The organism is Pseudomonas sp. P4_C1, assembly GCF_056402155.1.
The window spans coordinates 57,672-115,342 of sequence record NZ_JBFUHY010000007.1 but is presented as its reverse complement, the minus strand read 5'-3'; the positions used below and the strand labels follow the sequence as shown (position 1 = coordinate 115,342).

52 protein-coding genes, 2 tRNA genes, 1 other RNA gene and 2 pseudogenes (1 of these 57 only partly in view) are annotated in these 57,671 nt (G+C 57.6%); 22 read left to right on the top strand and 35 right to left on the bottom strand.

What is annotated here, in order from left to right; translation table 11 throughout:
• From infB to rlmE, 11 genes are all read right to left on the bottom strand, one after another.
• Positions 1 to 551: the beginning of a translation initiation factor IF-2 gene (gene infB, locus AC1DU9_RS07525; protein WP_223458598.1), read on the bottom strand. It extends 1,975 nt beyond the left edge of the window; only the first 551 of its 2,526 coding nucleotides appear in the window; its start codon is at positions 549 to 551; its stop codon lies off the left edge, out of view.
• 27 nt (positions 552 to 578) lie between these two features.
• Complete coding sequence (gene nusA, locus AC1DU9_RS07520; protein ID WP_008057419.1) at positions 579 to 2,060, bottom strand: transcription termination factor NusA; 1,482 nt, start codon at positions 2,058 to 2,060, stop codon at positions 579 to 581.
• A gap of 59 nt (positions 2,061 to 2,119) precedes the next feature.
• Entirely contained in the window at positions 2,120 to 2,578 is a 459-nt protein-coding gene (gene rimP / locus AC1DU9_RS07515) for a ribosome maturation factor RimP (protein ID WP_007973115.1), read from the bottom strand.
• A 138-nt stretch (positions 2,579 to 2,716) separates the two neighbouring features.
• A tRNA-Met gene (locus AC1DU9_RS07510) sits at positions 2,717 to 2,793 on the bottom strand.
• Between the two features lie 97 nt (positions 2,794 to 2,890).
• Positions 2,891 to 2,976: transfer RNA gene (locus tag AC1DU9_RS07505), tRNA-Leu, on the bottom strand.
• Between the two features lie 22 nt (positions 2,977 to 2,998).
• Positions 2,999 to 3,382 (bottom strand): preprotein translocase subunit SecG, encoded by a 384-nt coding sequence (secG, locus tag AC1DU9_RS07500; protein ID WP_017336473.1) that lies wholly within the window; start codon positions 3,380 to 3,382, stop codon positions 2,999 to 3,001.
• 4 nt (positions 3,383 to 3,386) lie between these two features.
• Positions 3,387 to 4,142 (bottom strand): triose-phosphate isomerase, encoded by a 756-nt coding sequence (gene tpiA / locus AC1DU9_RS07495; protein WP_223458595.1) that lies wholly within the window; start codon positions 4,140 to 4,142, stop codon positions 3,387 to 3,389.
• 66 nt (positions 4,143 to 4,208) lie between these two features.
• A complete protein-coding gene (glmM, locus tag AC1DU9_RS07490) occupies positions 4,209 to 5,546 on the bottom strand; it encodes a phosphoglucosamine mutase (RefSeq protein ID WP_223458593.1) in 1,338 nt (445 codons plus the stop codon).
• Between the two features lie 16 nt (positions 5,547 to 5,562).
• Entirely contained in the window at positions 5,563 to 6,414 is an 852-nt protein-coding gene (gene folP, locus AC1DU9_RS07485) for a dihydropteroate synthase (protein WP_223458590.1), read from the bottom strand.
• 8 nt (positions 6,415 to 6,422) lie between these two features.
• On the bottom strand, positions 6,423 to 8,333 hold the full coding sequence (gene ftsH, locus AC1DU9_RS07480) for an ATP-dependent zinc metalloprotease FtsH (protein ID WP_108218138.1): 1,911 nt from the start codon (positions 8,331 to 8,333) through the stop codon (positions 6,423 to 6,425).
• A 199-nt stretch (positions 8,334 to 8,532) separates the two neighbouring features.
• The gene (rlmE, locus tag AC1DU9_RS07475; protein ID WP_223458588.1) at positions 8,533 to 9,165 is read right to left on the bottom strand and encodes a 23S rRNA (uridine(2552)-2'-O)-methyltransferase RlmE; all 633 of its coding nucleotides are present in this window, start codon (positions 9,163 to 9,165) and stop codon (positions 8,533 to 8,535) included.
• A 105-nt stretch (positions 9,166 to 9,270) separates the two neighbouring features.
• Between rlmE and AC1DU9_RS07470 the strand changes: the two genes are divergently transcribed.
• On the top strand, positions 9,271 to 9,579 hold the full coding sequence (locus tag AC1DU9_RS07470; protein ID WP_007942889.1) for a YhbY family RNA-binding protein: 309 nt from the start codon (positions 9,271 to 9,273) through the stop codon (positions 9,577 to 9,579).
• Positions 9,580 to 9,621: 42 nt separating this feature from the next.
• On the opposite strand, the pseudogene AC1DU9_RS07465 reads toward AC1DU9_RS07470, so the two are convergent.
• The 8 genes and pseudogenes from AC1DU9_RS07465 to grpE form a co-directional block, all read right to left on the bottom strand.
• Positions 9,622 to 9,849: pseudogene (locus tag AC1DU9_RS07465) on the bottom strand (MFS transporter); the annotation flags it as partial.
• 28 nt (positions 9,850 to 9,877) lie between these two features.
• A complete protein-coding gene (gene greA / locus AC1DU9_RS07460) occupies positions 9,878 to 10,354 on the bottom strand; it encodes a transcription elongation factor GreA (protein ID WP_034148383.1) in 477 nt (158 codons plus the stop codon).
• Positions 10,355 to 10,356: 2 nt separating this feature from the next.
• A complete protein-coding gene (carB, locus tag AC1DU9_RS07455) occupies positions 10,357 to 13,578 on the bottom strand; it encodes a carbamoyl-phosphate synthase large subunit (RefSeq protein WP_223458586.1) in 3,222 nt (1,073 codons plus the stop codon).
• 117 nt (positions 13,579 to 13,695) lie between these two features.
• Positions 13,696 to 14,832 carry a glutamine-hydrolyzing carbamoyl-phosphate synthase small subunit gene (gene carA, locus AC1DU9_RS07450; protein WP_223458584.1) on the bottom strand — a complete coding sequence of 379 codons (1,137 nt, stop codon included), beginning with the start codon at positions 14,830 to 14,832 and terminating at the stop codon, positions 13,696 to 13,698.
• A gap of 259 nt (positions 14,833 to 15,091) precedes the next feature.
• Positions 15,092 to 15,898, bottom strand: coding sequence for a 4-hydroxy-tetrahydrodipicolinate reductase (gene dapB / locus AC1DU9_RS07445; RefSeq protein WP_223458582.1), 807 nt, complete (start codon positions 15,896 to 15,898; stop codon positions 15,092 to 15,094).
• A 10-nt stretch (positions 15,899 to 15,908) separates the two neighbouring features.
• Positions 15,909 to 17,033, bottom strand: a complete 1,125-nt coding sequence (dnaJ, locus tag AC1DU9_RS07440; RefSeq protein ID WP_057716482.1) for a molecular chaperone DnaJ — start codon at positions 17,031 to 17,033, stop codon at positions 15,909 to 15,911.
• Positions 17,034 to 17,328: 295 nt separating this feature from the next.
• Positions 17,329 to 19,245, bottom strand: a complete 1,917-nt coding sequence (gene dnaK / locus AC1DU9_RS07435; protein ID WP_223458581.1) for a molecular chaperone DnaK — start codon at positions 19,243 to 19,245, stop codon at positions 17,329 to 17,331.
• A gap of 102 nt (positions 19,246 to 19,347) precedes the next feature.
• Positions 19,348 to 19,914 (bottom strand): nucleotide exchange factor GrpE, encoded by a 567-nt coding sequence (gene grpE / locus AC1DU9_RS07430; RefSeq protein ID WP_223458579.1) that lies wholly within the window; start codon positions 19,912 to 19,914, stop codon positions 19,348 to 19,350.
• 240 nt (positions 19,915 to 20,154) lie between these two features.
• Between grpE and recN the strand changes: the two genes are divergently transcribed.
• Positions 20,155 to 21,828 (top strand): DNA repair protein RecN, encoded by a 1,674-nt coding sequence (gene recN / locus AC1DU9_RS07425; RefSeq protein WP_223458577.1) that lies wholly within the window; start codon positions 20,155 to 20,157, stop codon positions 21,826 to 21,828.
• Between the two features lie 80 nt (positions 21,829 to 21,908).
• On the opposite strand, the gene fur is transcribed toward recN, so the two are convergent.
• Positions 21,909 to 22,313, bottom strand: a complete 405-nt coding sequence (fur, locus tag AC1DU9_RS07420; protein WP_003197684.1) for a ferric iron uptake transcriptional regulator — start codon at positions 22,311 to 22,313, stop codon at positions 21,909 to 21,911.
• Positions 22,314 to 22,410: 97 nt separating this feature from the next.
• Between fur and AC1DU9_RS07415 the strand changes: the two genes are divergently transcribed.
• Positions 22,411 to 22,938 carry an outer membrane protein assembly factor BamE gene (locus tag AC1DU9_RS07415; protein WP_223458575.1) on the top strand — a complete coding sequence of 176 codons (528 nt, stop codon included), beginning with the start codon at positions 22,411 to 22,413 and terminating at the stop codon, positions 22,936 to 22,938.
• Between the two features lie 150 nt (positions 22,939 to 23,088).
• On the opposite strand, the gene AC1DU9_RS07410 is transcribed toward AC1DU9_RS07415, so the two are convergent.
• From AC1DU9_RS07410 to AC1DU9_RS07395, 4 genes are all read right to left on the bottom strand, one after another.
• Positions 23,089 to 23,499: a hypothetical protein gene (locus tag AC1DU9_RS07410; protein ID WP_223458573.1), complete on the bottom strand. Its 411-nt coding sequence runs from the start codon at positions 23,497 to 23,499 to the stop codon at positions 23,089 to 23,091.
• 227 nt (positions 23,500 to 23,726) lie between these two features.
• Positions 23,727 to 24,041, bottom strand: coding sequence for an RnfH family protein (locus AC1DU9_RS07405; RefSeq protein WP_108218129.1), 315 nt, complete (start codon positions 24,039 to 24,041; stop codon positions 23,727 to 23,729).
• Positions 24,034 to 24,468 (bottom strand): type II toxin-antitoxin system RatA family toxin, encoded by a 435-nt coding sequence (locus AC1DU9_RS07400; protein WP_108218128.1) that lies wholly within the window; start codon positions 24,466 to 24,468, stop codon positions 24,034 to 24,036. Before AC1DU9_RS07400 ends, AC1DU9_RS07405 begins: the two co-directional genes overlap by 8 nt.
• A 7-nt stretch (positions 24,469 to 24,475) precedes the next feature.
• Complete coding sequence (locus AC1DU9_RS07395) at positions 24,476 to 25,879, bottom strand: sodium-dependent transporter (protein WP_223458571.1); 1,404 nt, start codon at positions 25,877 to 25,879, stop codon at positions 24,476 to 24,478.
• Between the two features lie 118 nt (positions 25,880 to 25,997).
• Between AC1DU9_RS07395 and smpB the strand changes: the two genes are divergently transcribed.
• Complete coding sequence (gene smpB / locus AC1DU9_RS07390) at positions 25,998 to 26,480, top strand: SsrA-binding protein SmpB (RefSeq protein WP_007993569.1); 483 nt, start codon at positions 25,998 to 26,000, stop codon at positions 26,478 to 26,480.
• A 129-nt stretch (positions 26,481 to 26,609) separates the two neighbouring features.
• On the opposite strand, the gene AC1DU9_RS07385 is transcribed toward smpB, so the two are convergent.
• Positions 26,610 to 27,377: an FCD domain-containing protein gene (locus AC1DU9_RS07385; protein ID WP_218429207.1), complete on the bottom strand. Its 768-nt coding sequence runs from the start codon at positions 27,375 to 27,377 to the stop codon at positions 26,610 to 26,612.
• A 261-nt stretch (positions 27,378 to 27,638) separates the two neighbouring features.
• Between AC1DU9_RS07385 and AC1DU9_RS07380 the strand changes: the two genes are divergently transcribed.
• The 10 genes from AC1DU9_RS07380 to AC1DU9_RS07335 all read left to right on the top strand — a co-directional run bounded on the left by AC1DU9_RS07380 (position 27,639) and on the right by AC1DU9_RS07335 (position 39,752).
• The gene (locus AC1DU9_RS07380; protein ID WP_223458569.1) at positions 27,639 to 29,333 is read left to right on the top strand and encodes a lactate permease LctP family transporter; all 1,695 of its coding nucleotides are present in this window, start codon (positions 27,639 to 27,641) and stop codon (positions 29,331 to 29,333) included.
• A 151-nt stretch (positions 29,334 to 29,484) separates the two neighbouring features.
• The gene (locus AC1DU9_RS07375) at positions 29,485 to 30,309 is read left to right on the top strand and encodes a (Fe-S)-binding protein (protein WP_223458566.1); all 825 of its coding nucleotides are present in this window, start codon (positions 29,485 to 29,487) and stop codon (positions 30,307 to 30,309) included.
• Complete coding sequence (locus AC1DU9_RS07370) at positions 30,306 to 31,760, top strand: LutB/LldF family L-lactate oxidation iron-sulfur protein (protein ID WP_223458564.1); 1,455 nt, start codon at positions 30,306 to 30,308, stop codon at positions 31,758 to 31,760. The genes AC1DU9_RS07375 and AC1DU9_RS07370 overlap by 4 nt, the downstream gene beginning before the upstream one ends.
• Entirely contained in the window at positions 31,760 to 32,431 is a 672-nt protein-coding gene (locus AC1DU9_RS07365) for a LutC/YkgG family protein (RefSeq protein WP_457265825.1), read from the top strand. The genes AC1DU9_RS07370 and AC1DU9_RS07365 overlap by 1 nt, the downstream gene beginning before the upstream one ends.
• Positions 32,428 to 35,238: an FAD-binding and (Fe-S)-binding domain-containing protein gene (locus AC1DU9_RS07360; protein ID WP_223458560.1), complete on the top strand. Its 2,811-nt coding sequence runs from the start codon at positions 32,428 to 32,430 to the stop codon at positions 35,236 to 35,238. Before AC1DU9_RS07365 ends, AC1DU9_RS07360 begins: the two co-directional genes overlap by 4 nt.
• Before the next feature lie 202 nt (positions 35,239 to 35,440).
• Positions 35,441 to 35,716 carry a hypothetical protein gene (locus AC1DU9_RS07355; RefSeq protein ID WP_223458557.1) on the top strand — a complete coding sequence of 92 codons (276 nt, stop codon included), beginning with the start codon at positions 35,441 to 35,443 and terminating at the stop codon, positions 35,714 to 35,716.
• A gap of 326 nt (positions 35,717 to 36,042) precedes the next feature.
• A complete protein-coding gene (locus tag AC1DU9_RS07350; protein ID WP_223458555.1) occupies positions 36,043 to 36,321 on the top strand; it encodes a hypothetical protein in 279 nt (92 codons plus the stop codon).
• 94 nt (positions 36,322 to 36,415) lie between these two features.
• Positions 36,416 to 36,812: a transfer-messenger RNA gene (ssrA, locus tag AC1DU9_RS07345) on the top strand.
• A 187-nt stretch (positions 36,813 to 36,999) separates the two neighbouring features.
• Positions 37,000 to 38,256, top strand: coding sequence for an integrase domain-containing protein (locus AC1DU9_RS07340; RefSeq protein ID WP_223458553.1), 1,257 nt, complete (start codon positions 37,000 to 37,002; stop codon positions 38,254 to 38,256).
• Between the two features lie 1,304 nt (positions 38,257 to 39,560).
• Positions 39,561 to 39,752 (top strand): hypothetical protein, encoded by a 192-nt coding sequence (locus tag AC1DU9_RS07335; protein ID WP_317851112.1) that lies wholly within the window; start codon positions 39,561 to 39,563, stop codon positions 39,750 to 39,752.
• Positions 39,753 to 39,853: 101 nt separating this feature from the next.
• Here the strand turns inward: AC1DU9_RS07335 and AC1DU9_RS07330 are convergent, their stop codons facing one another.
• From AC1DU9_RS07330 to AC1DU9_RS07285, 10 genes are all read right to left on the bottom strand, one after another.
• The gene (locus tag AC1DU9_RS07330) at positions 39,854 to 40,138 is read right to left on the bottom strand and encodes a helix-turn-helix domain-containing protein (protein WP_411740698.1); all 285 of its coding nucleotides are present in this window, start codon (positions 40,136 to 40,138) and stop codon (positions 39,854 to 39,856) included.
• 32 nt (positions 40,139 to 40,170) lie between these two features.
• On the bottom strand, positions 40,171 to 40,779 hold the full coding sequence (locus AC1DU9_RS07325) for a LysE family translocator (protein ID WP_108219795.1): 609 nt from the start codon (positions 40,777 to 40,779) through the stop codon (positions 40,171 to 40,173).
• Positions 40,772 to 41,413: a site-2 protease family protein gene (locus AC1DU9_RS07320; protein ID WP_223458550.1), complete on the bottom strand. Its 642-nt coding sequence runs from the start codon at positions 41,411 to 41,413 to the stop codon at positions 40,772 to 40,774. Before AC1DU9_RS07320 ends, AC1DU9_RS07325 begins: the two co-directional genes overlap by 8 nt.
• 12 nt (positions 41,414 to 41,425) lie before the next feature.
• Complete coding sequence (locus AC1DU9_RS07315; protein ID WP_477809972.1) at positions 41,426 to 42,733, bottom strand: CDP-glycerol glycerophosphotransferase family protein; 1,308 nt, start codon at positions 42,731 to 42,733, stop codon at positions 41,426 to 41,428.
• Positions 42,730 to 44,574 carry a sulfatase-like hydrolase/transferase gene (locus tag AC1DU9_RS07310; RefSeq protein WP_223458546.1) on the bottom strand — a complete coding sequence of 615 codons (1,845 nt, stop codon included), beginning with the start codon at positions 44,572 to 44,574 and terminating at the stop codon, positions 42,730 to 42,732. The genes AC1DU9_RS07315 and AC1DU9_RS07310 overlap by 4 nt, the downstream gene beginning before the upstream one ends.
• Positions 44,567 to 45,259 (bottom strand): YidC/Oxa1 family membrane protein insertase, encoded by a 693-nt coding sequence (locus tag AC1DU9_RS07305; RefSeq protein WP_223458544.1) that lies wholly within the window; start codon positions 45,257 to 45,259, stop codon positions 44,567 to 44,569. The genes AC1DU9_RS07310 and AC1DU9_RS07305 overlap by 8 nt, the downstream gene beginning before the upstream one ends.
• Before the next feature lie 8 nt (positions 45,260 to 45,267).
• Positions 45,268 to 46,053, bottom strand: coding sequence for a phosphocholine cytidylyltransferase family protein (locus AC1DU9_RS07300; protein ID WP_223458542.1), 786 nt, complete (start codon positions 46,051 to 46,053; stop codon positions 45,268 to 45,270).
• 13 nt (positions 46,054 to 46,066) lie between these two features.
• Complete coding sequence (locus AC1DU9_RS07295) at positions 46,067 to 47,266, bottom strand: pyridoxal phosphate-dependent aminotransferase (protein WP_223458540.1); 1,200 nt, start codon at positions 47,264 to 47,266, stop codon at positions 46,067 to 46,069.
• Positions 47,266 to 48,177 carry a phosphoenolpyruvate mutase gene (gene aepX, locus AC1DU9_RS07290; RefSeq protein WP_477809971.1) on the bottom strand — a complete coding sequence of 304 codons (912 nt, stop codon included), beginning with the start codon at positions 48,175 to 48,177 and terminating at the stop codon, positions 47,266 to 47,268. Before aepX ends, AC1DU9_RS07295 begins: the two co-directional genes overlap by 1 nt.
• A 417-nt stretch (positions 48,178 to 48,594) precedes the next feature.
• Positions 48,595 to 49,737: an MFS transporter gene (locus AC1DU9_RS07285; protein WP_477809970.1), complete on the bottom strand. Its 1,143-nt coding sequence runs from the start codon at positions 49,735 to 49,737 to the stop codon at positions 48,595 to 48,597.
• 103 nt (positions 49,738 to 49,840) lie between these two features.
• On the opposite strand from AC1DU9_RS07285, the gene gcvA reads away from it, so the two are divergent.
• From gcvA to AC1DU9_RS07245, 8 genes and pseudogenes are all read left to right on the top strand, one after another.
• Entirely contained in the window at positions 49,841 to 50,743 is a 903-nt protein-coding gene (gene gcvA, locus AC1DU9_RS07280) for a transcriptional regulator GcvA (protein ID WP_477809969.1), read from the top strand.
• 23 nt (positions 50,744 to 50,766) lie between these two features.
• Positions 50,767 to 51,024 (top strand): annotated as a pseudogene (locus tag AC1DU9_RS07275) (tyrosine-type recombinase/integrase); the annotation flags it as partial.
• Between the two features lie 924 nt (positions 51,025 to 51,948).
• Positions 51,949 to 53,349, top strand: a complete 1,401-nt coding sequence (locus AC1DU9_RS07270) for a YfjI family protein (RefSeq protein WP_477809968.1) — start codon at positions 51,949 to 51,951, stop codon at positions 53,347 to 53,349.
• The gene (locus AC1DU9_RS07265) at positions 53,333 to 53,692 is read left to right on the top strand and encodes a hypothetical protein (RefSeq protein ID WP_477809967.1); all 360 of its coding nucleotides are present in this window, start codon (positions 53,333 to 53,335) and stop codon (positions 53,690 to 53,692) included. Before AC1DU9_RS07270 ends, AC1DU9_RS07265 begins: the two co-directional genes overlap by 17 nt.
• Complete coding sequence (locus tag AC1DU9_RS07260) at positions 53,670 to 54,650, top strand: integrase domain-containing protein (RefSeq protein ID WP_477809966.1); 981 nt, start codon at positions 53,670 to 53,672, stop codon at positions 54,648 to 54,650. The genes AC1DU9_RS07265 and AC1DU9_RS07260 overlap by 23 nt, the downstream gene beginning before the upstream one ends.
• Positions 54,647 to 54,967: a hypothetical protein gene (locus AC1DU9_RS07255; protein ID WP_477809965.1), complete on the top strand. Its 321-nt coding sequence runs from the start codon at positions 54,647 to 54,649 to the stop codon at positions 54,965 to 54,967. Before AC1DU9_RS07260 ends, AC1DU9_RS07255 begins: the two co-directional genes overlap by 4 nt.
• A gap of 364 nt (positions 54,968 to 55,331) precedes the next feature.
• A complete protein-coding gene (locus AC1DU9_RS07250) occupies positions 55,332 to 56,234 on the top strand; it encodes a hypothetical protein (RefSeq protein WP_477809964.1) in 903 nt (300 codons plus the stop codon).
• A 10-nt stretch (positions 56,235 to 56,244) separates the two neighbouring features.
• Positions 56,245 to 57,570, top strand: a complete 1,326-nt coding sequence (locus AC1DU9_RS07245; protein ID WP_477744059.1) for a phosphoribosyltransferase-like protein — start codon at positions 56,245 to 56,247, stop codon at positions 57,568 to 57,570.
• The last annotated feature ends 101 nt before the right edge of the window (positions 57,571 to 57,671 follow it).

Below are 57,671 nucleotides of genomic sequence, written 5' to 3'. Positions count from 1 at the left end.
CGACGCTGTTCGTCACGCTTGCGGGCATCGACCGCAGGAGCTGGAGCGGCTGCCACAACCGGTGCGCTTTCGCGAACTGGCTCGGCCACCACAGCAGGCGCTGCAACAGGTACGGCTTGAGCGGTCGGCGCAGCAGCAGGCTGGCGACGCGCTTCTTCTTCGGCGCGGCGCTTGGCTTCTTCTTCAGCCTTCTGACGAGCAGCATTTTCTACTGCGCGACGTTCATCCAGTTCACGCTTGCGCTCGGCTTCGATTTCTTCCGGGCTGCGCTGTACGAAGACTTTCTTCTTGCGTACTTCAACGCTGATGCTTTTGCTGCCAGCAACCCGCAGGGTGCTGGTGGTTTTACGCTGCAGCGTAATTTTGCGTGGTTCTTCCACTTTCGCCTTGTGGCTGCTTTTCAAGTGAGTCAGCAACGATTGCTTCTCACTGTCAGTCACACTTTCTTCGGCGGCGGTGTGCGGCAGACCTGCCTCACGCATCTGCTGCAACAGGCGCTCTACCGGTGTTTTGACCTCATCGGCCAGTTGTTTCACCGTGACTTGCGTCATGCACTTCTCTCCTCAGGCCGCGCCTAATTACTCGAACCAGTGGGCTCGGGCGGCCATGATCAACTTGCCGGCACGATCATCGTCAATGCCGTCGATGTCGAGCAGGTCGTCAATAGACTGCTCGGCCAGGTCTTCGCGGGTAATTACGCCGCGCACCGCCAGTTCCATCGCCAAATCCTTGTCCATACCCTCAAGCGAGAGCAGGTCTTCGGCCGGATGGGCGTCTGCCAGCTTTTCCTCAGTAGCGATGGCTTTAGTCAACAAGCGATCCTTGGCCCGAGCGCGAAGCTCGTTGACGGTGTCTTCGTCAAAGCCGTCGATGTTGAGCATTTCTTCCAACGGTACGTAGGCAATCTCTTCCAGGCTGGTAAAGCCTTCGTCCACCAGCACCTGCGCCAGATCTTCGTCGACTTCCAGCTCGTCGATGAAGTTGCGCAGGATATCGCCGGTTTCCGCTTGCTGTTTAGCCTGGATGTCCGATTCGGTCATCACGTTCAGGGTCCAGCCAGTCAACTGGCTAGCCAGACGCACGTTCTGACCACCGCGACCGATGGCCTGAGCCAGATTGTCTGCGCCAACGGCGATGTCCATTGCATGGGCATCTTCGTCAACGATAATTGCCGCAACCTCGGCCGGGGACATGGCGTTGATCACGAACTGAGCCGGGTTGTCGTCCCACAGAACGATGTCAACACGCTCACCGCCCAACTCACCCGACACTGCCTGGACGCGCGAACCGCGCATACCGATGCAAGCGCCCTGCGGGTCGATGCGTTTGTCCTTGGAGCGAACGGCGATCTTGGCACGCGAACCCGGATCACGGGACGCAGCCATCACTTCGATCAGGCCTTCGGCAATTTCCGGCACTTCGATGCGGAACAACTCGATCAGCATTTCCGGCGCGGTGCGCGACAGGATCAACTGCGGGCCGCGGTTCTCGGTGCGGATTTCCTTGAGCAGCGCACGCAGACGCACGCCAACCCGGAAAGTTTCGCGAGAAATGATGTCTTCACGAGCCAGCAACGCTTCAGCGTTGTTGCCCAGATCAACGATCACGTTGTCGCGGGTGACTTTTTTCACGGTGCCGGAGATGATTTCACCCAGGCGCTCGCGATAAGCGTCAACCACCTGAGCGCGCTCGGCTTCGCGAACTTTCTGCACAATGACTTGCTTGGCAGTCTGTGCAGCGATGCGGCCGAACTCGATGGACTCGATTTTCTCTTCTACGACATCACCGACCTTGGCGCCAGGATGCGTTTCGGCAACCTTGCTCGGCCAGGTTTCGATGGCCGGATCGTCCAGGTCTGCTTCTTCGACGACCGTCCAGCGACGGAATGTCTCGTATGCACCCGTGTGGCGATTGATTTCCACACGCAGATCAACTTCGTCTTCGAAACGCTTTTTGGTAGCAGTGGCCAGAGCCAGCTCCAGCGCTTCAAAAATAACGTTTGCCGGTACGCCCTTTTCATTGGATACCGACTCAACAACCAGCAGTACTTCTTTGCTCATCGTACGCCTCGCCTTTCGCAAGCCATTGGATCCGCGGGATCCGCAGTATCTGGCACGCCTCAGTCAAAACTGGGAATAATGTTGGCCTTGTCGATCATATCGATCGGCAACAGGAACTCGTGGTCTTCTACCTGCACCACGACATCCTGCTCTTCTACGCCGCGCAGAAGGCCCTGAAAGTTGCGTCGTCCTTCAAAAGGCGAGCGCAGCTTGATCTTCACTTGTTCACCGGCAAATTTTGCAAACTGCTCAAGAGTGAACAGCGGGCGTTCCATGCCAGGCGAGGAAACTTCAAGGGTGTATTCAACGGAAATTGGATCTTCAACATCCAGCACACCGCTGATCTGACGGCTGACGATGGCGCAATCGTCCACCAGCACGCCGCCTTCTTTATCGATATAAACGCGCAACATCGAGTGACGACCCTGAGCCGAAAACTCGATACCCCAGCATTCATAGCCTAGGGCCACGACCACCGGGGCCAGCAAGGCCTGCAACTCTTCTAGCTTGCTCGACACCTGAACCCCCTAGTGCATGTATGTGCATGCTATGCAAAATAAAAAAATGGGCGAAACGCCCATCCTTGAAACGCCGTCGAACAGCGGCGTTGAAAGTGTCCAGCTAACAAAAAGCCCCTTAAAAGGGGCTCCTTAAACTGGTTGCGGGGGCCGGATTTGAACCGACGACCTTCGGGTTATGAGCCCGACGAGCTACCAGACTGCTCCACCCCGCGACAAAGCTGGGGCGGAAGTATACGACCGATCCCCTACAGGGTCAATGTAACCTTCCACCTGCAAGAAAGCCCGCAACAGCGGGCTCTCCTGACTAATTGGTACCGAGAAGGGGACTCGAACCCCTACACCCTATGGGCACAACCACCTCAAGGTTGCGTGTCTACCAATTCCACCACCTCGGCAATACTACGTTTGAAACCCTTCTTACTTCTGCTCTTGAGCTGGAGGCACGTCAGTCGCTGGAGTAGCCGACTTTTGCTCTTGAAGCACCGGGACATCATCAGAAGCCGGTTGTTGCTTTGGAACTTCCAGTACCGCTGGATTTGGGAGACCTACTTGAGTCAGCTGGTGAGCCTTCTCTTTAGCAAAGTAACCTAACCCCAAGCTGGTTATGAAAAAACCTGCGGCAAGTATAGCAGTAAACTTACTAAGAAAGGTAGAGGAACCTTGGCTTCCGAACACAGTATTTGAAGCACCTGCTCCGAAAGACGCGCCAGCATCCGCACCTTTACCCTGCTGCAGCAAAACCAGAGCTACTACGCCCAATGCACCCAGCAGATGAAAAACGACTACGACTGTTTCCAGCATTTTTTCAGTTTCCCGCGGCGCGACAAATCGCACCGAACTCATCTGCATTCAGGGAAGCCCCACCAATGAGACCCCCATCGATATCCGGCATGCCGAACAGTTCGACCGCATTGGCCGCCTTCACGCTGCCGCCGTATAGAAGCCGCACACCTTGTGCGACCTCAGAATTCTCTGCCGCCAACTGGGCGCGAATGGCTGCGTGCACATCCTGCGCCTGTTGTGGCGTTGCAGTCAGCCCGGTGCCAATGGCCCAGACCGGCTCGTAAGCGATCACTGCCTTGGCAAAGGCACCGACACCCAGCTCCTCAATGATACTGCCCAGCTGATGCGAGACAACCTCAAGAGTCTTTCCGGCTTCACGCTGCTCAAGGGTTTCCCCTATGCACAACACCGGAATCAAGCCACATGCCTGTGCCGCTGCGAACTTGCGGATCAGCATTGCGTCCTGCTCGCCCATAATCTGGCGGCGCTCGGAGTGCCCGACAAGCACCAGGGAACAACCTGCATCCACCAACTGACTCGGTGCAACTTCACCGGTCAACGCACCTTGCCCGGATTCCACCGCAGAATTCTGCGCGCCGACCGAAATCGACTTTCCTTCCAGGCCATCAATCACTTGATTGATATGCAGGCAAGGCGGGAATACCGCGACATCAACATCGCTCGGCAAGGCCAAGTCACGAAGGCCGTTGATCAGCTCAGCGACGCTGGCGCGGGTACCGTGCATCTTCCAGTTACCAGCTACCATAGGGCGACGCATGCTGTACCTCGTCGGTCAAAGTGGGCGCAGATGTTACCCAACACAATCATGGCTGGCAAGCCGAATTCAGGCAGAAACTTCAGTAACCAGTTTTGCCAGCTCTTCGGCATAGCTACGAACCTGCGTTTCGTCCTCGCCTTCGACCATCACACGCACCAGTGGTTCGGTTCCGGACTTGCGCAACAGCACACGCCCCCGACCCGCCATCGCCTTGGTCACACGCTCGCTGGCCTCCTTGACCGACGGATGGTCGAGAGGGTTTGCGCCGCCGCCGAAGCGAACGTTGATCAGCACCTGAGGGCATTTGCGCAGCGCCTGACGCGCTTCAGCCAAACCTTGCGCACGGGCTTTCAACGCCTTCAGCACCTGCAACGCGGCGATAATCGCATCACCAGTGGTGGTGTAATTGAAGCAAACGATATGACCCGAATTTTCGCCACCGACCAGCCAGTTGCGCTCCAGCAGATCAGCAATCACATAACGATCACCAACATTGGCGCGAACAAATGGAATCGCCAGGTCGGCCAAGGCCAACTCCAATCCCAGGTTGCTCATCAGCGTACCGACTACACCACCTTGCAGCTTGTCTCGCTCATGCAGGTCGCGAGCAATGATGAACAGCAACTCATCACCATCGACGATGGCCCCCGTGTGATCCACCATCAACACCCGGTCACCATCACCATCGAAGGCGATACCCAGATCGGCGTGCTCAGCCAGCACAGCGGCCTGCAGTTGCCCCATATGGGTCGAGCCGCAGTTGTCATTGATATTCAAACCATTGGGCTGCGCGGACAAGACCACGACTTCGGCACCCAACTCACGAAACACACTCGGCGCCACTTTATAGGTCGCACCATGGGCGCAGTCGATCACAATCTTGAGGCCGGTAAAGCTGGTACCGGTCGGCACACTGCTCTTGCAGAATTCGATATACCGACCCGACGCGTCATTGATTCGCGACACTTTGCCGATCTTGCTCGACTCCACCACAGTCATTGGAGTGTCGAGCAACTCTTCGATCATATGCTCGACTTCATCCGGCAGCTTGGTGCCTTTGCCGGAGAAGAACTTGATGCCATTGTCATCATGCGGATTGTGCGACGCACTGATCACGATGCCAGCTTCGGCATGAAAGGTGCGCGTCAGATAGGCAATGGCCGGGGTCGGCATAGGCCCCAGAAGCATCACATCAGCACCTGCCGACGTCAGCCCGGCTTCAAGTGCCGATTCAAACATGTAGCCGGAGATCCGGGTGTCCTTGCCTACCAATACCTTGCAGGTGCCCATCTTGCGGAACGCCATACCTGCAGCCCAGCCGAGCTTGAGCATGAAATCAGGAGTGATCGGGTATTCACCGACACGCCCACGAATACCATCGGTGCCAAAATATTTTTTGCTCATAAGTGCTCCATCATTCTTATTCGGCTGATTCCACTGCGGCAATCATCCGCACCACATCCATTGTTTCGGCTACATCATGGACGCGCAATATACGCGCACCTTTCGTCGATGCCAGCGCCGCAAGCGCCAAACCACCATACAATCGGTCCCCCACCGGACGATTCAACGCCTGGCCAATCATGCTCTTTCGCGAAACCCCGACCAACAGGGGCCGCCCCAAGGCATGCAGGGCTTGCATATGTTTGAACAAGCTCAGGTTGTGCTGCAAGGTTTTGGCGAAGCCAAAGCCCGGATCAAGAATGATCCGTTCGGCTGGAATACCCGCCAATGAACACTGATGCATGCGCTCGGCGAGAAACCCACCCACTTCTTTCGTAATGTCCTGGTACTGCGGATTGTCCTGCATATCGCCCGGTTCTCCCAGCATATGCATCAGGCAAACCGGTAGCCCGGTGGCCGCCGCTGCATCCAGGGCGCCATCGCGACGCAACGAACGCACATCATTGATCAACCCGGCACCCAGGCGCGCGGTTTCACGCATGACCGCTGGCGTGGAGGTGTCGACCGAGATGATGACGTCCAGCTCGCGGCTGATGCGCTCGACAATGGGCGCTACGCGCTCCAGCTCCTCCAGTGGCGACACCGCCCTGGCACCAGGACGGGTGGACTCGCCGCCGACATCGATCAACGTCGCGCCGGCCGCCACCATGGCTTCGGCGTGACGCATTGCCGCGTCGAGCTGGCTGTATTGGCCACCATCGGAGAAAGAATCAGGAGTGACATTGAGAATACCCATGACATGTGTCTGGGCCAAATCAAGAACCCGGTTGCCGCAAGGCAACCGGGTCGAGGACTGAACAGAAGTCATTTCAAACCTTATACGTCAGCAGCAGGACCGCCGATCGGTGTTTCCGGACGCTCATCCTGCACCACCGGAGGGGTGCCGGAAGTACCCGTGCCACCCGACCAGTCGCGTGGCTCGCGAGGTGTACGCCCCGCCATGATGTCGTCGATCTGCTCGGCATCGATCGTTTCGTACTTCATCAAGGCATCGGCCATCGCATCGAGCTTGTCACGGTTGTCCGTGAGGATCTGCTTCGCCGTGCCGTAGCACTGATCGATGATGCTGCGTACTTCAGAGTCGATCAGCTTGGCTGTATCACCAGAGAAGCTTGCATTCTGACCGCCACCGCCGCGCCCAAGGAACACTTCACCCTCTTCTTCGGCATACATCAACGGCCCGAGTTTCTCCGAAAGTCCCCACTTGGTCACCATGTTCCGCGCAATCTGGCTGGCGCGCATGATGTCGTTGGAAGCACCGGTGGTCACGCCATCGAAGCCCAGAGTCATTTCTTCAGCGATACGACCGCCGTACAGCGAGCAGATCTGGCTGATCAACGCACGCTTGGACAGGCTGTAACGATCTTCTTCCGGCAGGAACATGGTCACACCCAGCGCACGACCGCGCGGAATGATCGACACCTTGTACACCGGATCATGCTCAGGCACGACACGACCCACGATGGCGTGGCCCGCTTCGTGATAAGCCGTGTTCTGTTTTTCCTTCTCGGACATGACCATGGATTTGCGCTCGGCGCCCATCATGATCTTGTCTTTCGCCAGTTCGAATTCTTTCATCTCGACGATGCGCTTGCCGGCCCGGGCAGCGAACAACGATGCCTCGTTCACCAGGTTGGCCAAGTCAGCACCAGAGAACCCTGGAGTACCACGAGCGATCACGGCCGGGGCAACGTCGTCGCCCATCGGCACTTTGCGCATGTGAACCTTGAGAATCTGTTCGCGACCACGGATGTCCGGCAGACCGACCACAACCTGACGGTCGAAACGGCCTGGACGCAGCAACGCAGGATCCAGTACATCAGGACGGTTGGTTGCGGCGATCACGATGATGCCGTCATTCATTTCAAAGCCATCCATCTCCACCAGCAATTGGTTGAGAGTCTGCTCGCGCTCGTCGTGACCACCACCCATGCCAGCACCACGATGGCGACCGACCGCATCGATTTCGTCGATGAAGATGATGCATGGAGCGTGTTTCTTGGCCTGTTCGAACATATCGCGAACACGGCTGGCACCAACACCGACGAACATTTCGACGAAGTCGGAACCGGAAATGGTGAAGAACGGTACTTTGGCTTCGCCGGCGATGGCCTTGGCCAGCAAGGTTTTACCGGTACCCGGAGGACCGACCATCAGCACGCCGCGAGGAATGCGGCCACCCAGGCGCTGGAACTTGCCCGGATCGCGCAGGAACTCGACCAGCTCACCGACTTCTTCCTTGGCTTCGTCGCAACCGGCAACGTCAGCCAGGGTTGTTTTCACCTGATCCTCGGAGAGCAGACGCGCCTTGCTTTTACCGAAGCTCATCGGCCCGCCCTTGCCACCGGCACCGCCCTGCATCTGCCGCATGAAGAACATGAACACGGCGATAATCACGAGGATCGGGAAGCTGGCAACCAGAAGCTGAGTCCAGATGCTTTGCTGTTCAGGCTGCTTGCCTTCGACCACGACGTGGTTATCCACCAGGTCGCCGATCAGGCCGTTGTCCTGGATCGCCGGGCGAATGGTCTTGAAGCTGTCGCCATCGTTGCGCTTGCCGGTAATCACGTAGCCATCAACCGCCACGCGTTCGACCTTGCCATCCTTGACCTGCTGGATGAAGTCGGAATAGTTGAGGGTCTGTGGCTCGTTAGGGCTGGAGAAGTTGTTCATCACCGTCACCAGGACAGCCGCGATGATCAACCACAGGATCAGATTCTTTGCCATATCGTTCAATTAACTACCCTCTGAAGCAAGCTCCGCTACTGACGCGCGCTTCGCATGATATTCACCGGCCTAACTTACTACATTACCTACGACTTGGCAGGCGTCGTCTGTAACCCTTTGTGAAACACTTCCTACACAATATTCGCTAATTCTGACAAGGCGTAATACAAAAATCCTATCGCCCCGATCAAAAATTCACTCAACCCTCACTGCGTCCGCGGAAACCGCGGCCCAGCAGGTACTGCTCGCGAGAACGGTCGCGCGACGAGGTCGGCTTGCGCATCTGCACCTTCTCGAACTGCTGGCGAACGCTCTTGTGGAACTCGTCGAAGCCTTCGCCCTGGAAGATTTTGATCAAAAAATCACCACCGGGCTTGAGCACCCGCGTCGAAAGATCCAGTGCCAACTCGCACAGGAACATCGCTCGCGGCATGTCCACGGCCGGTAATCCACTCATATTGGGGGCCATGTCGGAAATCACAAGGTCTACGTCTTTATTTCCGACGGCCTCGAGGATCTGAGCCAGCACGGCATCCTCGGTAAAGTCGCCCTGAATGAAGGTCACGTCCGGAATGCTGTCCATTTCCAGAATGTCAGAAGCGATCAGTGTCCCCTGCCCACCAATCAGACGACTGGTCACCTGGGACCACCCACCGGGGGCCGCACCAAGGTCGATTACGCTCATGCCCGGACGGATCAGACGATCCTTTTCCTGGATCTCCAGCAGTTTGTAGCTGGCGCGGGAGCGGTACCCGTCTTTTTGTGCCATTTTGACGAATGGGTCGTTGAAATGTTCTTTCAGCCAGTTAAGGCTTGTCTTGGAACGGGCCACGGGATACCTCGGAAATAAAACGGGTCGTGATTAACTGGGCGGTCCCGGACTCGCTCGGGTAAACTGGCCGCCGCTTTTTACAAGATCAGACGCAGGGGTCAGATTATGCCGCTCACTCAAGAGCAGAAGAAACAGTACAAATCCATTGGCCATCATCTGAAACCAGTATTGATTGTGGCAGACAATGGTTTGACTGAAGGTGTGTTAGCCGAACTCGAACGCGCTTTGGCGGATCACGAGCTGATCAAGATCAAGCTCAACATCCTCGATCGCGAATCGCGCCTGGCGTCCATTGCAGAGCTCTGCAAGGTCGGCAAAGCGGATCTGGTTCAGGTCATCGGCAAGATGGCACTGATCTACCGCAAGAACTTCAGCGTCAACAAGCAACTGTCGAACGTCCATCGCTTCAAGTGATGGCAAGGGTCAAGGGTGTGCTTCGCGCACCCTGCCGCTCCACCCGCGAAAATCCCGCCATAGACTGACAGGGCCCTCGGCCTTAATCAGCACCAAAGCCTGAAAAATCACGCACGCTGCGGCAAGTCCCGCCATCGGCGCCTTCAGCATGACTGCAATTTCGTCGATCAGCAGCGGTGCCAGGCCCATTCGACCCAGCACCGGCAACAGACCAGTTTGCAACAGCCACAAGCCGCCGACCTACAACATCCGGGTCAGCTGCCAAAGCATGGCGCCCGTACGAAACGGGCGCCGGCCTTCAGATGTGGCGAACTTCGACGATCTCGTACTCGATAACGCCGCCAGGCGTTTTCACGGCGACCACATCACCCTCTTCCTTGGCAATCAAGGCGCGGGCCAGTGGCGAACCAACAGAGATTTTGCCCAATTTGAAGTCAGCCTCATCCTCACCAACGATGTGATAGGTGACGCGCTCGTCAGTTTCGACGTTGGCGATTTCAACAGTGGTGCCGAAAATCACTTTGCCAGTATGAGGAATGGTCGTGACATCAATGATGACCTGATTCTGAATCCGGCCCTCGATGTCACGGATCCGCGCCTCGACCATACCCTGCTGCTCGCGGGCAGCGTGGTATTCGGCGTTTTCCTTCAAGTCACCCAACTCGCGGGCCGTACCGATGTCCTGGCTGAGCTTCGGACGAACGACCTTGGTCAGGTGAGTGTGCTCTTCTTCCAGGGCGCGAGCGCCCTGAACGGTCATTGGGTACTTCGTTATGCTCATGCCTTCAATCCTGCGTGTAGATCCTGCAAGCGGCGCACGGTCTTCTCGGGACCGAACTTCAGCGCTTCACAGATGGCTTCGCCAGCAGCAATGGTGGTGGTGCAGTAAATCTTGTGCTGCAGGGCATTACGACGAATGGAGTACGAATCAGCGATCGACTGACGACCTTCGGTGGTGTTGATGATCAGGGTGACTTCGTCATTCTTGATCATGTCGACCACGTGTGGACGACCCTCGGTCACCTTGTTCACACGGCGCACTTTCAGGCCTGCAGCCTCGATCAGCTTGGCAGTACCGGCAGTGGCAACCACTTCGAAGCCCAAGTTGATCAGATCACGGGCCACGCCCGCAACCAGTGGCTTGTCGTCGTCACGTACGCTGATGAACGCAGTACCGCCAGTCGGCAACACTTCGCTGGCACCCATCTGGGCCTTGGCGAACGCTTCACCGAAGGTGTCGCCCACGCCCATCACTTCACCGGTGGACTTCATCTCTGGGCCGAGGATCGGGTCAACGCCAGGGAATTTGGCGAACGGGAACACCGCCTCTTTCACGCTGTAGAAGTTCGGGATGATTTCCTTGGTGAAGCCGATTTCCTTCAAGGTCTTACCCGCCATGACGCGAGCCGCGATCATTGCCAGGGAAACACCGATGCACTTGGACACGAACGGTACGGTACGGGAAGCGCGCGGGTTGACTTCGATGACGTAGATGTCGTCGCCTTGCAGCGCCAACTGAACGTTCATCAGGCCGACCACGCCCAGCTCCAGGGCCATTTTCTTGACCTGTTCGCGCATCTCGTCCTGGATGTGCGCAGGCAGCGAGTACGGCGGCAGCGAGCACGCGGAGTCACCGGAGTGAACACCAGCCTGCTCGATGTGCTGCATGATCGCGCCGATTACCACGTCCTTGCCGTCGCAGACCGCATCCACGTCCATTTCGATGGCGCAGTTGAGGAAGTGGTCCAGCAGCACCGGGCTGTCGTTGGACACTTGAACCGCTTCGCGCAGGTAGCGCTTGAGTTCTTCTTCTTCGTAGACGATTTCCATCGCACGGCCGCCCAGTACATAGGACGGACGCACCACCAGCGGGTAACCGATCTTGCTGGCGGCACGAATCGCTTCGTCTTCGCTGCGCACGGTGGCGTTTGGCGGCTGACGCAGGTTCAGGCGCTGGACCATCTGCTGGAAACGCTCACGGTCTTCGGCACGGTCGATGGCGTCAGGGCTGGTGCCGATGATCGGCACGCCGGCGGCTTCCAGGGCACGCGCCAGTTTCAGCGGGGTCTGGCCACCGTACTGGACGATCACGCCTTTTGGCTTCTCGACGCGGACGATTTCCAGCACGTCTTCCAGGGTCACTGGTTCGAAGTACAGGCGATCGGAAGTGTCGTAGTCGGTGGAAACGGTTTCCGGGTTGCAGTTGACCATGATGGTTTCGTAACCGTCATCGCGCAGTGCCAGAGCCGCATGTACACAGCAGTAGTCGAACTCGATACCCTGGCCGATGCGGTTAGGACCACCACCCAGGATCATGATCTTGTCGCGACCCGATGGCGCGGCTTCGCATTCTTCTTCGTACGTCGAGTAGAGGTACGCGGTGTCGGTGGCGAACTCGGCAGCGCAGGTGTCGACGCGCTTGTAGACCGGGAAGATCTCCAGCTTGTGACGGTGAGCGCGCAGGCTCTTCTCGGTCACACCCAGCAACTTGGCCAGGCGCATATCGGAGAAGCCTTTGCGCTTGAGGCGGAACATCAGATCGCGGTCGATGCTGGTCAGACCCAGGGTCTTGACCTTCTCTTCTTCCTTGATCAGGTCTTCCATCTGCACCAGGAACCAAGGATCGATCATGGTCATGCCGAAGATGTCTTCAACGCTCATGCCGGCGCGCATCGCGTCCGCCACGTACCAGATACGCTCGGCACCCGGTACGGTCAGCTCGCGCTTGAGTACGCTCATGCTTTCCGGGTTGGCCAGATCAACCTTCTCGTCCAGACCGCAAACACCGACTTCCAGGCCGCGCAGGGCTTTCTGCAGGGATTCCTGGAAGGTACGGCCGATGGCCATGACTTCACCGACCGACTTCATTTGAGTGGTCAGGCGGGCGTCGGCTTTCGGGAATTTCTCGAAGGCAAAACGCGGCAATTTGGTGACGACGTAGTCGATGGACGGCTCGAAGGACGCCGGGGTCTTGCCACCGGTGATGTCGTTCGACAGTTCGTCGAGGGTGTAACCCACTGCCAGCTTGGCCGCGACCTTGGCGATCGGGAAACCGGTGGCTTTCGAGGCCAGTGCCGACGAACGGGATACCCGTGGGTTCATCTCGATCACGACCATGCGGCCGGTGTTCGGGCAGATACCAAACTGAACGTTGGAACCGCCGGTTTCCACGCCGATCTCGCGCAGTACCGCCAGGGAGGCGTTACGCAGGATCTGGTATTCCTTGTCGGTCAGGGTCTGTGCCGGAGCCACGGTGATCGAGTCACCGGTGTGCACGCCCATCGGGTCGAAGTTTTCGATGGAGCAGACGATGATGCAGTTGTCCTTCTTATCGCGGACAACCTCCATTTCGTATTCTTTCCAGCCGATCAGCGATTCATCGATCAGCAGCTCTTTGGTCGGCGACAGGTCCAGACCACGGGCGCAGATTTCTTCGAACTCTTCACGGTTGTAAGCGATACCGCCACCGGTGCCGCCCATGGTGAAGGACGGACGGATGATGCACGGGAAGCCGAGCTTCTCGAGGACCGCATTGGCCTCTTCCATGCTGTGGGCGATACCGGAACGCGGGCACGCCAGGCCGATGGACTTCATCGCCTTGTCGAAACGCGAACGGTCTTCAGCCTTGTCGATGGTGTCGGCGTTGGCACCGATCATTTCTACGCCGAACTTCTCCAGAACGCCTTCGCGCTCCAGGTCCAGGGCGCAGTTCAGAGCGGTCTGGCCACCCATGGTTGGCAGCAGCGCGTCCGGACGCTCTTTCTCGATGATCTTGGCAACGGTCTGCCACTTGATCGGCTCGATGTAGGTGGCGTCGGCCATGGCCGGGTCGGTCATGATAGTGGCCGGGTTGGAGTTCACCAGGATGACGCGGTAACCCTCTTCGCGCAGGGCTTTGCAGGCCTGGGCGCCGGAGTAGTCGAATTCGCAGGCCTGGCCGATCACGATCGGGCCAGCGCCAAGAATCAGGATGCTTTTAATGTCTGTACGTTTTGGCATGGGTTTGTCACTCAAATCCGCAGGTCAGTCGGCAAGCCGTCTTGTTCAATCTCTGAAGAGTTGAGGGGGCCGCCGGTGCGGGGCCACCCTCAAGCTTTGCTACATCAGGGCGAGCGATCAGCGTCGCTTGGCCATCTCGGTGATGAAGCGATCGAACAATGGCGCTACGTCGTTCGGGCCAGGGCTGGCTTCCGGGTGACCCTGGAAGCTGAAGGCGCTCTTGTCGGTACGCTCGATACCTTGCAGGGTGCCGTCGAACAGCGATTTGTGGATCGCGCGAACGTTGGCTGGCAGGGTCTCTTCGTCTACGGCAAAACCGTGGTTCTGGCTGGTGATCATCACCACGCCGCTGTCCAGGTCCTGGACGGGGTGGTTGGCACCGTGGTGGCCGTGACCCATTTTCAGGGTCTTGGCGCCGGAGGCCAGGGCCAGCAGCTGGTGACCGAGGCAGATACCGAAGACCGGAATCTCGGTTTCCAGCACGTCCTTGATCGCCTGGATCGCGTAGTCGCAAGGCTCCGGATCACCAGGGCCGTTGGACAAGAACACGCCGTCCGGCTTCAGCGCCAGCACATCGGCGGCAGGGGTTTGCGCAGGCACGACAGTCACGCGGCAACCGCGCTCGACCAGCATGCGCAGGATGTTCACCTTGACGCCGTAGTCGTAGGCAACCACGTGGTACGGCAGCTCGGAGGCTTCGATGGTCGCGTGGCTGTCGGTTTTCAGATCCCAGACAGTCGAGCGCCACTCGTAGCTTTCCTTGGTGCTGACGACTTTCGCCAGGTCCATGCCCTTGAGACCAGGGAAACCCTGGGCGGCGGCGATGGCGGCGGCTTCGGAAATGTTGTCGCCGGCCATGATGCAGCCGTTCTGCGCGCCTTTTTCACGCAGGATGCGCGTCAGGCGGCGGGTGTCGATACCGGCGATGGCCACAACATTGTTGGCCTTCAGGTAGTCGGACAGGGACATCGTGTTACGCCAGTTGCTTGCCACCAGTGGCAGGTCACGGATGACCAGGCCGGCAGACCAGACGCGGTTGGACTCGGCGTCTTCCGGCGTGGTGCCGGTGTTGCCGATGTGCGGGTAAGTCAGGGTAACGATCTGTTGGGCGTAGGAAGGATCGGTAAGGATTTCCTGATAGCCGGTCATTGCGGTGTTGAACACCACCTCACCAACGGTTTGACCGTCGGCTCCAATGGCTTCGCCGCGAAAAATGCTGCCATCAGCAAGGGCGAGTATGGCTGGCTTAGTCAAGAAGACCTCCCGTAAATAAAGCCTGAAAGGGCGATCGCAGGTTGTAAAAAAGCGGAGTGACGTATGGACACGTCACCCCGCTTCTTCACCGAATTATTCTGCGCGCTTTTAGTGGACACACTAAAGCTGTAGCTTACAGAAAAAGGCTTTTTTGGTCTACCGCCAATGAGCCTTAAAGGCTGGAGAATGCGACAGGACGTCGCTTGACGGAACAAAACCGGGCTCAAACGCTGTGCGCGAGCCCGATTTCGGGTGCATCTTAACGCAGATCGAGCACGTCTTGCATGTCGTAAAGGCCAGGTTCGCGCCCGTCCAGCCACAATGCAGCACGTACCGCGCCCTTGGCGAACGTCATGCGACTGGACGCTTTATGCGTGATTTCCAGACGCTCCCCCTCACAGGCGAACAGCACAGTGTGATCGCCGACCACATCGCCACCACGAACGGTGGCAAAACCGATCGTTTCACGCTCACGCGCGCCGGTATGACCTTCACGACCATAGACCGCGACCTTTTGCAGATCACGATCCAGGGCGCTGGCGATCACCTCGCCCATACGCAGCGCGGTGCCTGAAGGCGCGTCGATCTTGTGCCGGTGATGCGCTTCGATGATTTCGATATCCGCCTCATCACCCAGCACGCGCGCCGCCATGTCGAGCAACTTCAGCGACAGGTTCACACCTACGCTGAAATTGGCCGCGAACACGATCGGAATATCCTTGCCCGCCTCGGCCAGCAACTGCTTTTGTGCAGCATCCAGCCCGGTGGTGCCGATGACCATGGCTTTACCTGCCTTGCGGCAGAACGCCAGGTTTTTCAGCATGACTTCCGGCAGCGTGAAGTCGATCAACACATCGAACTCCTCCGCCACTGAATCCAGGTTGCCGGACAACGGCACACCGATACGCCCCAAGGACGCCAACTCACCCGCATCCACACCAATCAGCGTGCTGCCCGGTCGGATGATGGCGGCCGTCAGACCGGTCAGCGGTGCACGCTGCTGCACCGCCTCGACCAGGATTTTACCCATGCGCCCGGCGGCACCCATCACAGCAATACGTCGCATGCCTGTCTCCTTACAAATCACCGAAGAAGCGCTTCACGCCTTCGAACCAACCGGTGGTTTTCGGCGAATGGCTGTTGTCGTCCGCCAGGGAGCTACGGAACTCCTCAAGCATTTCACGCTGGCGACGGCTCAGGTTGACCGGAGTCTCGACCGCCACACGACACATCAAATCACCGGCACCACCGCCGCGCACAGGCGCAACGCCCTTGCCGCGAACGCGGAACTGCTTGCCGGTCTGGGTCCCCTCAGGGATCTTCAGTTTGACTCGACCATCAAGGGTCGGAATCTCCAGCTCGCCACCCAGCGCCGCATCGACGAAGCTGATCGGCACTTCGCAGAACAGGTGCTTGCCATCGCGCTGGAAAATCGAGTGCTCGCGCACGTTGATCACCACGTACAGATCGCCAGTTGGCCCACCCTGGGCACCCGCCTCGCCTTCGCCGGACAGACGAATGCGGTCACCGGTATCGACACCGGCCGGCACTTTCACCGACAGGGTCTTGTACTCTTCGACACGACCTTCGCCGTGGCAGGAGTCGCACGGATCGGAAATGATCTTGCCCTGGCCATGGCAGCGCGGGCAGGTCTGCTGCACCGAGAAGAAGCCTTGTTGCATGCGCACCTGGCCGATACCGCCGCAAGTCGGGCAGGTCACCGGAGCAGAACCCTTCTTGGCGCCGGAACCGTCGCAAGGCTTGCAGTTGACCAGCGTCGGAACGCGGATATTCACGGTCGTACCGCGTACTGCCTCTTCGAGGTCCAGCTCCAGGGTGTAGCGCAAGTCACTGCCGCGCTGAGCGCCACCACGGGAACCGCCGCGACCGCCACCGAAGAAGTCACTGAAGACATCGCCAAAGATGTCGGAGAAGTTCTGACCGCCGAAACCGGCACCGCCACCCCCCATGCTCGGGTCGACACCGGCATGACCGTACTGGTCGTATGCCGCGCGCTTGCTGGAATCGGACAGCACTTCGTAGGCCTCGTTGGCCTCCTTGAACATCTCTTCCGACGCCTTGTCATCGGGATTACGGTCCGGGTGATGCTTCATCGCCAGGCGACGGTAGGCCTTCTTCAGGTCTGCTTCGCTTGAGCCACGCTCAACACCCAACACTTCGTAATAGTCACGCTTTGCCATAAGTCTTTGCACTCTTAAGGACGTCCGGCACAACCCTCCTGAGTCTGCCGAACTCGTTGAGCCCCAATACAGGCCCGGACCCAACTCACGTCAATTCAACGATCCTGGTCTTTGATTCTTGCGGTACTTGCGGCGCGAAAAGCAGGAGCATTTCCGACCATACCAACAACACACAAACGCTGTCGCATGCTGTAAAAATTCGCGTATTCCAGATACGCCAACGCGGGAGCAAGCTCCCGCGCGGCGACATCCTACCAGTCACCGCCTGAAGGCAGTCAACCGGCCGACCAACAACTTACTTGTGGTCTTTGACTTCTTCGAACTCGGCGTCGACAACGTCATCAGCCTTTTCCGCCTTGTCGTCGTGCGGTGCCGCGCCTTCAGCAGGCTGAGCCTGTTCGGCGTACATCTTCTGCGCCACTGGAGCGGAGACTTTCGACAGCTCTTCAACCTTGGCGTCGATAGCAGCCTTGTCGTCGCCTTTGACGGCGGCTTCCAGGGCAACTACGGCAGCTTCGATTGCAGTCTTCTCTTCCGCGGTCACTTTATCGCCGGCATCGGTAACCATTTTGCGCGTCGAGTGAACCAGTGCGTCGCCCTGGTTGCGGGCAGTGGCCAGCTCTTCGAACTTGCGGTCTTCCTCGGCGTTAGCCTCGGCATCACGCACCATGCGCTCGATTTCTTCGTCGGACAGACCGGAGTTGGCCTTGATCACGATCGACTGAGTCTTGCCGGTAGCCTTGTCCTTCGCACCTACGTGCAGGATGCCGTTGGCGTCGATGTCGAAGGTCACTTCGATCTGCGGCACACCACGTGGAGCCGGTGGAATGTCGGCCAGGTCGAACTTGCCCAGGGACTTGTTCTGTGCGGCTTGCTTACGCTCGCCTTGCAGCACGTGGATGGTCACGGCGCCCTGGTTGTCGTCGGCAGTCGAGAACACTTGCGATTTCTTGGTAGGAATCGTGGTGTTTTTCTCGATCAGCGCGGTCATCACGCCACCCATGGTTTCGATACCCAAGGTCAGCGGGCTGACGTCGAGCAGCAGAACGTCTTTCACGTCACCGGCCAGTACCGCGCCCTGGATAGCAGCACCCATGGCAACCGCTTCGTCCGGGTTGACGTCTTTACGAGCTTCTTTGCCGAAGAACTCGGTCACCAGCTTCTGAACCAGCGGCATGCGGGTCTGACCGCCCACCAGGATCACGTCGTTGATCGCGCCAACGTCGATACCGGCATCTTTCATTGCGATGCGGCAAGGTTCGATGGTGCGCTGAACCAGGTCTTCCACCAGCGCTTCGAGCTTGGCGCGGGAGATCTTCACGTTCAGGTGCTTTGGACCGGTGGCGTCTGCAGTGATGTACGGCAGGTTCACGTCGGTCGACTGGCTCGAGGAGAGTTCGATCTTGGCTTTTTCAGCAGCTTCTTTCAGGCGCTGCATGGCCAGCGGGTCGCCCTTGAGGTTCATGCCGCTTTCTTTCTTGAATTCGTCGACGAGGTAGTCGATCAGACGAATGTCAAAGTCTTCACCGCCCAGGAACGTGTCACCGTTGGTGGCCAGCACTTCGAACTGGTGCTCGCCATCGACTTCAGCGATCTCGATCACGGAAACGTCGAAAGTACCGCCGCCCAGGTCGTAAACGATCACGGTGTGATCGCCCTTCGCCTTGTCCATACCGTAAGCCAGAGCAGCTGCGGTTGGTTCGTTGATGATACGTTTTACGTCCAGACCGGCGATGCGGCCGGCGTCTTTGGTCGCCTGACGCTGGCTATCGTTGAAGTAGGCCGGAACGGTGATCACCGCTTCAGTCACGGTCTCGCCGAGGTAGTCTTCGGCGGTCTTCTTCATTTTCTTCAGGATTTCAGCCGAGATTTGTGGCGGTGCCATTTTCTGGCCGTTCACTTCAACCCAGGCGTCGCTGTTGTCAGCCTTGACGATCTTGTAAGGGACCATCTGGATGTCTTTCTGCACGACTTCTTCGTCGAAACGACGACCGATCAGACGCTTCACCGCATACAGGGTGTTGTGCGGATTGGTCACAGCCTGACGCTTGGCCGATTGGCCAACCAGAATTTCGCCATCGTTGGCGTAAGCGATGATCGACGGCGTGGTACGCGCGCCTTCAGCGTTTTCAATAACTTTTGCCTTGCCGTTTTCCAGCACGGAGACGCAGGAGTTGGTAGTCCCCAGGTCGATACCGATAATTTTGCCCATGTTCACTCTCCCGAAACTTTGGATTTGGTTGCCGCAGCAGTGGTGGCTAACTGCGGTAGCACTTAAACGCTTGACTTATAAATGGGGGCCTTGCGGCGGATTTCAAGCCTGCTCGTCAATCGAAGGCGAAACCGGCGCAGGCGCCTTGCTGACCACGACCATCGCCGGGCGCAGCAAGCGACCATTGAGCTGATAGCCCTTCTGAAACACCTTCAGAACGCTGTTCGGCTCGACATCGGCGCTTTCCTGCATGGCCATCGCCTGATGTTGAACGGCGTTGAACGGCTCGCCATGCGGATCGATCGCTTCAAGCTGATAACGCTTGAGGGTGTCCTGGAACATTTTCAGGGTCAGCTCGATGCCTTCGCGCATCGGACGGATGCTTTCGTCGTCCGGGCTGGACAGCTCCAGGCCGCGCTCCAGGCTGTCGACGATCGGCAGCAGGTCGCCGGCGAATTTTTCCAGCGCGAACTTGTGAGCCTTCTCCACATCCTGCTCGGCGCGACGGCGGACGTTCTGCAGATCGGCGGCTACACGCAAAGCCTGATCCTGAGCGCCTGCCAGTTGCTCTTCGAGCACTTGTACACGAGCCGCCAGGTCTTCACCCGAAGCCTCGGGCGCCTGGTTGGCGTCTGGGTTTTGCGTATCCACTGTCTGTTCGTCAGCCATAGATTTCTCCTTTCAATATCGTCCGCGAGCTCAACTCGCGCTTCTGCCCAGCTATATGGGGCCGCAAAATCCGGCTTCAAGGGGCACCGACGATTAACCCTACAAAAAACAACTGCTTTGTCATTCCCGGTTGCGATAAGGCTTTCGTCGGACCGAGCGAATCGAGCTAACGAGGGGCATTGTCAGCCAGAAACAAAACACTGTATAAATAACCAGACCTAACACCTGGGAGCGGCCCATATGCTGGTGCACCTGTCCGTACACAACTACGCCATCGTTGAACATCTCGATCTCGAACTCGATCGCGGGATGAGCGTGATCACCGGGGAAACCGGCGCGGGCAAGTCGATCATGCTCGACGCGCTGGGCCTTACCCTGGGTGATCGCGCCGACAGCGGCGTGGTTCGCCCCGGCACCGACAAGGCCGACATCCTGGCCACCTTCGATCTGGCCGACATTCCGGAAGCCAGCGCCTGGCTGGCCGAACGCGACCTCGAAAACGACGGCCCGTGCATCCTGCGCCGGGTGATCACATCCGAAGGACGCTCCCGCGGCTACATCAACGGCACGCCCTGCCCGCTTGGCGATCTCAAGGCGCTGGGCGAGCTGCTGATCGACATTCACAGCCAGCACGAACACCAATCCCTGCTCAAGACCGACACCCATCGCCGCCTGCTCGACGAGTACGCCGGGGCCACGGACCTTGCCCGCCAGGTGCAGCTTGCCGCACAGCGCTGGCGCCAGACTCGCCAGGAGCTGGATCGACTCTCCAACTCCGGCGACGAACAACGCGCTCGTCACCAATTGCTCAGCTACCAACTCGAAGAGCTGGAAAACCTCGGCCTTGGCGACAACGAACTCGAGCAGCTAGAGCAGGAACACAAGAACCTGACCAACGCCGAGACCTTGCTCGGCATCTGCCGGCAAGTCGTCGAGCAATGCAGTGAAAGTGATTCCGGAAATGTACTGAACGCCCTCACCGCCAGCCTCAATCGCCTGTCGAGCGTGAACAGCTCGATCGGTGCACTGGGCGAAGCCAGCAGCTTGTTGACCAGTGCACAGATCCAGGTTGAAGAGGCTGTCGGTGAACTGAACCGCTTCCTCGATAACTTCGACGCCGATCCGTCGCGCCTTCAATACCTTGAGGAACGCCTCGACGCGATCTACACCCTGGCGCGCAAACACCGCATCCAGCCGACCGAAGTCGCCGAGATGCAGCAGAAACTGCTGGATGAAATCGAAACCCTCAACGCCAACGACGAATCCATCGAGCGGCTGAGTGATGAGCTGTCTTCATACGCTCGCCATTATCAGGAAAAGGCCCGGGAACTGAGCGACCTGCGTCATCAAGCCTCGAGCAGCCTGGCCAGCGCAGTGGAACAGGAAATCCAGCGCCTGGGCATGCCTGGCGGGCGCTTCACCATCGAACTGCGTCCAAACAGCAGCGACGAACTGATGCCTAACGGACTTGAACAAGTTGAACTGCTGGTCAGCGCCAACCCGGGACAACCATTAAAAGCCTTGGCAAAAGTCGCATCCGGTGGCGAGCTGTCACGGATCAGCCTGGCGATCCAGGTGATCACCGCACAGACCTCTCGTGTCCCGACCCTGGTGTTCGACGAAGTCGATGTCGGCATTGGCGGCCCGACCGCGGAAATCGTCGGCCAGTTGCTGCGCAGGCTTGGCGAGCGCGGGCAGGTACTGACCGTGACCCACTTGCCGCAGGTGGCGGCGCAAGGTCATCAACATCTGTTTGTACATAAAGTGCGCGGCGAAGATGCCACCCGCACGGCCGTTTCCAAACTGAGCAAAAACGACCGCGTCGAAGAAGTCGCACGAATGCTGGGCGGCATCGATCTCACCAAGGAATCCCTGGCGCATGCCAAAAAAATGGTGGTGGCCGCAAAAGCTTGAATAAATAAAGGCAGAAAGCACGAAGGCGACCCTGGGGTCGCCTTCGTTCGTTTCGCGAACCTTGCGTTCGCGCGACATGCTTACTTTTTCTTGCGCACGTACAGCACCAGATTGTGATCAACCATCTCGAAGCCATACTTGTCGACGATTGCTTTCTGAAGCCGCTCGATTTCTTCGTCGAAGAATTCGATCACTTCGCTGGTTTCGACGTTGACCATATGGTCGTGATGCTTGCCGTCGTCCAGTTCGAAGACCGCATGGCCTCCGTCGAAGTTGTGCCGCACCACAAGGCCAGCTGCCTCGAACTGGGTCAGAACACGGTAAACCGTGGCCAGACCGACGTCCTCACCAGCCTCCATAAGGGCCTTGTAGACATCCTCGGCACTCATGTGGCGCTGCTCGGCGGAGTCGAGCATTTGCAGAATTTTGACCCGTGGCAGGGTCACTTTGAGGCCGGCTTTGCGTAGTTCGCTATTTTCAACCATGGTCAGCTTTCTCGCGATGCTGCTTCGCAGCTTCTCTTAATGCGGGTATGATCGGCGTTTACGTTGTCCCAGCCAAGATAGTGGAAGTCGCCCACCGATGCAAAACACCAAGCTCTTGCTAACCAGTTTCACCTTTGTGGGACTGCTCGCACTCGCCGGTTGTTCATTCCCCGGGGTTTACAAAATCGACATCCAGCAGGGCAATGTCGTCACGCAGGACATGATAGACCAGTTACGCCCGGGAATGACCCGTAAGCAAGTACGGTTTATCATGGGCAACCCTCTGCTGACTGACACGTTCCATGCCGATCGCTGGGATTATCTGTACAGCCTGCAACCCGGTGGCGGTGAACGCCAACAGGAACGCATCAGCGTTATCTTCAACCCAAATGATCAGCTTGTCAGCCTCTCTGGTGATTTCATGCCAGGCGTGAGCCGTGACGAAGCCATCCTTGGCAAGGACAGCGGCACGACAGTGGCTGCCCCGGCAGAAAACGTCGAAAAACCAAAACCGGAAAAACCGGTCAAGCCAGGTTCGTTGCTGGATCAGATCCAGAAGGACGTCGACGGTGTAGAAACCGCTCCAGTCCCGACGCCTGAACCGCTGGACACCTCGCCGCAGTAATTGGCGAATGATGCCGCTTGCCTGGGCATCAAGCTCCAGCAAGGCTGCTCTGAAAATCCGCTGCCAGACCTCTGGCGGCGGATTTTTTTATGTACCGGCAATAGTGATCGATCCGGATCGCTTGCCGGAATCACTATCGATGATTCCCGCTTATTTAATACACATCAGCATAAAGTCTTGGGAACCATCACCGGAAGGGCCCTTCATTCCTGCCAGTTGAGTGATCACACTCAAATTATCCTGCTTGGGTGTAGACCCAAGTCGCGCCCGCCCATAATAAATATCATCTTCGGAACGGCTGTTCGTAAGGGATACAGAGCAGAACCGTGGAGCCTGGATGAAGACATCCGGCTTGAAGTTAACCTTATAGTTCGCAAAATAATCAGGCTGGGAGAAGTACTCTACCGCAGAGATCCACTCGGGCGCCTGAGCCACCACCTTGCCTTGTGCGCTTATCGTGGCGGTTAACACATTGGAGGCTGCGCTGGCCGGCATGACAGTGAAAGCCGCACCCATTGCTGCCAGCACACTTGTATGCTTCAACGACTTGATCAAGTCCATTTCAGATTTATCCCTAAATGAGTTTATTTGCCCCTCACATAACGAGGGCAAGACTTGATTTAGGCTTAATCGGAACCACATTCAATCAAGATTGAAACAAAGAGAAAATTCTCTTCAATACTCAAACCAATCCTACATTTCCCCGATAAAAAGCCTACAAGGCATATTTACACTCAGGGATTTAACCACCTGTGGGCGGAAATTTTAGTGCCTGGCGCGCAATTCAATCATTGATTCCGCGCCTTGGCCTCGGCCGCTTTTGCTGCACGCAGGCGACGGACCTCTTTCGGATCCGCCAGCAGCGGCCGGTAGATTTCGATTCGGTCCCCCGCCTGAATCGTTCGAGTGTCCGGGTCGGTGATTACCTTGCCAAAGATACCCACCGGGCAGGCGGCAAGATCCAGTTCAGGAAACTCTGCCCCTACACCAGACTTGAGCACGGCCGCCCGAACCGTAGTGCCGACCGGCACCGCGAGTGAAAGCAGCACCTGCCTGTCCACAGCGGCGTACACCACTTCGATATCGATCACGGCTTCAACCATGAATCTGCTTGGCGCGCTGACAGAACGCATCCACCAGCGTATTGGCGGCCTGATTGAACAATGGCCCCAACGTGGCACGAACCAGCGGCCCGGCATAATCGAACGACAGATCAAGACTGATCTTGCAGGCCTTCTCGCCCAGCGGCTTGAACACCCACACACCATGCAATTGATTGAACGGGCCTTCTTCAAGATTCATTTCGATCGATTGACCGGGAACCAGAGCGTTTCGCGTCACGAAGTGCTGACTGAGGCCGCCCTTCGCCACACCAACGCTCGCGCGCATATGCTCAGGGGAGCTTTCCAGGACTTCGGCCGACGAACACCACGGCAGAAACTCCGGATAGCGCGCCACGTCGTTGACCAGGTCATACAGCGCTTGTGCCGGGTAAGGCAGCAAGGCCGAACGTGAAATGTGTGTCGTCATGTCAGCGTCACTTCCACAGCTGGGCGGCAAACACTACGAGGATGCCGATGGGCGCCACATAGCGCATCAAGAACAAGGACAGGCCAAACAGCGCAGGGTTGCGGATCGACAACTCGTCGCGCACCGCTTTACGCCCCATGATCCAGCCCGCAAATACCACGAAACACAAACCGCCAAGCGGCAACATGAGTCGCGAGGTGAAGAAATCGATCACGCCAAAGAAGTCGAGACCACCGGCTGCTCCCCATTGGTAAAGGTGGAACATCCCGCCTTCGTTCACGAAGAACTTGGCCTCCTTCCAGATATTGAAGGAGAACACCGTGCCCAGACCGACAAACCAGCAGCTGAAAGCCAACCAGAAGGTGACCCATGCACGGCTCACCTTAGTGCGTTCGACCAGGTAGGCCACCATCGGCTCAAGCAGGGAAATCGCCGAACTCCAGGCAGCGACCGCCACCAGCACGAAAAACACCACACCCATCAACTGCCCGAAAGCCACGTTACCAAAGGCAAACGGCAGGCTGACGAACATCAGCCCCGGCCCTTCGCTCGGATTCAGACCCGCCGCGAAAACAATCGGAAACAATGCCAGGCCGGCCACCAGGGAAACGAAAGTATCGAGCAGCGCCACGCCAACGACCGTCCCTGAAATCGACGAGTTCTTTGGCATGTAGGCGCCGTAGATCATGATCGAGCCGACGCCCACGCTCAGGGAAAAGAACGCATGCCCCATCGCGGGCAACAAGCCGTCCAGGACCTTTTCCGGGTGGAAGTCGAACATGAAATGCACGCCCTCCATGAAATGCCCGGTGGTCATGCTGTAGCCCAACAGCACCAGGACCATCACAAACAGCAGCGGCATCATGATGCGCAGGCTGCGCTCAAGCCCGGCGACCACGCCCCTGGCAATCACCACCGCTGATAACAGCATGAAAATCGTGTGCCAAAGTGTCAGGCGCCATGGATCGGCGATCACATTGCCGAAGTAGGCCCCCACCTGATCCGCCGTTACCCCCTGAAAGTCGCCACGCCCCATGTCGATGATGTAATCCAGCGACCAGCCGCCGACAACGCTATAGAAAGACAGGATCAACAACGCTGTGATCATCCCGGCAAATGCGCCCCAGGACCATTTCGTCGAGTGCCCCGCCTCGACCGCCAGCGTCTTCAAGGCATTGGCCGGGCTCTGCCGGGCACGCCGGCCGATCAGGGTTTCGGCCAGCATGACCGGTACGCCAATCAGCGCGATGCAGGCCAGAAACATCAGCACGAAGGCGCCGCCGCCATAGACGCCGACCATGTACGGGAATTTCCAGATACTACCCAGCCCCACGGCCGAACCGGTCGCGGCGAGTATGAAGACCCAGCGGCTAGCCCAACTGCCGTGGACAGAAACCTTGTCTGTCGACATCGTTATCACGCCCAAGCGTTCAAAAAAGAGGCCGCATTGTCCGGGATTCAATCAACCTGCTCAAGCACGTAGCAACACCGTAGCCGACTCGCGTGCAACTCCCTATAATGCCGCCCCTATGGCTAAACAGAAGAAACACCCAACAGGGACCATCGCGCAAAATAAAAAGGCGCGACACGATTACTTCATCGAACATCGGTTCGAGGCTGGTCTGGTCCTGGCCGGCTGGGAAGTAAAAAGTCTGCGGGCAAGCAAGCTGCAGCTGGTTGACAGTTACGTGCTGCTCAAGGATGGCGAAGCCTGGCTGCTCGGCAGCCACATTACGCCCCTGACGACCGCCAGTACCCACGTCATCGCTGACCCGGTGCGGACCCGTAAATTGCTGCTCAACCGGCGCGAACTGGAAAAGCTGGCCGCCGCCGTGCAGCAAAAGGGTTACGCCTGCGTGTGCCTGTCCTGGTACTGGAGCAAGCACATGGTCAAGTGCGAGATCGCGCTGGGCAAGGGCAAGAAGGAATACGACAAGCGCGATACCGAGCGCGAACGCGACGCCGGTCGCGAGTTGCAGCGTGCGGTGCGCAACAAGGGCAAGGAAGAGTAATTCTTTCGCCTTGAGGCCCCTTCGCGGGCAAGCCCGCTCCCACAGGGTTTCGGTGTAACTGTGGGAGCGGGCTTGGTCCGGGCGGCGATCCGACGAAAGCAATCCCACAAGCCTTACAAAACCGACTGACTACATCCCCTTGCGCCGCTCCGCCCGGGCCATTCGCTGCACTTCCTGACGCACTTCTTCCAGCACCTCCTGCACATACAGAATGTGCCGGCTGGAAACTTCCCGCGCCTGCTCCCCCCGCCCCTCGATAATCGCCTGATACAACTCCCGGTGCTGCGCGATCAACATGTCGCGGGTTTCAGTGCGCTGCTTGTACATACCACCAATGTTGGTCACCACGTTGCGCTTGAGCAGGTCAAACAGCCCGCGAATGGTGTGCAGCAACACGGCATTGTGGCTGGCCTCGGCGATCGCAAGGTGAAACTTTGCGTCCGCAGCCCCCTCTTCGGCACGACTCACCTCTTCGTGACGGGAATAGCAGTCCTGCAATTCGTTGAACGCAGCAGTCAGCCGCTCGCGATCCACATCAGTGGCACGCAGCGCCGCGTAGTAGGCGCAAGACGCTTCCAGCGTATGGCGAAACTCCAGCAGATCGCGCTGCGCCTCAGGATTGCTTTCCAGCAGATGCAACAAGGGATCACTGAAGGTGCTACCCAGTGATTCCACCACATAGTTTCCGCCGCCCTGGCGACTGACCAGCAGGCCCTTGGCGGTCAGCTTCTGAATGGCTTCGCGCAACGAAGGGCGTGACACGCCAAATTGTTCGGCCAACGCGCGCTCGGCCGGCAAGCGCTCACCCGCCTTCAGCGTGCCCTCGAGGATCATGCCCTCAAGCTGCTCGACAATATCGTCAGACAAACGGCGCTGACGAATCTGATCAAACCCCATAACTCGATTTCTCCACGATCCGACGGCTCGCCGGGGCTCTATTCTGGCCTATCGGCGCCGCGCCAGCACCTGCCATAGCGCATTTGGTCATACCAGACAGACGACCTGCGCACTTTCCATTCGACAAAAGTTTTAGGGCGGCAAATTGACACACCGCCTACAAGGCTTTTACCCTAGCCAACAGCGATTGTAAATTGGTCTTACCAATTATCCAAGAACGCTGATCAGTGCCTGACCAACAACAATTAGGGGCCACCCCATATGCAAACCTGGCAACAGCTCTATACCCCGCTCGGCAGCCTCGGCCTGTCCGCACTCGCAGCCGTTATCCCCATCGTGTTTTTCTTCCTGGCTTTGGCCGTGTTCCGCCTCAAAGGGCATGTGGCCGGCAGCATCACCCTCGCTTTGTCGATTCTGGTGGCGATCTTCGCGTTCCAGATGCCGGTCGATATGGCGTTCGCCGCCGCCGGGTATGGCTTCGCTTATGGCCTGTGGCCGATTGCCTGGATCATTGTGGCAGCGGTGTTCCTCTACAAACTGACGGTCAAGAGTGGCCAGTTTGAAGTCATCCGCAGTTCGGTCCTGTCGATCACCGATGACCAGCGCCTGCAGGTCCTGCTGATCGGCTTTTGCTTCGGTGCCTTCCTCGAAGGGGCGGCCGGTTTCGGCGCTCCGGTGGCGATTACCGCCGCGCTGCTGGTAGGACTGGGCTTCAACCCGTTGTACGCAGCCGGCTTGTGCCTGATCGCCAATACCGCGCCGGTAGCCTTCGGTGCCTTGGGTATTCCGATCATCGTTGCCGGGCAAGTGACCGGTATCGACGCTTTCAAGATCGGCGCCATGACCGGTCGCCAACTACCGCTGCTGTCGATGTTCGTGCCGTTCTGGCTGGTGTTCATGATGGATGGCCTGCGCGGCGTGCGGGAAACCTGGCCCGCCGCCCTGGTGGCCGGCTTGAGCTTTGCCGTGACCCAGTACTTCACCTCGAACTTCATCGGCCCGGAACTGCCGGACATCACCTCGGCCCTGGCCAGCCTGATTTCCCTGACCCTGTTCCTGAAAGTCTGGCAGCCAAAACGCGCCGCCGGCCAACACATCGTCGGCGCTGTCTCGGCCTCCGTGGTGAGCGCCAGCGTCGGTGGTTTCGGCCAGAAGCGCACCACCGTGGCTTCGCCCTACAGCCTTGGGGAAATCTTCAAGGCCTGGTCGCCGTTCCTGATCCTGACCGTACTGGTGACCATCTGGACCCTGAAGCCGTTCAAGGCGATGTTCGCCGCCGGTGGTTCGATGTACAGCTTCGTATTCAACTTCGCCATCCCGCACCTGGATCAAATGGTGATCAAGGTCGCACCCATCGTGGCCGCGCCAACCGCCCTTCCAGCCGTGTTCAAACTGGACCCGATTTCCGCCACCGGCACGGCGATTTTCTTCTCGGCCCTGATCTCGATGCTGGTGCTGAAGGTCAATTTCAAAACTGGTCTTACCACTTTAAGAGAGACCTTCTACGAACTGCGTTGGCCAATCCTGTCCATCGGCATGGTGCTGGCGTTTGCCTTCGTCACCAACTACTCGGGCATGTCCTCGACCATGGCCCTGGTACTAGCGGCGACGGGTGCGGCCTTCCCGTTCTTCTCGCCATTCCTTGGCTGGCTGGGCGTGTTCCTCACCGGTTCCGATACCTCGTCCAACGCCCTGTTCAGCTCGCTGCAAGCGACCACCGCACACCAGATCGGTGTCAACGACACCTTGCTGGTGGCGGCGAACACCAGCGGTGGCGTGACCGGCAAGATGATCTCGCCACAATCGATCGCCGTGGCCTGTGCCGCGACCGGCCTGGTGGGCAAGGAATCGGATCTGTTCCGCTTCACCCTCAAGCACAGCCTATTCTTTGCAACGATTGTCGGCTTGATCACTCTGGCTCAGGCTTACTGGTTCACCGGCATGCTGGTGCACTAAAAGCTACACGCAGTACAGTAAAAACCGATGCCGGGCCATGCCCCCGGCGTCCGCTATTCACACCCCGGTCTGTAAGGCTGCTGAAAGCTTCCCTCTCTATATTCAGCGGCCTCAACAGACGAATAACCGGGACCACCCGGAGACACGCCTGATGAGCGAGCTTTTTTACAACGCTGTGCCGAATGCGACCCGTGTCGCCCCGCCACTGCCCGAGCCTCGGCAATACCCCAGCGAGAAACCGTCACGGGTCTACCTGTTCGGAACCTGCGTGGTGGATTTGTTCTACCCCGAAGCCGGAATGGATGCGATCCACCTGCTCGAGCGCGAAGGCATTCGAGTCGAGTACCCGCAAGGGCAAAGTTGCTGCGGACAACCGGCCTACACCTCGGGTTACACCGAACAGGCACGGACCGTGGCGCGCTCGCAACTGGCGTTGTTTGCCGGGGATTATCCGGTGGTGGTGCCGTCGGGCTCTTGCGCCGGGATGTTGCGCGAACACTATGCCGACTTGTTCAAGGACGAGCCGGAAACGTTGAAGCAGGTTCAGGCGCTGGCTGCCAGAACCTATGAACTGGCCGAGTTCCTGTTGTTTGTCTGCAAGGTGCAGCTCAAGGACAGCGGCGAGCCGGTAAAAGTGGCGCTGCACACCTCGTGCTCGGCACGCCGTGAAATGAACACCCATCTGCACGGCCGCGAGTTGTTGGCGCAACTGAGCAATGTGGAACGGGTCAATCACGATCACGAAAGTGAATGCTGTGGCTTTGGCGGGACATTCAGCGTCCGTATGCCAGACATTTCCGGCGCGATGGTGGCTGACAAGACCCGGGCGTTGAAGGAATCCGGCGCGCACAAGATATTGAGTGCCGACTGCGGCTGCTTGATGAACATCAACGGCTCGCTGGAAAAACAGCAGGAAGCGTTGCGCGGACAGCATCTGGCCAGCTTCCTCTGGCAGCGTACCGGAGGTGCCCAATGAGCACTTCCACGATTATTCCTACGGTTGCCGTAGAAGAAGATTTCCGCACCCGCGCCCACAAGGCGTTGGGTGACGCGCAATTGCGAGGCAACTTTCGCAAGGCGATGGATTCACTGATGAGCAAACGGGCAGCGGCGTTCAGCGATGCCCATGAAAGAGAACACTTGCGCTCACTGGGCAATGCAATCCGTGCCCGTGCGCTCTCCAGGTTGCCCGACCTGCTCGAGCAACTGGAACAGAACCTGACCCGCAACGGTGTGACAGTGCACTGGGCGGAAACGGTGGACGAGGCCAATGGCATCGTCCTCTCGATCATCCGCACTCACGAGGGGCGGCAAGTGATCAAGGGCAAATCGATGGTCAGCGAAGAGATGGAGATGAACCATTTCCTCGCTGATCGGGGCATTGAATGCCTGGAATCGGACATGGGCGAGTACATCGTCCAGCTCGACCACGAGAAGCCTTCACACATAATCATGCCGGCGATCCACAAGAATGCCGGTCAGGTCGCGTCCTTGTTCCACGACAAACTTGGCGTGGAATACACCAAGGACGTTGACCAACTCATTCAGATCGGTCGCAAGGTCTTGCGGCAGAAATTCTTCGAAGCGGACATTGGCGTCTCCGGTGTCAACTTCGCCGTGGCCGAAACCGGCACCCTGCTGCTGGTGGAAAACGAAGGCAACGGCCGCATGACCACCACCGTGCCGCCCGTGCACATCGCCGTCACCGGTATCGAAAAAGTCGTGGAAAACCTGCGCGATGTGGTACCGCTGTTGTCGCTGCTGACTCGTTCGGCCCTGGGCATCCCGATCACCACTTACGTCAACATGATCTCCGGCCCGCGCAAGAAACATGAGCTAGACGGCCCGCAGGAAGTGCACCTGGTACTGCTCGACAACGGCCGCAGCCAGGCGTTTGCCGACAGCGAATTGCGCCAGACCCTGAACTGCATTCGCTGTGGCGCCTGTATGAATCATTGCCCGGTCTATACCCGAATCGGCGGCCATGCCTATGGGGAGGTTTACCCCGGCCCTATCGGAAAAATCATCACCCCGCACATGGTTGGCCTGGCGAAAGTCCCGGATCACCCGAGCGCCTCGTCGCTGTGTGGTGCCTGTGGTGAAGTTTGCCCGGTGAAAATCCCGATCCCTGCTCTGTTGCGGCGCCTGCGGGAAGAAAACGTCAAGGCTCCCGACAGCCCCCACCAAGTGATGCGTGGCCAAGGCAGCAAGTATTCGCGCAAGGAGCGGTTCATCTGGAACGCCTGGGCGAAGCTCAACAGTTCGCCGACGCTGTACCGTCTGTTCGGTTTCTTCGCCACCCGTTTGCGCGCCCTCACGCCGAGCAATGTCGGCCCGTGGACGCAAAACCACAGCGCCCCCAAACCCGCCGCCCGCTCACTGCATGACATGGCCCGCGAGCATTTGGCAAAACAGGGAGACCGCTGATGAGCGCCAAGCAAAATATCCTCGCCAAACTGCGTAAAAGCCTGACAGGTACCACGCCAGTGGCCGACAACTTTGATGTCGATTTGGTGACTCAGCCTTACACGTACGCACCTGAACAACGCATTGCGCAACTGTGCAAATTGATGGAAGCGGTGCACACGGAAATCCATCTGACGTCCGGCGAAGAGTGGCCGGCGCTGCTGGCGCAATTGCTGCGGGACCGCCAATTGCCGAGTCTGCTGATTGCACCGACAACGCCCCACGGTCAACGGATCACGCAGCACTGGGCGAACAGTCCCGATTTGCCGATGCTAAAAGCCTACGACCGCCCGGTTGAAGAATGGAAAGCCGAGCTGTTCAACGACACCCCGGCGAGTCTGACCACCACCCTCGGTGCCATCGCGGCGACCGGCAGCCTGATTCTCTGGCCGACCCGGGAAGAACCGCGTCTGATGAGCCTGGCGCCACCGGTGCATTTCGCCCTGCTCAAGGCCAGCGAAATCCGCGACAACTTCTATCAGGTGCAACAGGAATTCGAATGGGCCCAGGGCATGCCGACCAACGCGTTGCTGGTGTCCGGCCCGTCGAAGACTGCCGACATCGAGCAAGTGCTGGCGTACGGCGCCCACGGACCGAAAGACCTGGTGGTACTGATCCTGGAGGACCAATGAGTCTACCGGCGGCTTTCCTGCGTGATGCACAACAACTGATTCCCCAAGAGCGACGTTTCGACGACCCGCTGTCGACCCTGGCCTTCGGCACCGACGCCAGCTTCTATCGTTTGATTCCGCAATTGGTGATCCGCGTCGAGTCCGAAGACGAAGTGGTGGCACTGTTGCAACTGGCGCAACGCGATCAAGTCCCGGTGACTTTCCGCGCCGCCGGCACCAGCCTCTCTGGTCAGGCCATCAGCGATTCGGTTTTGATCGTGCTTGGGGATAACTGGAACGCGCGCGAGATTCGCGGGCAAGGCACACAGATTCGCTTGCAACCGGGCGTGATCGGCGCCCAGGCAAACGCCTGGCTGGCGCCTTTCGGACGCAAGATCGGCCCGGACCCGGCCTCGATCAACGCCTGCAAGATCGGCGGTATCGTCGCCAACAATGCCAGCGGCATGTGCTGCGGCACGGCGCAAAATACCTATCACACCCTGGCTGGCATTCGCCTGGTGCTGGCCGACGGCAGCCGTCTCGACACCGAGGATGCAGCAAGCGTCACGGCGTTTCGCCAAAGCCACGCCGCCCTGCTGGAGCGCTTGGCGACCCTGGGTCGCGAGACTCGCGCCAACTCCGAGCTGGCTGCGAGAATCCGCCACAAATACCGTCTGAAAAATACCACCGGCCTGTCGCTCAATGCCCTGGTGGATTTCGACGAGCCTGTGGATATCTTGAGCCACTTGCTGGTGGGCTCCGAGGGCACGCTCGGGTTCATCAGTGCCGTGACCTACGACACGGTGATCGACCACCCGAACAAGGCCTCGGCCCTGATTGTGTTCCCCGATGTCGAGACCTGCTGCAACGCGGTCACCGTGCTGAAGAGCCAACCGGTGTCGGCCGTGGAACTGCTGGACCGGCGCAGCCTGCGTTCAGTGCAGGACAAACCCGGCATGCCGCCTTTCGTACAGCATCTGTCGAACAATGCCTGCGCCTTGCTGATCGAGTCACGCGCCGCATCGTCCACCTTGCTGCACGAACAACTGGTGCAGATCATGGCGTCGCTGAAAACGTTCCCCGTGGAAAAACAAGTCGATTTCACTGAGGATCCACAGGAAAACGCCCGTCTCTGGGCCATCCGCAAAGACACCTTCCCTGCCGTCGGCGCGGTACGCAAGACCGGCACCACGGTGATCATCGAAGACGTCACCTTCCCGGTCGAACAACTGGCCATCGGCGTTAACCGCCTGATCGAACTGTTCGACAAACATCACTACGACGAAGCGATCCTTTTCGGACACGCCCTGGAAGGCAATCTGCACTTTGTCTTCACCCAGGGCTTCAACAACCCGGAAGAAGTCGCACGCTATCAGGCGTTCATGGACGACGTGGCGCAACTGGTGGCGGTGGAATTTGGTGGCTCGCTGAAAGCCGAACACGGCACCGGGCGCAACATGGCGCCGTTCGTCGAACTGGAATGGGGCAGCGATGCCTACCAGTTGATGTGGCAACTCAAGCGTCTGCTCGACCCCAACGGCATACTCAACCCGGACGTGGTGCTCAGCGAAGATCCACAGATCCACCTCAAGCACCTCAAGCCATTGCCGGCCGCCGACGAGATTGTAGACAAGTGCATCGAATGCGGCTTCTGCGAACCGGTCTGCCCGTCAAAAGGTCTGACCCTGAGCCCACGCCAACGCATCGTGATCTGGCGCGACATTCAGGCGCGAAAACGCGCCGGCATCGACACCACCGAACTCGAAGCCGCGTACGAATACCAGGGCATCGATACCTGTGCCGCCACCGGCCTGTGCGCGCAACGTTGCCCGGTCGGCATCAATACCGGCGAACTGGTGAAAAAGCTGCGCAGCCGGAAGGCGACGCATACGAAAACCGCCAACTGGCTTGAAGGAAATTTCGCCACGGCACTGCAAGGTGCGCGCTTCACCCTGCACGTGGCCAATGGTGCGCGGATGTTGCTGGGGACGCCAAGACTGACAAAACTTTCCGCTGCCGTCAGCAAGCTGTCCAAGGGGCAGGTCCCGTTGTGGACCAACGCCATGCCCCAGCCTGAACGGCCAATTCGCTTCAGCCCGGCGATCACCGATGAACGCCCGCGTGTGGTGTATCTCGCCGCCTGCGTATCAAGGGCCATGGGGCCGGCGGCGGGCGACACGGAACAAATGTCGCTGCACGACAAGACCCGAAGCCTGCTGGAAAAGGCCGGTTATCAGGTAGTTTTCCCGGCCAACCTCGACAACCTGTGCTGCGGTCAGCCGTTCGCGTCCAAAGGCTACGCCAAACAAGCCGAACACAAACGCCAGGAGCTGATTGGCGCGTTGCTGCACGCCAGCCGCGGCGGGCTCGACCCGATCTACTGCGACACCAGCCCCTGCACCTTGCGCCTGGTTCAGGATATGAGCGAAAACCGTCTGGACCTGTATGACCCGGTGCGCTTCATTCGCACGCACTTGATGGATCGCCTCGACTTCACACCGCAGGAAGCGCCGATTGCGGTGCACGTCACTTGCAGCACTCAGCACCTTGGCGAAAGTCAGGCGCTGATCGATCTGGCGCGCAAATGCAGCAAAAACGTGGTCATTCCCGAAGGCATTCACTGCTGCGGCTTCGCCGGCGACAAGGGTTTCACCACGCCGGAGTTGAACGCCCATTCGCTGCGCACGCTCAAGGACGCGGTGCAACAGTGCAGCGAGGGGATATCTACCAGCCGCACCTGTGAGATCGGTCTGACGCAACATGGCGGCATTGACTACCACGGACTAGTCTATCTCGTGGACCGCGTTACCCAGGCTAGGGTGCCCTGATAGCAGGATCTACAGGAAGGTGCATAGAGGTGCATTCCTTAACGCTATTTGCCGGAATCGACAGCTCTACAGTAGACAAACAGAACCCTGACGTGCCGCCGCAGTTCACTGATCAAGTCCCGCTAATGCGGGACCTTCCCTACACTCGGTAGTCCGATTTGATGGCCAGCAAAGCCTGGCCCTTCAGTCCAAGGAGATACACATGAATCGTTCTGTGCTGTTAGGTTTTTTCGTTGTTGCTTCCATGATGGCTTCCACTTCGTTTGCGGCCGAAAAAGACCAATGCGCGGTCAACCTGCAAACCATCGAAAACGGCAAGGCACAGATTCCCGGGGAAATGCTTGACCAGGTGGATGCCTCCATCAAGAAAGCCAAAGCCGACCAGGCAAAAGGCACCAAGGCAGGTATTGATGATTGCATCGCCGAGACCAACCAAACCATCATGGACGTCACGAACGCGCACAAAGGCGCGAAGTAACTCAGTTCAAGGCCAACCTTCGGGTTGGCCTTGTCGGCGTACATCAACAACGGAGTACTGCCAGCCGGGAGTTCAAAGCCCGGCTGCGTCCGACACGAAGCAAACCAAAACCCGCCAGTTGCGGGTTTTGTTGCATTTGGGGCCTGGAAATGTGTAACCGTCCGCATCGCTGGAAAAAGCTCGACACGTTTTCTGAAAAAACCGAATTCTTGCGTTGAATCGTAGTCTTTGAAGTAAGCCCCATCCGATCGTGGCTGATTTTTCCGGCTCGGCCTGGCCGTCCACTCATACGGCAGCACCGAGACCATCAGTTCAAGGAGATATCCATGAAACGCAGCACACTCGCTGGTCTGTTCATTTCTGCTGCAATGCTCGCCTCTCCTGTATTTGCTGCGGACAACAACCTTTGTACGAGCAAGTTGCAAGAGCTCAAAGGCAAAGTGAATGCGCTGCCGGCGACCTCCGGAAACACCTCAATGGAGATCAAAAGACTGATGTCCAGCGCCGAGGCCTCACAAGCCTCCGGAGACGACAAAAAATGCGTCACCGAGGCCACCCAGGCATTGGCACTCGCTGACAAACAGAGCAACGAGCCAAACCCATGATCTGTGGTGGTCAACCTTCGGGTTGGCCTTCCGGGGCGTGATGACGTACACTGTACATGCCTGCTGCTCACTTGATTCACAGAGCATCAGGCTCGGGGCCGTTTAGGATTCGACGCCGGTTGCGAAACTTTAGGTGCATGCCGAGTTGGTAACAGAACTCGTAAATCCACTGTTGCAACTACTTATAGTTGCCAATGACGAAAACTACGGCCAGGAATTCGCTCTCGCTGCGTAAGCAGCCTTAGCCCTGAGCTTCTGGTACCTTCGGGTCCAGCAATCACCAGGGGATGTCTGTAAACCCAAAGTGATTGTCATATAGAACAGAATCGCCGTGCAGTACGTTGTGGACGAAGCGGCTAAAACTTACACAACTCGCCCAAAGCACCCTGCCCGTCGGGTCGCTGAGGGTTAACTTAATAGACACGGCTACGCATGTAGTACCGACAGCGGAGTACTGGCGGACGGGGGTTCAAATCCCCCCGGCTCCACCACTTCATCATCTAAAGACGTCCACGGACGTCTTTTTTTGTGCCTGAAATTCAGCAAAATCAAGGGTTTAAGCGCTATTGGGCTCCGTAGAGGTTTTCTGAGTTCCAGCCGTTTGGGTATTCCAAATGGTATTCCAAGCCATCCGGTGCTATTTTTTGGAATACCAAAACGGTGTCAGAGGAAGCTCTCATGCCTGCTCCAGCCCTTCGCCTCTCCGACCGCCAGCTCAAGGCAGTCAAGGCAAAAGACAAGGATTACGTCCTTAGCGATGGTGACGGCCTTCAGCTCCGAGTCAGGAGCAATGGCTCGATGCTGTGGAACTTCAACTACCGCGAGCCGGTAACCAAAAACCGTATCAATATGGGGCTGGGCACGTACCCAGAGCTCTCATTAGCGAACGCCAGGAAAAAAGTGGTTGAAGCGCGCGAGCTGCTGGCACAAGGCATTGACCCCAAGGTGCAACGCAATGCACAGGACGAAGCCAAACGAGCGGAGACGGAACACACGTTCGAGAACGTGGCCACCGCTTGGTTCGAGCTGAAGAAGGACTCCGTCACGCCGGCGTACGCAGAGGACATTTGGCGATCGCTCACGCTGCACGTATTCCCAGACATGAAAACAACGCCGCTCTCGAAAATTACCGCACCGTTGATCATCGAACTGCTTCGCCCAATCGAAGCCAAAGGCAGTCTCGAGACAGTGAAGCGGTTGAGCCAACGGCTCAACGAGATCATGACTTACGGGGTGAACTCCGGGCTGATTTTCGCTAACCCTCTCAGCGGCATTCGAGCGGTATTCAAGAAGCCCAAGAAAGAGAACATGGCCGCGCTACGACCCGATGAGCTTTCCGAGCTCATGGTGGAAATCGCGAACGCCAGCATCAAGCGGATCACCCGCTGCCTGATCGAATGGCAACTGCACACCATGACCCGTCCTGCTGAAGCGGCTACCACCCGATGGGCAGACATCGACTTCGACAAACGCATCTGGACCATCCCGCCGGAGCGCATGAAAAAGCGTCGTCCGCACACCATCCCGCTGACCGAACAGGCACTCGCGTTACTGGAGACGCTCAAGCCCCACAGCGGCCACAGGGAGTACGTGTTCCCGGCAGATAGAAACCCGCGCACCCACGCCAATAGCCAGACCGCCAACATGGCGTTGAAACGCATGGGGTTCCAGGACCGCTTGGTCAGCCACGGCATGCGCTCCATGGCCAGCACCATCCTGAACGAGCATGGCTGGGATCCGGAGCTGATCGAAGTCGCGCTGGCGCATGTCGACAAGGACGAAGTCCGAAGCGCTTACAACCGAGCGGACTACATCGAACGCCGGCGTCCGATGATGGCTTGGTGGAGTGAGCACATTCAGAAAGCGGCCACTGGCAACCTGTCGGCATCTGCGATCAATCAAACCAGGGACCACAATGTCGTGCCGATACGGTGAGCGCTCACCGGACGCCGCCGGTAACCGAGAATGACTCCCTAGATGGAGTGATGGTTGATTTGGCGACAGCGGCGACACCGGTGACAACCCGCGTAATACCTGGCCTGCAGCATGGCGACAGCGGTGGCGACTGTCGCCGTTGCAAGCCTCGCTCGTGGGGCTTTTTCGGCCAAGCCCACGCGAGCGGCAAGGCTCCGCATTCCCACTCGCATGGGCTCACATTAAAAACCGACGAACGACCACCTGGCCATGGAAAACCACCGGCCTCCAAGGTCTTCCAGCGCTACCGATTGGCGCAAGAGTCGCCCCCAAAATGCTGTTGACCGCGAGCAAAACGAGCACTAAACCAGAACCGTACAAGCGCTGTCCTCGACAGCACCCAGGTAGCCAGAACCTTTAAGGCTACGCCGCATCGTGGTGGTTCTCCCCGAAGTGCGATTAGCGTCCGGCGGCTCGCACGGTCACAGCGATGTGATGGATGCCACTTCTTCCAGAATGCCCACTGCGGCAACTCATGCCCCCTCCTGGCTGCTCTGCAGCAACTTATTCGCTTGGCCATTTCTTGCGCCAACCTATTGCCCGTCTCTTTGCCCCCTAAAGAGACGGGCGCTCATCCCACTGCTGCAACCCACGCCTGATCGGGCTCTGTGGCACTTCACCGCGTGACAATCGGCATGACAAAACCGATTCGACACCTCTCGCATTAACGCTGGCAACGGTGCCGCAGCCCAGGACAGGCTGCACCTGACTGACAGTCAGGCATGCCCCGCTCGCAACGTTGATGCCTTTTCCCGCCCATGGTCTCGCGGTACCGGACTCGTCAGCCGGTGCAGCCTTCACCCGCCCGCATCCTCAGATGCGTTCAGGAGGCCAGATCGATGGGGAATGCCCGTGCTCTTGGTCGTAAGGAGCCGTCCGTTCCGCGTCAGTGAACACCCTCACAGGCCGCAGGGGCCTCTATCCCTGATAACACTCAACATCCGTGGCGGGAACGTGAGGACAACACTGGGAGAACAGGAGACAGGTGATGCTGCAATCAACATGGCGACTACCGCCGCAACCGTTGCTGGAGGCCAGCCAGGCGCCATTGGATTATCCGGTGGCCGCAATCGGTGATCTGCTGGGACCAGCCGTCGAACGCATGGCCGAGGTGATGGGCGTGCCAACCGAATTGAAGTGGTCTCTGCTTACATCGGAGGCCGAAAGTTACCAACCCCTTCGACATGAAGTTATTCCTCAGCGGAGTGTTCAGCGGCTCATATGCCACTCGGCGGCGCCATATCAGACAAGCCAGGACCATGCAAATGGCGATTCAAAAACGCTGGAAACGAGACACCCCTTGGAACTGGAATATCAAACACGTGAAATGGTTTATAGATCGGCATCTGGAAAATCACACCCCATCCACTCGGTACTACTATCTGCTCACTGTAAAACTGATCTACAAGCGTCTGGGAAAAGGCACTCGGCGGGGATCGGGCAGTGTTTTTCAATGACAAGGGACAGCCACAGGACATCTTCCAGCACAACTCAAACGGCTCACCAAAAACCCGAATGATTGCGCCTCAAGAGCCCGTCTGAGCGATACCGAAGCGCGTTATCCACCCACGACCATCGGCAACACCTTCGGCAATCCGCTGCGAGGAAGATCCTCCAACCCATCGATACCGGACGCCAAGTAACGGCTACGCCACTTGAACACTACCGGTGCCGAGATGTTCAGCCGGAAGCTGATTTCCTTGGGGGAGAGTCCGCTTTCCAGTAACAGCAGAATCGAAGCCCGGGTGACACTTCTATACGGCAGAAGTCCGGAACGGGCGATTTTCTTCAGTCGCTCGCGGTCTTCGTCCAATAGTAAAAAGTTGATTGCCTTTCTGGCCATGAAGCCTCCTTGGTTAAATCATTCAAGTCTGTTTATTTGCTGGCTGAAGCCATCAGCACGCCAAAGCAAAAGAAGGTGATACCCGACAGTTTACCGACAATCCTGGCGCCCTTGTTCGTGGAGAGCCAGCCTCTTGCGCCGTTGGCCATGAGGGCATATCCGGTATGAACCAGTACGACGAGCAAGCTATAGGACGACACCAGCAAGAAGAACTGGCTGTAGTAGTTACCCTCCGGTTTGATGAACTGAGGGAATACTGCGAGAAAGAAGAAACCGGCCTTGGGGTTCAGCAACTGGATCGACAACGCCTCGACGAATCGACGCCACGGACGCGACGAAGTGACTTTGAGTTCGGGGATAAAACTCTTTGTACGCCACATCTTGATCCCCAGGTACAACAAGTACAGTGCGCCGATGTATTTGAGAATGGTGAACGCAGTGGCCGAGGCGGCCAGGATCAACCCTACGCTACTGGCGGAAATACCCGCCACGACAAAAGCGCCCAACGCGATACCGAAGATGCCGGGCAGCGAACCGGTCCAGCCGTGACGCAGCGAGTTGGAAATCGTCAGCACCACCCCAGGACCGGGGCTGAGCACGGTCAGGGTTGCCAGAATTAGAAACAGTCCGTAACTAGCCATGAATCACTCCACTAGGCAGGGAACTCAGAAGACTCTGTGTAGCCCAAACGATGTACTTGCTTAACAAACCCGTGAACAACAACCCGGCGCCGGTGACATAGAGGCAGGGCTGAATGTGCTTGTAGTAATTCCACACGCGCTCACTGCTCAGGGCCTGAATGCACGTCGCGCCATCCAGTGGCATCACGGGCAGCATGTTGACCACACAGAGGAATAGATTGAGAGACGCGCAGGTCTCCAGAAACGCGACCAACCAGGCGTGTTCCTGCACCTGGTTGCGCACACCGATGCAGAGTGCGGCCAGCAGCAGGTTTGCCACCGGCCCGGCCAGTGCGGTGCACAATAGCCCGGCCTTGCGAGAGGACAAATGCTCGCTGATCGGCACCGCTTTGCCCCAACCCACCAACATCCCGGGCAGGGTCATCAGCGACGTCAGGATGAATAGCGAAAACGGCACCACCGCCGTGCCCAGCAACGAGCAATGCTTGAGTGGATTGAGGGAAACACGCCCGCCCGCCACCGCCGCCCTGTCACCAAACAGCGCGGCCGTCAGCGCATGGGCAGCCTCGTGCACCGTCACGGCCAGGACCAGCGCCGGGATCAATATCGACAGTCCAGCGAGCAGATTAGCCATGACCTCCCCTCCCTACTCCGCACGCTGCTCAAGGGCGGCAAACGGCTGAGTCACGTTTGCGTGATCCTCAATCAGTGGCTTGATAGCCTTCATGATCGGCTGGACCGCGCAGCCGAAGTTCACCACGTACTCGGCGCGCAAGGCGCGGATGTTGCGCTTGAACCGTTCGTCCTGGGTAAGTGTCGGCAGATAGTCAGTTAACCGGTCGATGTCCTGCTCGGTCAGCCGCAGACCGATGTCGTTCAACACCGTTAATTCCCAGGGATCGTAGGGCAGATCGCTGGCTTCGGTGCCTTCGCGTACCGGCTCGATGCCCACAGTGATCACCGGTTTCTCGAACAGAAACGCGTAGTCGAAAATCACCCCGGAGATATCGGAAATCATCACGTCGCTTTTGGCCATGGCCTCGAACGGAATCGGCGAAAAGTCCCACTCCAGGCGCAGGTTGCCGGGGAACAACGCTTGCAACTCCTGGATCAATGCCGGCTCCGACACCAGGCTTTGCGGATGAGGACGGATGATCAGGTTGATGTCTTGCTGCGTCAGCCCATGGAGAAACTTGCTGCCGTGCAGGCTCAACAGACCATTGCGTCCCCAGGTTGGCGCCAGCAGGACCGTTTTGACAGGGCTGACGCGCTCCGGGGTCAGGTTGCGTAACTGGTTGACCAGATCATCGTAATAAAGGCACCCGCCCATGATCAGTTGCTTGGGCTTGGAGCCACGCAAGTTCTCCAGGAAACGCAAGGTGCGCTCCTGGTGAGGACCGTTGATGACGACAGAGTCGAAGTAATCGAAGGAGTAAGGCCGGTTGAAGGCCTTGTCGGTCGGTGCGTGAACCAGGTGCATGTAGTGCTTCACCTGTTTTGAGCGTTTGAACTGCATCACGTCCAGCCCCGGCGTGGTCGAGATGCACACGTCAGCCTTGATCCGTCCGAGCAGCGCCCAGGCTTTATGGCCATCGCCGATAAAGCACGTGGTCAGGTCGGCATGGGCGGTCAGCCCGGGGTCGTTGCTGTCCGAGGTCAGGTACAGCGTTTTTATACGAGCCTTAGCCAGTTGCGCCAACAGGGGTTTGAAGGTGCCGTAATACCGCGCGCCCTCGGAGTAAATCACCACCGACCAGGTGTCCAGCACGCTTCGTTCGGCGGTGCCTTCCGCGCCTTTGGCCGAGCCGCTCAACTTGTAGTAGAGGCCTTTGGCAGAATAAAAAACCGTCGTGACCACCCCGRCAATCAGCGAGAACAGCAGGCTGCCAGTGCCCGGATCAAGGTAAAGACCGACATAAGGAATCGCCACGGCGTGTTCAAGCAGGATGGTCATTGCAACTTGCTCCAGTTGGCCGGAATCGAGACGTCGTCCTTCACTTCATACGTGTTGAGAATCTTGTAAGAGTCGGCGTTCTGCCCTTGGGGTTGCCACGGGGTTTCGTACAACTTCACCGGTTCCGTCAGCGGTTTGTAGGTGATGCGGTTGCCGGTGTTACGGTCCACACAACCGCCGATCACCTGACAGACAATGCCCGGCACGCTGGCATTGGAAATGAACTCGCGGCTTTCTTGTGGCACTCCGTGGGCGCCGAACGGTTTGATCAGCAACAGGTTCTGGAACTGCGAATACACTTCCTGTTTTTCGGCGTCATGGAAGCCATCCAGCAGTGGGTTGCGCGAAGGCCAGCCATGGTCCGAGACCAGCACAAACATGGTGTTGTCGTAGATGCCCTGCTGTTTGAACCAGTCCAGGTATTTGGTCACACCGCTCATGGCGCAATAAAAGGTGTCGTAGATCTCGGCGGTGTCTTCGCTCTTGAAGAACTCAAGTTCCTGAGGGGTGGTTTTCAGGCTCTTGTTCGGCACGCAGCTCTCGTCCAGCTTGAGCACCGCGCGGGTGATGTTGTTGGCCATGAAGGTAAAGGTCGGGCCAGGTGCTGCGGTATCGGAAATGCTCGGAAGTGCCAATAGCGAGAAGTAGTTCTCGAGAAACTTGTCTTCACGCTTCCACCAGGACAGCGAGGCACCTTGCCAGTTTCCGGCGTCATACACCTGCCCCTTCATGGCGTTGGGCACCGCCTTGTAAATCGAAATCGCCAGGTACTGCTTGAACACTCCCCACAAGTACTCGGTGTGTTTGCCGGACATATGTTTGTTGGTTTCCTGCCGACCGATGGTGTCGATGACGTGAATGCAATCGCCGGCACGCCCCTCAACGAATTTGTTGCAGTCACCACGACGGGCGAAGCCATACCAGAACGGGTCGACGTATTTAACGCCATAGCCCTTGGCGGCAAAGTTTTCCGGATAGAGCATGTAAGCCTGGTTGACCTTGTCTTCCAGGTTGCCCGGTCGATCGTTGATGTTGGCCGCGGTGTAATCGAACCCGCCAAACACCGCCGGTAATGCGTTGAAAGTCCGGTTGCCGGTGGACACCACGTTGGAATACCAGGTGAAACCACTCAGGCGTTCGGCCATGCTTGCATCACTTTTCAGCAACTTGGGGATGTAACCGGCCATGGAGCCGTCAATCATCAACACGACGATGTTTTTCTCAGTTTTCGAGAACGAGATCGTTTCTTTGCCGTCGTTACCGGGCGGAGGTATTGCAGCGATTTTCGAGGCCAGCGTGTAACCCGAGAACAAGGCATATGCCGCGCAGATCAACACAAATAGCGTGAGGAACTTACCTGCCTGCACGGCGAAACTTTTCAGCACGATCAACGCGGCCAGCAATGCACCGACACACACGGCAACATCGACAATCAAGTGCTCCCGGGAAACCACCAGGGCCTTGGGGTCAGAGAACTTGAAGTTGTCGATCATCCCCGCATCCAGCGGCAGGAAGAAGCTATAGACGATACCGACGATCAACGCCCACAACCCAATCACCGTCAGGACAGAAAGCACATGGCGGTGTGAAACCGCGCCGATGACAAAGATCAGCGCCAGGTACGCAACAAACACCACCGCATGAGTCGCGGCATAGATCGTCAAGTAACCACCGAGGCCAGTGACATCATCCTCGAAACTGGTCAGCGCCAAAGGCGTGGCCAGAAACAGCAGTAGATAAAGCCCCGCGAAAGCCAGGAGAAACAGCTTGAGTGGTTTTTCCCGGGTCTGCGCCACGGCATTCGCCCCCACGGCATACGCGGGGCTCGTCGAATTAAGCATTGGAAATCCTTCGAAGTGTCGAGCCAGATCGGGCAACTCGATAGACAATATTTTTTATTAGCGAGAAGAGGTTGTTGCAGATCCAATACAGCACCAGCCCCGATGGAGAGGTGTACAGCAACACAAAAAACACCATCGCCACGATCCACGTTTGCATCCGCTCCTGGGACGAAAGATCTCGGCTGTAAATGTAGGCCGAGATCAGATTGATCACGGTCATGACGATGGGCAACAGGTTGACGCCGTCCAACAAACCATCCGGCGCGCCGAGATTGGCGATGCCCAGAAAGCTCTTTTCCCAGATCGGTGGGTAATGGCTCAGCAAGCCATAGGCGGCGATGAACACCGGCACCTGAATCAACAACGGCACCAGGCCTCGCAGTGCGAAGACCGGGTGGTAATGATGTTGCCGGTACAGGGCMGAGATCATCATGTGCCGTTCATAACCGCTGAAGCAGCGTTTGAACTCTTGAACTTTCGGCTCCATTTTTGCCCGGGCCGCGCGCTCTTTGTTCTGCACCTTTTCAGCAAAGTGGTAGACCGGCAGCAACACAAAGTTGAACACCAGGCTGAGGACGACAATTGACGTCCCGAAGCTCTGGGTTCGTGTGTAGCTGGTGTCCAGCACCCATTGAAAACAATGGGCGATGGGCAGGATCAAGACCTCATAGAGAACAACAAACATGGCTCACCTCAGGAAAGAACCAACGCCGAGGTGCTGAAAATTTCGTTGGCGATTTCCAGGTCCTCGGCCGTATCGACTTCGAACCATTTCTCATGGGTAACCACCACCGGCCGGATCACGTAGTCGTTCTTGATCAGACTGTCCATTGCATACTCCAGCGGAGCCTTGACCCCATTGAGATGAACCGTGATCTTGATATGCTCCTGCAAGGTCGCGACCGCCGGGGCGGTCATCGCCGTAATGTTTACGGTCTTGAATGACGACAACAGCGGGAAGTCGGCATCGCGCACCGACTCATGCCGCCACGCCGTCACTTTCTCACTGTTGATCAAGGCGAAGGTGCCGGTCAGTTCGCTCGAATAAGGCGCCAGCACCGTGGAAAACTCCTGTTCGCCCAAGGTTTTCAATGACGCCAATGAGCGCGCCACCAGCGAGTCCTCGACCACCACATCGCCCTCGAACACCACGACATCGTGACCTTCCGGCACCGCGTCCAGGCACAGGCTCAGGGAGTAAACCGAACCCGACCGCGCGTAGATCGGGTTATGGACGAACACGCTCTTGATCTCTGGATGGTTGCTGCGGATGTAACTTTCCAGCACGTCACTCAAGTAGCCGACGCCCATAATGACGTTCGCCACGTTTTGCGACTGCAGTTGAGTCAGCAAACGGGTAATGATGGTTTTGCCGGCCACTTCAATCAGGCATTTGTTTTTCGACAGCGTCTGATCTTCCAGGCGAGAACCCAGACCCGCCGCCAGGACAATCACAGAAACAGGGTTTTCCTTTTTCATTTTAGGGCTCTCCTTAGTTAAATTTTCCGAAAAACTCAGTCAGACGCTGCATACCGGTTTCAACATCGGCATCGCTCACGGCGTAGGAAATCCGAATGCCGCTGGAGTCGCCAAACCCTGCGCCGGACACTACCGCCACCTTGGCTTCAGCCAGGATCAACTCGACCAGGGCATCGGTGGTCTGAACAACCTTGCCGTTGTACTGCCGCCCGATAAACCACTGGATATTGGCGAACACGTAGAACGCACCGTCCGCTCGGGCAGCGCTGAGATGCTCGATGTGGGTCAGGTTTTTTTGAATGACCTGCAAGCGCCGATCGAGGATCGCGTTAGCGGTAGTGATGAAATCCGTGGACTGGTCCAAAGCCTTGGACACAGCCACTTGGGCAACCACGTTCGGGTTGGACGTGGTATGGCCCTGAAGGTTTTCCATGGCCTTGATCACGTCCACCGGACCGCTGGCGTAACCCAGTCGCCAGCCGGTCAAGGCCATGCTCTTGGAGAACGAATTGATGATGACGGTGCGTTCTTTCAGCTGTGGAATGAGCGAGACGATGTTGTGGTGCTGCCCGCCGTTACGAATCAGTCGGGAATAGCATTCGTCGTAGATAATCCACAGGTCGTGCCGGATCGCCAGTTCGCCGATCTTGCGCAGTTCGGCCTCGTCATAAACGGCGCCGGTCGGGTTATTCGGTGTGTTGATCAGGATCGCTTTGGTGCTCGGCGTAATCGCGGTGCTGATCAGATCGGCCGTCAACTTGTAGCTGTCCGGTTTGGTATCGACCAGTACCGGTTTACCGCCCGCCAGCTCGATTTGAGTAGGGAACGTCACCCAGTAAGGGATCGGAATGATGACTTCATCACCCGGATTGATCAGCACCATGGCAGTGTTGTACAACGCCTGTTTGGCACCAGCGGTCATGCCCACTTCGTTCCAGGCGTAATTGACACCCAGTTCCGCCGAGATATAGGCGGCCAGTTGCTCGCGAATCTTCTTCTCGCCCAGCGCTGGTGTGTAGGTGTTGCACTTGCCCTGAATGGCCTCGATCGCAGCTTTTTTCAAGCTATCGAGGGTGTCGAAGTCGAGTTCGCCAGCGGCGAAGTTGATGATCGACTCACCCTTTTCTTTCAGCTCGTTGGCTATGCTGCGCATGCGAGAAGTGCTAGGCGCAACCACCTGAGCGTTGCGATCGGCCAAGGTTGGTCTGGTCATTATTTTGTTCCCGGAATGAGTTCGAGGATTTCTTTGATCGACAGGCAGGCGGGCTCAACTTCCAGTGTTCGGCCCGAAAACAAGATGCTATCGGCAACGGTTTTCATCGCCATATAAGCCGAACGCAACATATGGTTCGCATAAATAACCACATTAAAGCCTTCAGCCTCTAACGCCTCGAACGATATACTTGAATAACTGGTCGGCACACAGACCAATGGAACCGTTGGATGTTGTTGACGGAAGCGCTTGGCGAATTCAAATATTTCATCGGGTGATTCTTTGCGACTATGAATCATCACGCCATCGGCACCGGCGCCAACATAGGCATCGGCGCGAGTCAGTGCATCTTCGATGCCAGCATCGAGAATCAAACTTTCGATGCGCGCAATAATCATGAAGTCAGTGGATATCTGCGCCTGTTTACCGATATGAATCTTATTACAGAAGTCTTCGATACTTTCTTGTTGCTGGAATACGTCATTGCCGAACAACGAGTTCTTCTTCAATCCGGTCTTGTCTTCGATGATCACCGCCGAGCCCCCCAGACGCTCCAGCGAACGGACGTCATAGGCAAAGTGTTCGGGCTTGCCGCCGGTGTCGCCGTCCATGATCAACGGCTTGCGGGTCACTTCGAAAATATCGTTTACATTTCCCAGGCGCTCCTTGATATCCAGCACTTCGATATCCGGTTTTCCGCGAGCAGTGGAGTCTGTCAGGGAACTGGACCAGAAACCGTCGTATTCGCGCTTTTGCCCGCCGACCGTTTGCGATGCGTTCTCGGCCAATATCGCGGATATCGGGTTATGCGCTTCAAGAAAGCGCAGGCAACGCTTTTCGGCCAGCAAGTTCCTTAGTGTCGCTCCGCGGCGATCGGCAGAAATAAACTTGGATACGGTTTCACGGCTCATTACTTTTCCCCAGGCAATAGTTGGCTGTTACGTCAAAATCTAAAGTTCGACGATCAGAGAGTGCGATTGTTTTACTTAGTACAAGCCTGGCTAATAACTAGAACACATACTCACATGATTCCCTTCATCACTGGCCATACCCTTTAAAAGTGCGCTGAACGCAAGCGTAAAAAAACACAGCCGCCATTCGAACGCAATAAATTCTTACATTTTGATTAACGTTTCTTGAAGACTCGAATACATGATGCACCTCTCAAGCATAGATTCGTTTACTTATTATTTTCTTCAATCCGACTGTTTGTTCATGCCACGCCTCGCGACTTACGAGGGTCTTGCTGAGTTTGCGTCGCCACCCTCTTTCTCAACTTGAATAATGGCGAGGGCAAAAATGGCTAAACCCGCAAAGTCGCGCCCTGACTACTGCGTTATCTCTACCGCCACCCTGTTTCGTTGTGCGCAGGCCAATGCGCTGACGGCAAGACACAGTGCTGCCATCGAATACACCCACACCGATGCCGCCACTGGTAGCAGCAAACCGGCCAGCAAGGGTCCGACACCCGCCCCGATGTCACGCCAGACCGCATTCGCCGCCAGCGCCCGGACACGCCCGGCACCGGGGTGGCGTTGCGCAACGACTGTCACCACCAGCGGCAATTGCAGCGCGCGCAACAGCAACACCAGGGCCCCGCCCACTACCAAACAGTGATTGCCAAACCCCACGAGTGCAATCGAGGTCATCAACGAGAAAACAATCAGCATGCGCGTCGCTCCCCAGCGCTGCGCCACCACCCCGCCCAGCGGGCTGAGCAGCACCTCCGATACGTAACGCAAGGCCAGCAGCGTCCCGGCCACCATCACCGCATCGCCCGCCATCAACTGCTGAGCCTGTAACGAAAGGCCGATGATAAAGAGCCCGTCTAGGGTCAGCCCTTCGATAAACGACCAGACCGCCACGCTGTCGGGACGCTGGAATCGCCTCGTCGACGCCGACATCGGATGCGGCGCCGACGGCAGACCGTTTGCCAGCCACATGCCGAGCAACGAAGTCACGACCATCAGGAAAAAAATCACTCGCGGCCCATAGGCCAGGCAAAGCATCGCCCCCAGCGGCAACGCAAGCATGGGGCCGGTGGCAATCAACGCCCGCGAACGGCCGGTGCGACGCGCGGCGTCCGTAGGCGCGGCGGTTGCCATGACTTGCGTGGACAAGTTCAACGCCGCATAAGACAAGCCCCAGCCCAGGCGCAACAGCAGCAAGGCCCAGAACCCCGAAAGCGTCGCGTAACCCAAGGCACACAACGCAGCGGTCCCGGCGGCCAGCAATGAGGCCGGACGATCGCCCTTGCTGGCATAAAAACTCATTACGTAGCGGTAACCGAAAATCCTCACCAGCCGGTTGGCCGCCAGCAACAGGCCCGCCTGCGGCAAACTGATGCCGAACGCCTCTGGCTGCATGGGCAACACCAAATACAGCAAGGTATCTGCGGGCAGACAAAGGCCTAATATTGACGCGGCTCGCATCGAGGCCCGATCAGCAGTATGGGTGTTTTTGACTGACATTGGATCAACGGCCGGCGAGACAAAGTGCGGCCTTTAGATTGGCGTGAAGCGAGAACGCTGACAAACGCTTTAATTGCACCTCGGATGTGACTAAATTAGACACATGATTTCCGACCTCCCCCCCTTGAACGCCGTCCGGGCCTTCGCCGCTGCCGCTCGTCATCAGAGCTTCAGCCGTGCGGCCGAAGAACTGCATGTCAGCCACAGCGCCGTCAGCCGTCATATAAAGCTGCTCGAAGAACACCTGGGGGTGTTGCTTTTCGAGCGTCGAACCCGGCAATCCTTGCTCACGCCGGCCGGCCAGACGTTTTATGAGCAAGTCAGCGTGGCCCTGGCGCAGATCGCCAACGCCGCCACCGCCCTGACCCGGGGCGCTTCGCTGCGCAAGGTGACCATCAACGTGCGCCCATCCTTTGCGGTGCGATGGCTGATCCCGCGGCTGCCGAACTTCATGGCGCTGTATCCGGATATCCAGCCCGAAGTGGTCACCAGCACCCTGCCACCGGATCAATCGCGGGAGACATTCGACGTGGTAATCCGCCGTGGACAGTCCGGATGGTCGTCCAATGTTCAACCACAAATATTGCTGGAAGATGACTTGGTGCTGGTCGCAGCACCGTCGCTGCTGCAAAGCGTGCCATTAAACAGCGCCCACGATCTGGTCCACCACACACTGTTGTCAGGCAAAACCCGCAGCAGCGACTGGCAAAACTGGGTCGAGCACGCTGGCATCGCTCAATTGCGCAATCAGTTGATCCTGCAATTCGATCACATGCACCTGGTGTTGCAGGCCGCCGTCGATGGCCTCGGCGTGGCCCTGTGCCCGGCGTCACTACTGGGCAAGGACTTGTCCACTAGACGCCTGATCTGCCCGTTTCCCTCCTTGCGCCTGCCATTGACCCGCTATTACTACGGCGTCTCCCAGGAGGCGGCGGCTGAAACGCAGGTCTTTATCGACTGGATGTTTTCCCATATCCATCAGGACGCGACAGCCCGCACGTTATGAACTTCAGCCGAACCCTGATCATTGGCAACTCTGGCTCAGAATACAGCCCCCACACCACCAGAACCACGGGAAGTACCCGGCTCAACGAGATGGGCTATCCCGCCGACTGGATCGAGCGGCAACTCGCCCACGCCGAGCCCAATGCGGTACGGCGTACCTATAACCATGCGGCGTACCTGGCGGATCGTACGAAGATGATGCAGCAGTGGGCAGACATGCTTGATGTATGGATTCTCGGCGAAAGCAACATCACACCTCTCAGTCGAAGTGCCAATCGGTAGCAAATAGCTCCTTTACCTACTGGCGACAGCGGCGATACCGGCGACAACCCGCGTCGACGCGGGGCTGGAAGGTGGCGACAGTGTTGGCGACAGTCGCCACTTTCAGGTTCGCTGCTTCGCTCTTCCGGCCAAGCCTTCATCGCTGGGAAGGCTCACACGACAAACACGACAAATGGCTACATCGCCACCGAAGTCCACAGATTCCCAAGGCCTTCCAGTGGTCTCAACTGGCGCAACGCGCCTCTCAAAACAGCGGTTGACCCACAGCAAGACAGGGCTTAAACCAAGCCCTGAGGATAGCTGTCGCTGACAGCACCAGCCCAGGTAACCCGAACCTTCAAGGCTACGCCACAGTGTGGTGGTTCTCCCTAAGTGCGATCAGCGTCCGGTGGCTCGCACGGTCACAACGCCGTTGTGATGGATGCCGACTACTCCAATGCGTCTGTGCAGCAGACTACCTGCCTCATCACCAACTGCCCTGCAGCAACCTCCTCCCTTAGCGCATCTCGCCCTGCTGCAGCCCTGCTCGCACGGGCCTTTGCGGCTTTCCCCCTCGTGACAATCGGCGTGACAAACACCGAATGCTCACTCGCCACAGCGATGTCGATGATGGTGCCGCAGCCCACGGAATGGACTGCACCTGACTGACAGTCAGGCATGCCCCGGTCATCGCCTCACTGCCTTCACCCGACTCAGGATCTCGCGGCATTGGTCTCGTCAGCCAGTGCAGCCTCCACCCGCCCACTTCTTCGGAGGTGTTCAGGAGGCCAGATCATGAGATGCCCAAGCTCCCGGCCGTAAGGAGCCGTCAGTCCCGCGTTAGTGGACAAACCTCACAGGTCGCAAGGGCCTTGATCCCTGATAACACTCAACAACCGTGGCGGGATGAGTGAGGACGAAGTCGATAATCTCAGGAGAATTTCGATGCAACTGTGCGAAGCGTTCGAGCCCCCACAACCATTGCTGGAGTACCAGCAGGCGCCACTGCCCTACCCGGTCGAAGCACTCGGGGATTTGTTGGGCCCTGCGGCCGAACGACTGGCCGAGGTGATCGGCGTACCCTGCGCCATGGCTGCACAATCGGTGCTGGCCAGCGCGGCCCTGGTGAGTCAGGGCCATGCCAATGTCCACCTCGACGGTCGAACCTATCCGTTGTCTCTCTACCTACTGACAGTGGCGTCCTCGGGGGATCGCAAAAGCGCGGTGGATCACCTGGCACTGAAGGCGGCGCGCGACTGGGAGCGACAGCAGTGGACCCTGTATGCGGAAAAGCTCAAAGCCTATCGTGCCACCAGCAACATCATGGCCAAACCCCAAACCTCAAAGAAACACGCGGAGGCTGAAAGCGGCGGGCTGTCCGAGCCGGTGCCGCCGAGATTGATCATTACCGAGCCGACCATTGAGGCCCTGGTCAAAAGCCTGTGCCACGGCTTGCCCAGCATGGGCCTGTTCAATGATGAAGGTGGCCAGTTCTTGGGCAGCAGTACCATGAGCAAAGAGAATCTGCTCAAGGCAATCACCACCTTGTCGATGCTGTGGGATGGCAGCCCGATCGACCGGGCTCGCTCCATGGCCGGAGAAAGCCTGCGTGCCTATGATCGCCGCCTCAGCCTGCACCTGATGCTGCAGCCCTACCTGGCCAACCAGCTGTTCAAAGACCCGGTGATCAATGGCCAAGGCATCCTCGGTCGTTGCCTGATCAGTTGGCCCGAGCGCCTGGCCGGTCAGCGACTCTACAAGGCGATCGACCTGACCCGAGATGCCAAGGTCCAGCGCTACCAACAGCGGATCACCGCCCTGCTGCAAAAGCCCTGGTCGCTCCACAAGGATTGCTCACTCAATCCCGCCACGCTGGAGCTGACTCCCCGCGCCCGTCGTGCCTGGATTGATATTCACGACACCATCGAGTGCCAGTCTGGCGAATTCGGCGAGCTAGCCGGCGTCCAGCCTGTCGCGAGCAAGGCCGCGGCGAATGTACTGCGTATCGCGGGAGTGCTGGCCATGGTTGAAGAGGCCAGTGCGTTGGACGAAGGACACATCCAGCGCGCCTCCACGCTGATGGATTACTACCTGGCCGAGATTCAGCGCCTGACCGAACAGGAGCCGGTCAATAGCCGACGCGAGGAAGCGGATCGGTTGCTGCGCTGGCTGGTGCAGAAAGGCTGGACCCACTTCACCATCCGCGACGTCAATCGCAACGGCCCTCGTTTTGCGCGCAAGAGCGCTGACCATACCGCTTCTTTATTGGTCGTGCTGATCACTCATCGTTGGCTGAGCAGCCGCGACGGAAAAACTTTCGAGGTCCGCCATGTTTCGCCTCAATGACGCGGTGCGCCGCTACCAGGCGCAACATCAAGCACAGCCTGAATTGCCGCGTGTCGCCGCTGCTGTCGCCACCCTGTCGCCACGCGCCAGGCCAGAAACGACGCGGGTTGTCGCCACTGTCGCCGCTGTCGCCACACCACCGCTGGAGCCTACCCACCTAGCCCGGCTGATCGAGCAACTGCGTGAGGAAGGGGCACTGTTGCAACACCACGAGAACGCCCTCCTGATCCGCCCGACCCACTGGCGGCAGATGGACAGGCTCAGCCCTCACTGGAAAGCCTTGCTGCTCCTTCTACAAACAAACGAAAACGGTGAAGATGATGGCGCTGGTCGGTCGGCGTGAGGGTCGCAACTTTGGCTATGGCCGCCAGCTGAGCTATGCCGGCCCACAAGCGCTAAAGGATTTGTTTGCCGACGGCCACTTCGCCACGGTCAAAGCCCATAGCGATCGCTGGCAAGCGTTCGTACGTTGGTGTCGGTCAGAGGACGGCCCCGGTTACAACGATGCGCGCCAGATCGACCGACAGACGCTGCAGGACTACGCCGCGTACCTGCGCCAGCAGATCCAGCAAGGCGAACTCTGCATCGCTACCGCGCAGAACCGCCTGAGCAGCGTCAACCGCACCCTCGCTGCGCTGCGCGGTGATCAGGACGTGAGGATCGCCAGCCCGAGTCAGGCGTTGGGACAACAGCGCTCGAGCGTACGCACCCGTGTGCCGGATGGCCAAGATCGTCAACAGGTCCGGCGAGTGCTTGAGGTGCTTGGCGAACAGCGACACGAGCGGGTGGCCGCGATTGTCCTTTTGGCCCGAACAACCGGTATGCGCCTGCGCGAAGCGATTCTGGCTGACCTGCCACGCTTGCACCGCGAAGCCGAGCACTTTGGCCGCATCAATATCCAGGACGGCACCAAAGGCGGCCGCTCAGGGGCTTCCGCGCCGCGCTGGATCGTGGCCAATGAAGAGGTGAAAGCGGTCCTGCAGTTGGCTCGTCATGCGTCGCCGCCCGGCAGCCGCAACTTGCTGGCCCGCGACGAAAGCTACGCCGTGTTTCTGCAACAGACCGTGCTCCCCGCCCGAGAAACGCTGCATGAACAAGGGCTGAAGGGTTTCCATGAACTGCGCGCAGCCTACGCCTGCGAACGTTACGAGCAGCTCACGGGGCACGCCGCTCCGGTCAATGGTGGCCACTGCTATCGCATTGACCGCGACCTTGATCAACAGGCGCGCCAACAAATAAGCCTAGAGCTCGGGCATAACCGGATCGATGTGGTTTCGGCCTACATTGGAGGTCGAACGTGACAAAGCCGTTCGATATGGCACTGTTCCTGAGCGGCGTACTGAATGGCTCAAAGGTCACGCAGCAACGACACCTACGGCAAGCTCGGATCATGCAAGCGGCCATCCAACAGCGATGGCAACGCGATACCCCCTGGACCTGGCAGCTCAAGCATGTCCGCTGGTTTTTCACACAGCAGCTGCAAGACCACTCCGACGCCACCCGGTATTACTATCGGCTCACCGCCCTATTGGTCTGGAAGCAATTAGGGAATGACCGAGAAATGCTGATGAGCAACGCCTGGCAAGCCGAGCGCAAGCTAATCGGTCGAGCGCCATGACAAGCGCTCTCGGCACCAGAACGATTTTTATCTCACTAACTGAAGACTGGCAGAGTATGCATGGAAGGTGTGTCTTCAGTTGATGTGAGGTTTCGTTCGAGCTATGATTGACATGCAGTGCCCCTTCGACGTCAGCAATCGATCGATGCGACCGAAGGGACAGGAGGCTTTAGAGAGCACTGGATGACCATTCGGCACCTTCTGCGGACATGGTAGCGCGGTATAGAGGTAGACGCCTATACTGGCACAAAGTCTATAGGAGATTTTGCAAGAATTTTACTACTAATTTAGTTCCTTAAAGATGGTAGTTTATAAAATTAAAGGCTCGCCATATTGGCGGGCCTTTATCTTTTGAGGGTTTGAAATGAACCAGACTGAAGTGGACGCCGCTGTAAATCTGATCAAGGTCTCCTTAGATAACCGTTCTGGTAAAACAATTACAGGAGCTGTTTTTGGTGAGTTGATTCGCAAATTAACGCCTGAGCTCGACATTCGTGAGTTATACCCTACAGGCAAAGGCGGCGTTACACGATTTATAGAGGATTACTTCGCAGGATTTCTTACGCGCACCGGGAATAAAGGCTCGGATAATTTATATTCTATCAGAGAGCTAGACTCTGAGGCGGACCCATTAATCAACTATGATTATTGGCGCTCTTTTGTTCGCCCAAACTCAAAATCAAAAATTTTTTTGGTTGGCGACCCACTGAAAATCAATGTTTCTCATCAAGGTGATGTGCCAGCCGATGCAACGCTGATCAGAAATATTACTCCACAAGAGCTTTACCAAATTCGCGGTGATTTTGTCGAGGCTGAGTCAAAGGGAGGCATAAATCCAAGCTTACCTCCTATGGATATGCCATATCCAGTATGGTCGGAAGCGCTCAAGTCCAGTAATTTCACACTATATAAGGCCTGGACAGCATTCCGGATTGGCCAGCTTCTTGAAGTGTTCGCGGACAGACTTCGATGCTCAAATGTTCCTGAAGAGCGCCGGGAGTTATTGCTGGATATCATGCAGCGGTCTCAGGCTAGTTTGGCATCGACCGCTCGTGTCGCACCTAAAAAGAGAGCGACGACGATACCTGAATCAACGGCCAGCTCTTCGCACCCGGCCCACCACCTGCACACTGAAGCGAGCACCGATGAAGAGTTTAGACATATTGTCCTCCAAGCGGTCAGCAATATGTCGATTGCTGACCTTCGCGATTTGAAGCTACCGGCTGGGACATTGCTGGACGCGTTTTTTTCTAAATCGAAGAAGTGATGGAGGAGGTGTGTACGGATATTTGCCAGCTTTCTCTCTTCCAAGACTGATCGTAGTGATTTATGCGCGTGACGCGGCTAGTCTCATTTCAAAACTTGCGGACGCCTGCTGCGCTGGCTGGGAACGCCATGTAAGCGTACGCGTGTTGAACGCCCCAAAGGTCAATGTGGAAGAGTATACTGATGAAATCATTGATGAGTTTTTCAATGCTTCGTCTAGTATGATTTTTTTTCAGCCTGGGTTGCTTGATAAGGACCTGCTCGATAGCGAGGAGGTACGTTGTCGGCCCTGTGCGACCACAAAAACTATGTTCCAGGCGATGACACCGGAACTTATGTCTTTAAAAATCCATTGGAAGTCATATGCGGAAAGCCAATGGGAAAAGTCTACGCTTAAATCTGCCAGCCCTGAACAGTGGGTGCAACAATTCGCCGAGCTTGGACATCGCGACATCGGACGGCATTTGCTTAAGTCACTGCGCGTTGTTACCGATGCTGAGATAAGGGAAGCGTTCAAACCGGCACCCTATGACGATATCGGAGTTCGTATCGCCCATGGTTACATCCATGAGGATGAGCCGGGCAGTAGCTCGATTGCGATCAAGTCTATTCTCGAGCATATGCATCCTCAAGGTGTCATCCCCATTGACCTGTCTAATCCAGACATGTTTGCCGTCATGAATGTTGATGTTCTATACATTTATGAGGACGGGCTCTGGAGCGGAGTTGAGGTAGTGAACAGGTTGCAAGCGCTTAGTCAAAATGAAGCGCTCATGCGGTCAAACCTACAGATTGTCTTCAGGTACTGCGTCACGTGCGATGCAGGTCTTTCCGCTGCGAGGCTGTTTTCAGTGCGTAATTCTGCCGGAAAATTTCAATTTCCTTCGGCGAAACCTGGTTTTCACTTTTCCTTCCTTCAGAACGAGGTTGACACCAGATTCCCTGCGTTGACAGATCGAAGTGATCAATCCATACGGACGGCTATCGATAGCGTGATCGAACCCTATGCTTTCGCGTCTAGTGAGATCTGGGGCCAGGAGAGGGATGAGAGTCTAGGTGTATGCAGTGAAATCGGATCACAGTTGGTGCGGTATTTCCTCGAAAGAAAGGCCGATGGCAGTGAAAGCGGCGAGTCCGTGGTGATACCCCCAGAGAAAATTGCAAGGATGCAGTTGGGGGCCATGAGTTTCGCATCGACTATTGTGTTTGCATCCAGCATCCCTAAACCCGTGCTACCAGTGATGTGGCTAGGCGGTGAGGTGACTCTAAGCAACAGAACCGTGAATTGGCTCCCACTGTTCTGGGACGCCCGCAGGACTGGCGCTGTGGACCATTGAAGTCAGTATCAACAGGATCGGAGTGGAGTGACGAGGCTGGTCAAGTGGAGTGCAACTTCGCACGGCATTCCAATTGGTATTCCAACAAAAAGCCAAACCAG

Coding starts and splice junctions, on each gene's coding strand:
- nusA (WP_008057419.1), bottom strand. CDS start 2,060: ATGAGCAAAGAAGTACTGCTGGTTGTTGAGTCGGTATCCAATGAAAAG.
- secG (WP_017336473.1), bottom strand. CDS start 3,382: ATGCTGGAAACAGTCGTAGTCGTTTTTCATCTGCTGGGTGCATTGGGC.
- tpiA (WP_223458595.1), bottom strand. CDS start 4,142: ATGCGTCGCCCTATGGTAGCTGGTAACTGGAAGATGCACGGTACCCGC.
- glmM (WP_223458593.1), bottom strand. CDS start 5,546: ATGAGCAAAAAATATTTTGGCACCGATGGTATTCGTGGGCGTGTCGGT.
- folP (WP_223458590.1), bottom strand. CDS start 6,414: ATGACTTCTGTTCAGTCCTCGACCCGGTTGCCTTGCGGCAACCGGGTT.
- ftsH (WP_108218138.1), bottom strand. CDS start 8,333: ATGGCAAAGAATCTGATCCTGTGGTTGATCATCGCGGCTGTCCTGGTG.
- AC1DU9_RS07470 (WP_007942889.1), top strand. CDS start 9,271: ATGCCGCTCACTCAAGAGCAGAAGAAACAGTACAAATCCATTGGCCAT.
- carB (WP_223458586.1), bottom strand. CDS start 13,578: ATGCCAAAACGTACAGACATTAAAAGCATCCTGATTCTTGGCGCTGGC.
- dapB (WP_223458582.1), bottom strand. CDS start 15,898: ATGCGACGTATTGCTGTGATGGGTGCCGCCGGGCGCATGGGTAAAATC.
- dnaJ (WP_057716482.1), bottom strand. CDS start 17,033: ATGGCAAAGCGTGACTATTACGAAGTGTTGGGTGTTGAGCGTGGCTCA.
- dnaK (WP_223458581.1), bottom strand. CDS start 19,245: ATGGGCAAAATTATCGGTATCGACCTGGGGACTACCAACTCCTGCGTC.
- grpE (WP_223458579.1), bottom strand. CDS start 19,914: ATGGCTGACGAACAGACAGTGGATACGCAAAACCCAGACGCCAACCAG.
- recN (WP_223458577.1), top strand. CDS start 20,155: ATGCTGGTGCACCTGTCCGTACACAACTACGCCATCGTTGAACATCTC.
- fur (WP_003197684.1), bottom strand. CDS start 22,313: ATGGTTGAAAATAGCGAACTACGCAAAGCCGGCCTCAAAGTGACCCTG.
- AC1DU9_RS07415 (WP_223458575.1), top strand. CDS start 22,411: ATGCAAAACACCAAGCTCTTGCTAACCAGTTTCACCTTTGTGGGACTG.
- AC1DU9_RS07410 (WP_223458573.1), bottom strand. CDS start 23,499: ATGGACTTGATCAAGTCGTTGAAGCATACAAGTGTGCTGGCAGCAATG.
- AC1DU9_RS07405 (WP_108218129.1), bottom strand. CDS start 24,041: ATGGTTGAAGCCGTGATCGATATCGAAGTGGTGTACGCCGCTGTGGAC.
- AC1DU9_RS07400 (WP_108218128.1), bottom strand. CDS start 24,468: ATGACGACACACATTTCACGTTCGGCCTTGCTGCCTTACCCGGCACAA.
- AC1DU9_RS07395 (WP_223458571.1), bottom strand. CDS start 25,879: ATGTCGACAGACAAGGTTTCTGTCCACGGCAGTTGGGCTAGCCGCTGG.
- smpB (WP_007993569.1), top strand. CDS start 25,998: ATGGCTAAACAGAAGAAACACCCAACAGGGACCATCGCGCAAAATAAA.
- AC1DU9_RS07385 (WP_218429207.1), bottom strand. CDS start 27,377: ATGGGGTTTGATCAGATTCGTCAGCGCCGTTTGTCTGACGATATTGTC.
- AC1DU9_RS07380 (WP_223458569.1), top strand. CDS start 27,639: ATGCAAACCTGGCAACAGCTCTATACCCCGCTCGGCAGCCTCGGCCTG.
- AC1DU9_RS07375 (WP_223458566.1), top strand. CDS start 29,485: ATGAGCGAGCTTTTTTACAACGCTGTGCCGAATGCGACCCGTGTCGCC.
- AC1DU9_RS07370 (WP_223458564.1), top strand. CDS start 30,306: ATGAGCACTTCCACGATTATTCCTACGGTTGCCGTAGAAGAAGATTTC.
- AC1DU9_RS07365 (WP_457265825.1), top strand. CDS start 31,760: ATGAGCGCCAAGCAAAATATCCTCGCCAAACTGCGTAAAAGCCTGACA.
- AC1DU9_RS07360 (WP_223458560.1), top strand. CDS start 32,428: ATGAGTCTACCGGCGGCTTTCCTGCGTGATGCACAACAACTGATTCCC.
- AC1DU9_RS07355 (WP_223458557.1), top strand. CDS start 35,441: ATGAATCGTTCTGTGCTGTTAGGTTTTTTCGTTGTTGCTTCCATGATG.
- AC1DU9_RS07350 (WP_223458555.1), top strand. CDS start 36,043: ATGAAACGCAGCACACTCGCTGGTCTGTTCATTTCTGCTGCAATGCTC.
- AC1DU9_RS07340 (WP_223458553.1), top strand. CDS start 37,000: ATGCCTGCTCCAGCCCTTCGCCTCTCCGACCGCCAGCTCAAGGCAGTC.
- AC1DU9_RS07335 (WP_317851112.1), top strand. CDS start 39,561: ATGGCGATTCAAAAACGCTGGAAACGAGACACCCCTTGGAACTGGAAT.
- AC1DU9_RS07330 (WP_411740698.1), bottom strand. CDS start 40,138: ATGGCCAGAAAGGCAATCAACTTTTTACTATTGGACGAAGACCGCGAG.
- AC1DU9_RS07325 (WP_108219795.1), bottom strand. CDS start 40,779: ATGGCTAGTTACGGACTGTTTCTAATTCTGGCAACCCTGACCGTGCTC.
- AC1DU9_RS07320 (WP_223458550.1), bottom strand. CDS start 41,413: ATGGCTAATCTGCTCGCTGGACTGTCGATATTGATCCCGGCGCTGGTC.
- AC1DU9_RS07310 (WP_223458546.1), bottom strand. CDS start 44,574: ATGCTTAATTCGACGAGCCCCGCGTATGCCGTGGGGGCGAATGCCGTG.
- AC1DU9_RS07300 (WP_223458542.1), bottom strand. CDS start 46,053: ATGAAAAAGGAAAACCCTGTTTCTGTGATTGTCCTGGCGGCGGGTCTG.
- AC1DU9_RS07295 (WP_223458540.1), bottom strand. CDS start 47,266: ATGACCAGACCAACCTTGGCCGATCGCAACGCTCAGGTGGTTGCGCCT.
- aepX (WP_477809971.1), bottom strand. CDS start 48,177: ATGAGCCGTGAAACCGTATCCAAGTTTATTTCTGCCGATCGCCGCGGA.
- AC1DU9_RS07285 (WP_477809970.1), bottom strand. CDS start 49,737: ATGTCAGTCAAAAACACCCATACTGCTGATCGGGCCTCGATGCGAGCC.
- gcvA (WP_477809969.1), top strand. CDS start 49,841: ATGATTTCCGACCTCCCCCCCTTGAACGCCGTCCGGGCCTTCGCCGCT.
- AC1DU9_RS07270 (WP_477809968.1), top strand. CDS start 51,949: ATGCAACTGTGCGAAGCGTTCGAGCCCCCACAACCATTGCTGGAGTAC.
- AC1DU9_RS07265 (WP_477809967.1), top strand. CDS start 53,333: ATGTTTCGCCTCAATGACGCGGTGCGCCGCTACCAGGCGCAACATCAA.
- AC1DU9_RS07260 (WP_477809966.1), top strand. CDS start 53,670: ATGGCGCTGGTCGGTCGGCGTGAGGGTCGCAACTTTGGCTATGGCCGC.
- AC1DU9_RS07250 (WP_477809964.1), top strand. CDS start 55,332: ATGAACCAGACTGAAGTGGACGCCGCTGTAAATCTGATCAAGGTCTCC.